The following is a 57,671-nucleotide window of genomic DNA, read 5'->3' as shown; positions in this document are numbered from 1 at the left end:
TCCGCCAGCTCGATCCTGTGCACCATGCCGTCGCCGTCGAGCGGATAGACGTACCGGCCGATCGGGTCGTACCGCGGGTTGGGCCCGTTGCGCAGGTACGCGCCGTGCAGGTCCGACGGCAGCTCGCCGACCACCTCCAGGTCCCGGACGTCCACCTCCTCCCGCTGCGGCTCGAAGATTCCCGTCAGGTGCGAGTGGTGCGCGAGATCGACGGGCGCGGGCCGGGGAAAGCTCGGTGCGTTCATGGGAATGCCACTTCCGTGCGGAGTTCGTTCCGTCTTTCAGGGTCCTCTCCCCGGCCGCCGCCGAACAACGATTTCGCGGGCCGAACCGCCTCCGAGCAGCCCGTTATCTGCGCCACATGCGGGGTAGCGGGAGAAATCCGCTTGAACCGGGGTGGCACGATGGACCGGTGACCGTCTCGGAGCCCTCCCACCACACCCACATCCAGCCGCGCGTGCTCAACCAGTCCGCGAAGCTGCAGAACGTGCTGTACGAGATCCGTGGACCGGTACACGCGCACGCCGCCCGGCTCGAGGCCGAGGGCCACCGCATCCTCAAGCTGAACATCGGGAACCCGGCCCCGTTCGGGTTCGAGGCACCCGACGTGATCATGCGCGACATGATCGCGGCGCTGCCCACCGCGCAGGGTTACTCCGATTCCAAGGGCATCCTGTCCGCCCGCCGCGCCATCGTCACCCGCTACGAGCTGGTCCCGGGCTTCCCCGACCTCGACGTCGACGACGTCTACCTCGGCAACGGCGTCTCCGAGCTGATCACGATGACGATGCAGGCGCTGCTCGACAACGGCGACGAGGTGCTGATCCCGGCGCCCGACTACCCGCTCTGGACGGCGACGACCAGCCTCGCCGGCGGCACCCCGGTGCACTACCTCTGCGACGAGTCCGAGGGCTGGAACCCGGACATCGCCGACATCGAATCGAAGATCACCCCGCGCACCAAGGCGATCGTGGTGATCAACCCGAACAACCCGACCGGCGCGGTCTACACGGCCGAGGTGTTGAGCCAGATCGTCGCGCTGGCCCGCAAGCACCAGCTGCTGCTGCTCGCCGACGAGATCTACGACAAGATCCTCTACGACGACGCCAAGCACATCTCGCTGGCCACCCTCGCCCCCGACCTGCTCTGCCTGACCTTCAACGGCCTGTCCAAGGCCTACCGGGTGGCCGGGTACCGCTCGGGCTGGTTGGCCATCACCGGCCCGAAGGACCACGCGGCGAGCTTCCTGGAGGGCATCGACCTGCTCGCCTCCATGCGGCTGTGCCCGAACGTGCCGGCGCAGCACGCCATCCAGGTGGCGCTCGGCGGACACCAGAGCATCGAGGAACTGATCCTGCCCGGCGGCCGACTGCTCGAGCAGCGCGACGTCGCCTGGGAGCGACTGAACATGATCCCTGGCGTCACCTGTGTGCGGCCGAAGGGCGCGCTGTACGCCTTCCCCCGGCTCGACCCCAACGTCTACGAGATCCGCGACGACGCCAAGCTGGTCCTTGACCTGCTGCTGCAGGAGAAGATCCTGGTCGTCCAGGGCACCGGGTTCAACTGGCCCAACCACGACCACCTGCGGATCGTGACGCTCCCGTGGGCCCGCGACCTCGCGGTAGCGATCGAGCGGTTCGGCAACTTCCTGGCGGGCTACAGCCAGTAGGCGGAGCGCTACCGACTCGAGGGTTCGCACCGGCGGACCGCGGGCCCGATCGGCTACCGTGGCTTGGGTGTACGCACCTCGGATTGCCTCAGCAGGACCGACCGCATGACCGGCGAACCGCTCTCGGTCTATGACGCCATCCGGATGCGCCGCGACGTCCGCGCGGAGTTCACGGGTGAACGGATCTCCGAGGAGCAACTGACCCGGATCCTGCAGGCCGGGCACTGCGCGCCCAGCGTCGGGAACACCCAGCCGTGGGATTTCGTCGTCGTGCAGAAGCCCGAGACGCTCGACGCCTTCGCCGAGCACGTCGCGGGCTGCAGGCAGAACTTCGCCGACTCGTTGCCTCCGGAGCGCCGCGCCACCTTCGACCCGATCAAGATCGAGGGCATCCAGGAGTCCGGCACGGGCGTGGTGGTGACCTACGACGCCAGCCGCGGCGGCGCCAACGTGCTCGGCAGGCACACCGTCGAGGACACCGGGGTGTTCTCCGCGGTGCTCGCGATCCAGAACATCTGGCTGTCCGCGGTCGCGGAAGGCATCGGCGTCGGCTGGGTCTCGTTCTACGAGGAGGATTACCTCACCGACCTGGTGCAGATCCCGTCACCGGTGCGGCCCATCGCCTGGCTGTGCATCGGCCCGGTGTCGGAGTTCCAGGAGACCCCCGACCTGGTGCGCTTCGGCTGGCGGGACGGCAGGCCGCTCTCCGAGGCCGTGCACCGCGAGAGCTTCTGAATCCGCCGCCACCAAAAGCCACAAACAAGCGACAAACCTATGGCCTCGATGCTTGTCAGGTGACCTGGACAACATATGGTGAACCCATGGTCTCCGAGAGCAGAGCGCGCTTCGGCAGGTTCGTCTCCGAACGCCGCCGCGCCCTGAATCTGACCCAGGACGAGGTGCGGGCCGCGGGAGGTCCGTCCGACGCGGCCCAGACGCGGGCCGAGAACGGCACCGGCCCGGAGCCGAGCCAGCGCACCCTCCGGCGACTCGACATCGGCCTGAACTGGACCGAAGGCAGCGCGGCCCGCACCCTGCTCGGCGGCGTCCCCGACCCGCTCGAGGGCGCACCCGACCGCGCCGCGGGCAGGCCGCGCGGCACCACCGAGTTCGGGCCCGACGCCGTCGCGGTGCCGGTCGAGATGATCGCCGACCTGCTGACCCCGCACGCCACCCTCAACTCGTTCCGCGACCGGTGGCCCGAGGTCACCGGGGACGAGTTCGACAAGGCCACCGACGCGCTCAACGCGGCCATCTCCCGGATCACCGGCGTGTACGTCACCGACCTGCTCGAACGCAACGGGGGCCCGGGGGTCCCGGTGCCCGCCCTGATCGAGTTCGCCTTCGGCCACCATCTCGACGAACCGGTCGGCGACGACCCGGCCGACGCCGAGGAACGGCTCTACCGCCGCTGGCTGGCGGGTCGGCCGATCGACGCGGACGCCGACCGCGAGTCGAGATTCCGCCGACGGTGGCAGGCACGACGAGGAGCAGACGCATGACCCGCACGGACGACCAGCCGATTCCCCTGTCCACCCGGGTCAACCGGCTGTTCGAGTGGGGGCACCGGCGCGACGACCCCGAGCAGACGAACGAGGAGGTCGCGCTGGCGCTGGGCGACCGACTCCGGCGTCCCGTCGAACCGCGGATGGTCGAATCCATCCGCGACGGCAGCCTCGCAGATCCGCCGCTCGACGTCCTCGACGCCGTCGCCGACCATTTCGAGGTCTCGCGGTCGTACCTGTCCGGCACCGACCACGGGTACGTCGACGCCCAGGTCCGGCTCTGCATCAGCGCCCGCGACGCCGGGGTGAAGAGCCTTTCGATGCGCTCGCTCACCGACCCCGACCCCGTAGGCGGGGCGCTGCCCCGTCAGGCGATGGAGGAACTGATCGGGCTGCTGGCGCGGCTCGGCGGAGCGACGGGGGATGTCACGGACTGACCCGGCGGCGCACCCGCAGCCGGAACCCGTCCGGTTTCAGGGTGAGCTGCTCCTTGACCCTGAGTTCGTAGCCCGGTTCCGGCTCGAGGTCGTAGCGGTGCACGAGCAACGCCAACGCCAGCACCATCTCGTGCAGCGCGAACTGGCGGCCGATGCACGCCCGCAGCCCGGTGCCGAAGGGCTTGTAGACGTGGCCGGGGCGGGCCCGCACGTTCTCCGGCAGGAACCGGTCCGGGTCGAAGGTCTCGACGTCTGGTCCCCAGACCGGATCACGGTGCAGGCCGAGCACCAGCACGAAGGCCCAGTCGTTCTCCGCGAACCCGTATCCGTCGCCGATCGTGGTGTCGGCGACGGCCTCCCGGAAGTAGCCGGGGGCGGTCGGCCACAGGCGCATCGTCTCGTCCACCACCCGGCGCACATAGCGCAGCTTCGCGACCTGCTCGAAGGAGACCTCCGGCCGATCGGTGCCCGGCCACAGCGACTCCACCTCGGCCCGCGCCCGTGCCGCGATCTCCGGGTTCTGCGCCAGGAAGTGCAGCGCGAACGCCAGCGCGTTGGCCGAGGTCTCGTGCCCCGCGACCAGGAAGGTCAGCACCTGGTTGCGGATGTTCACCTCGTCGAGCCGCTCGCCCGTCTCGGGGTCGGCCGAGTCCAGCATCAGGTCCAGCAGGTCGGGGCGACGGGTCTCGTCGGGGCTCGCGCGCCGTTCGGCGATCACCTCGTCGACAACACCCGCCACGTACGCGATGTCGGCCTCGTTCTGCCGCTCGGCCTTGCCGGCGAACAGCCCGCGGAACGGGATCGGGATCGCGGTCTGTTCCGCGTGCCGCAACGCCCGCAGCATCGCCCCGACAAACGGGTCCTCCTGCTCGCCGCGCGCGCGGTCGAACGAGTCGAAGCTGTACCCGAACCCGGCGCGGCCGATCATCTCGAGCGTCAGCTTGCTCATCTCCGCGGGCACGTCGACGAACTCCGCGGTGGCGTGCTCGTCCCAGCGCACGATCAGCTCGCGGGTGGTCTCCAGCATCGTCTGGTGGTAGCCGCGCATGGCCTCCCTGGTAAAGCCCGGCATCAGGATGTTGTGCGCCTTGGACCAGTTCGGCTCGTGGTGGAACGCGGTGAACAGGCCGTCGGCGACGATGGTCCGCAGCTTCGCCAGCGGCCGGCCGACGTGCTTGCGGAACCGCTTCTCGTCGTTGATCTCCTCGACCAGCTCCGCGCCGGACACGAACGTGAGCTTCGTCCCGACGATGACGCGCTGATAGATCGGGCCGAGCCGCTGGTGCTGCCACAGCGTGCGCTGGCTGGGGGCGCTGCGGTCCATCCCGAGGATGTCGCCCAGCAGGGGGACGCGGCGCGGTGGGTGCGGGATCGGTCGTGTCTCCATCAGATGCCGGAACCCGCACTCACCACTGGTGGGCCCGGGACCGCGCTCCTCTCTCGGGTGTCGGTGCGGCGAAGGTCTCGGGCCTCGCTCGGTTCGGTCTGCGCGATGGTCGCGGCGAGCCGCCAGCTGCGGGCCAGCCGCAGCAGCGTGCGCGTCTCGTCGGTGAGGTCGTCGTGCGCGGGGGCAGCCGGCGCCGTCGCGGACGCGTCCAGCGGGGCATCCCCGGTTCGTTTCCGCTCGCAGGCGCGCAGCAGCTGAACCGAGCGGCGGACCGCGGACCTGGTGTCGCCGTGGAGCCCGCGCCGGTCCAGTTCGCTCTCCAGATCCGCGTCGACCGCGCCCGAGGTGTACGGCTCCAGTTGCATCGTGGCGTCCCAGATCTCGACGACCGTGCGATGCAGGCGCTCCTCGAACCCGGCGGCGGGCAGGACGACCTGGGGCACCGCGGCCGTGAGCGTCGACCACATCGGTTCGAGCTGACGCAGCTCCCGTCGCCGCATCCACAGCGCGACGACGGGGACGAAGCTGACCACCGCGATCAGCGCCACCTCGGGGAGGAAGAGGACGTCATTGGATCCGGCCCGCCACCGCGTCAACGCGTTGTCCACGTGGGCTGCCGAGAAGAAGGCCGCGACCGGTCTGGTGAGGTTGTCCACCACGGAGAACAGGCACATCACGCCCACGATCACGGCCATCACCCACTCGAGCCGGCCGGGCCCGGACCGCAGGAACTCGTAACAGATCACCAGGGCCACGCACACCGCGACGACGATCGGCATCGAGTACAAGACGAAGTAGACCGCGCACTGCCAGCCGCCCGCCGCCTCGATAGTGAGGCCGGCATCCCGGGACTTCTGGCTCAGCATCAGCAGCGAGACGCCCAAGGCGAGCGTGATCGCGTACACCGCCGGCTGACGCCAGGACGGCTCGTCCGCACCCTCGGTGAGCGCCGCGGCGAGGCCGAGGATGGCGGCGCCCGCGAGCATCACGCAGAGGTGCGTCACCGGCCGGATGACCGCGACGTCGGTGAGATGTGGCGCGAGGGCGGCCTGTAGCTCCGGCGCCCGCAGGGTCGCCGGCACCGCCCAGAAGAGCAGGACCAGGTTGATCCGGCGCTGTGCCAGCACCTCCCGCATCACGGCCAACCGGATCAGCGTGATCACCCAGATGCCGATGAGCAGCGGCCACATGATCGCCGCGGGCAGGGTGGAGGTCAGCTTCGGCTCCAGACCACATTGTTCAGCCGCGACACCCGCACCGACCGCTTGGCACCGGCTCCGGATCGCGCACTCACCGCGCCCGAGTCGGCCAGGAACAGCCGCGTCGCGAGGAGCTCGGCTTCCTGCTCCACCTCGTCGTCGTAGGCGGCCCGGCCGAGTAGCGAGCGCACCGTCTCGGGCCGCACGTCGGGGGCCAGTTTCTGCAGCGCCGTCAGGTCGACGTTGAGGCCGGAATCGCCGCGGAGGACGTGGGCCAGTTCGTGGTAGATGATGTGCCTGCGCAGGTAGACGGAGGCACCGGCGGCGTACATCACGACGTCGTCGTGTTCGCGACCGATCCACAGCCCGCAGGGGGCGCCACTGATCACCGCAGCCTCGACCGGCTCCAATCGGATCGGTCGCCCGCGTTCGGCCTCCATCCAGCCGATGAAATCGTCGAAGGACCAGGGCCGCTTGATGGGCAGCGCATCCATGAACGCGTCCACCCGCTTGCGCGCCACTTCCAGTGATCGGGCCACCAACCGACCCTATCGAACGAGGCTCGCGCGCCGGCCCCGGAGGCTAACTGGACGGCCGACTACCCCCCGCGGTGACAGCCAGAACCACGCCATGTACATTCTCAGCAGACACCTTGTGTGTCCAGCAAGCCCGATTGCCCCTCCCCCCCCTGTGGGCAATCGGGTCGGTGGCGGGGACACACCCCCCTGTTCCCCGCCACCGCTGCAAAAACTTCCCCGACGTCGGCGCTGACCACTCGCGCACCCGGGTCTCCCCAACCGAGCACGCGCCCCAGCGGGCGTCGGAGCGTTCCGCACCGTGTGCGTGCGACAATTGAAGCACAAGAAGCCACAAAAAAGCCACACAGAGGCAACGCTCGGGCTTCGTTCGGCCACAAGCCCGCGTTGCTCGAAGCGGCACGCGATGCCTGCGATGTTCCTCAGTGCGAAATTGCGACGGTGATCGCGGGACGGTCGATCGATGATTCGACCGACACTGTCGGTGTACCGCTTCGGGTTCCCACGAAGGACTGCACCAGACCGGAGCTACTCGGGTAACCCAGGATCTCGACCACGGAAGACGCCTCGTCCTCGGTCGACAGCCGCATCGGGACCTCGCGCCGCAGCGAGGCGATGTTCGAGTCCACTCCGGTCAGGTCGACCTGCAGGATGCACGCACCCGAAATCGGCACGGGGTCATCCGTGCCGTGCAAGAGAGGCATCTGCACGAAGCGGGCGGTCCACCCTATGGATCCGTCGCCGCCGAGACCGAAAACGACGGTGTCGCCGTCCGGGGTCCGATCGATCTCTATCGAATCCAGAGTCGGTAGAACCGGCGGGGGCAGCGCCTGGTCTCCTGGTTCAACTGGCACCAACCCCGGCACGGTGGGCAGGCCCGACGACGGATCGCCGACGTGGAGCTGCCCGGCGAACGACTCGAACTGCTGACATCGGGCCTCCCCGACAGGGAGGTCCACGTCCGGCGCTCCACACGCGGTGGACAAGACCAACGCCGAGAGGACCAGGCCCGCCGAACTCGCCCCGACTCGTTTGGCTACGCCCACAGTGCGGTCGTCCTTCGTCGTCAACGTCACCCGGTCACCGGGTACATCGTCATCGAACACCGAGCCGTTCCAGACGGCGCTCGCGCACCTGCCTACCGCGGGAGCGGCTCATCCTTCCGTCCACCCGAGGTCGGTACCCTGACCGGATGCGTCAACAGGGCCGCGCGGCCACCACCCGGGCGAGCGGGCCGACATGACCGAGGTCCGGAACAACCATGGCCACGGGCATGGGCATGGGCACGGCCACAGCGGTCCCATCCCGGTCGGCCCGGTCGCGGCCCGGGTGGTCGTCGGACTGCTCGTCGCGATCGGCATCGCGGTGCTCGCAGGCGCGGTCATCCTGTGGCCGAGCAGCCGCAGCATCGACATCCCGTTGCCCTTCCAGACCTCCGGCGGCGGCGCCGTCGTCACCGAGGCGGGCACCGTCACGCAGCAGGACATCGGGCCGTGCGGCAGCGCCTCCGCAGGCAAGCCCTTCACCGGTTCGCCGCAGCCGCCGCCGAACGACTCCTACCACTGCCAGCGCAGCCTCGTCGACATCGAGTCCGGCCCGAACGAGGGCACCACCACGCTGCTGGAGATCGGGCCGGGCCCCGGGCAGCCGGATCTGCGCGTCGGCGACAACATCCGGCTCGTGCGCCAGACGGATCCGTCCGGCGCCACCGTGTACTCCTTCGAGGACTTCGCCCGCGGGCTGCCGCTGCTGCTGATCGTCGCGGCGTTCGTCATCGTCGTCGCCGTGGTCGCGCGCTGGCGGGGCGTGCGAGCCCTGCTCGGGCTCCTCGTCGCCTTCGCCGTGCTCGTCGGGTTCATGCTGCCGGCCCTGCTCGACGGCCAACCCGCCATCCCGGTTGCCCTCGTCGGCGGCGCCGCGATCCTGTACGCCGTCCTGTACCTGGCCCACGGGGTGAGCCTGCGGACCAGTTCGGCCCTGCTCGGCACCCTGGCGTCGATGCTGCTGGCCGCGCTGCTGTCCTGGGTGACGATCGAGATGACGCACCTGACGGGGCTGTCCGAGGAACAGAACACCAACGTGCAGACCTACATCGAGCACGTGAGCATCACGGGGCTGCTGTTCGCCGGGTTCATCATCGGCTCGCTCGGTGTGCTCAACGACGTCACCATCACCCAGGCCTCGACGGCGTTCGAGCTCGCCGACCTCGACCGCAACGCCAACCGCCGCCAGATCTTCGGCTCCGCGATGCGCGTCGGCCGCGACCACATCGCCAGCACCGTCTACACCCTGGTGCTGGCCTACGCCGGCGGCGCGCTCCCGCTGCTGCTGCTCTTCAGCGTGGCGGGCCGCTCGATCAACGACGTGCTGCTCGGGGACGCGGTCGCGATCGAGATCGTGCGGTCCTCGGTCGGCGGCATCGCCCTTGCGCTGTCCGTCCCGCTCACCACGGCGATCGCGGTGATGCTGGCCCGCCCACCGCGGTCCGGTGCGGCCGCCGCGGTCACGGCGCGATCCGGCGGAAGGCACGCGCGCTGACGATGCGGGCGGGGCTCATTCCTCGGAGGAGGCGCCCACCTACCGCCGGCTAGACGTCAGCGGACCATCCCCGGCGGCAGCTCCATGCCCGGCGGCACCTCGATCTGGATGGGGTCCGGCAGGTTGAGGTAGCGCCGCGGCGGCGGACCCGGGACCGGCGGCGGCTCCGGGGTCGCCTGTGACGGCTCGGCGGCCGGCTGCGGCGCGGGCGCGCGCGGGGTCGACGACGGCGGTGTCGTGGTGGTGGTCGGGGGCGCAGTCGTCGTGGACGGCGCATCCTGGTCCTCGGTCACCGCGGTGGCCCGGCCCTCGCCCTGGGTGGTGGCGGCGCCGTCGCGCCCCATGGACAGGCCGATGCCGGCGACGACGACGAGGCCGGTGGCCGCCGCCCCCGCGATCGCGAGCTGACGGCGGGACGGGCCGCGGGTCCGACGAGGGCTCAGAGCATCCGCGGCGCCCCACTGGGGTTCCGGCGGCTCGACCGGCGGCGCGACCGGCGTCGCCAGCATGGCCGCGCCCTGCGCCGCGACCATCTCCGGTTCGGCGGGCACCACCGTCGGAAGGTTGAGCCAGTTGCGCAGGATGGACTGCACCAGCGGGATGTGCGCGCCCCCGCCGAGCAGGACCACCGCATCGGGATAGCGGCCGGACGCCGCGATCACCCCTCGGGCGAACCGCGCCGAACCCTCGACGGGCACCACGATCATCGATTCGAAGGTCTCGCGGGAGAGCAGGATCAACCCGGCCTCGCTCGGCACGGCGATCGCCTCGCTGGCGGAGAGCTGCTCCTTGGCGAAGCGGCACCGCTCGTTGAAGGCGGTCGCCTCGTCGGCGCCAACCGGCGAGACGATGCCCTGCGCAGTGGCCTGGTGCTGGCTGATCAGCCAGTCGAAGTAGTCCCCCGCGATCTCGGTGCTGCGATCGGCGGCCAGCACCGTCCCCGACGCCCTGTCGATCACGCTGACGGTCAGGCCGGAGCTGCCCAGGTCATAGAGGACCAGCGTCCCGAAGTCGTAGATCTCCCCGGTGGCCTCGAGCCGCGCGATCGCGGCCGTGCTCGCCGGGATCAACTGGTAGTTGTGCAGGCGCTGGCGCGCCATCGCCTGTTGCAAGGCGTCGGCCTGACGCTGCGTCGCGTACGCGACGCCGGTGGCGCCCACGGTCTCCCCGCCCTGCGCGAGCAGCACCCCGATGGACTGGGCTGCGGTCTCCTCGGCCCGGTGCGGCACCGTCGCGATGACCTGCCGCTGAAACGCCTCGACCCCGCCTGGCCCGCGGCGGGAGGCGACGTCCGGACGCGCCATCCGCACGGCACTGGACCCCACCGACACACCCAGAACCGCACTCATCGAGCCGCCTTAAATCGGGTTTGCACGCAGCCGACGCTCGAATCGCGCGCACTTGGACGAGGTGAGCATAACGAACGAGTGTCCAGCCGCACCCGCGCGCGGTGATCGCAGGGACGCCGAGCTGGCCGATCGTCCAGCTCACCGCCCTCAGCTGCGGCCCAGGCCTCGGTAGGTCCATCCCGCGGCCGCCCACTCAGCGGGATCGAGGCAGTTGCGCCCGTCGATGAGCACCTTCGAGCGGACCGTCCCGGCGAGGTCCGCGGGACGCAGCGCCTTGAACTCGTCCCACTCGGTGGCCAGCAGCACCGCGTCGGCGTTGTCGCACGCCTCCTCCACCGAGGTGGCGTAGTTCAGCGTCGGGAACAACCGGCGGGAGTTGTCGAGCGCCTTCGGGTCGAACACGCTCACCACCGCGCCGTGCAGCTGCATCATCCCGGCCACGTTGAGGGCTGGCGAGTCCCGGACGTCGTCGGACTCGGGTTTGAACGCCGCGCCGAGGACCGCGATGTTCGCACCGAGCAGAGATCCGCCGCAGGCCCTGGTCGCCAGCTCGACCATCTTGGTCCGGCGGCGCATGTTGATGCTGTCCACCTCGCGCAGGAAGGTCAGCGCCTGATCGGCGCCGAGTTCACCAGCACGCGCCATGAACGCCCGGATGTCCTTCGGCAGGCAGCCGCCGCCGAAGCCCAGTCCCGCGTTGAGGAATCGGCGCCCGATCCGGGCGTCGTAGCCGAGCGCGTCAGCCAGCTGCGTGACGTCCGCGCCCGTCGCCTCGCACACCTCGGAGATCGCGTTGATGAAGGAGATCTTGGTCGCGAGGAAGGCGTTCGCGGACACCTTCACCAGCTCCGCGGTCGGCAGGTCGGTGAGCAGGAACGGCACCTCGTCCTCGATCAGGCGCGCGTACAGCCGGCGGAGCAGCGCCTCGGCGCGCCCGGGGCGGGCGGGGTCGACCCCGAGCACCAGGCGGTCCGGCCGCAGCGTGTCCTCGACGGCGAAGCCCTCACGCAGGAACTCGGGGTTCCAAGCGACCTCGACCTCCTCGCCCGCAGGCGCGAGCTCGCGGGCCCGCGCGCCCAGTTCGGCCGCCGTGCCGACCGGCACCGTCGACTTGCCGACGATCACCGCGGGCCGGTCCAGCAGCGGGGCGAGGGTGTCGATCACCGAGTGCACGTGCCGCAGGTCGGCGCCGTACTCGCCCTTCTTCTGCGGTGTCCCCACCCCGAGGAAATGCAGGTCCGCGAACGCGGCGGCGTCGGGGTACGAGGTGGTGAAGTGCAGCCGACCGGCGTCGATGTTGCGTTTGAGGACCTGCGCGAGGCCCGGTTCGTAGAACGGCACCTCTCCCCCGGAGAGCTTGGCCACCTTGCCCGGGTCGATGTCGACCCCGAGCACCTCGTGTCCCAACTCGGCCATGCAGGCGGCGTGCGTGGCTCCGAGATAGCCGGTTCCGAAAACGGTGCAGCGCATAGGTAGTTGATAGGCGGCCAGGGTTAGCGCAGCGGATACCCGGCGCAAGGGTCGCGGCAACAGCAGGTGTACATCCGGCGTCGGGCAGGCGAGCGGCCGGTCAGGGCCGGTCGATGACCTCGGGTTGGCCGCCTGCGCCCGCATTGGCGCGCGGGAAGCACGCGGAGGTGCCTGAGACCGACAGGCTGCCCCGGCCGTTGTCGTGGGCCACGATCGCGGATCCGTCGGGCATGGTCGCGACCGCGGTGCTGCCCTCCCCCGACGAGCGCCGGACGAGCGGCCGGTCCCGGCCGTCCCAGTAGGCGGCGATCGCGTCCAGCTCCTGGGCGGCGCCGCCCTCGGGGATCCCGCTCACCCAATAGTTGAGGGTGAGGAAGACCGGGCCGGCGGCATCGCCGTCGTTGTCGTCGCAGGGCGTGACGCCGCCGGGGTTGAACGCCCCGATCGGCGAACTGGGATGCGCCAGAGTCAAACTGGCGCCCTCGGGCAGCGCGGACAGGGCCTCGCCGAAATGCTCGATCAGCGCAGCGGCGGCGGCGACCTCGGTCAGTGCGGTGTCCACGTCGGGCTCCTCGTCTGAGCTGCAAGCGGCGGCGAGCAGGACGACGGCGCCGAGCGCGCTCGCCGTCAGCGTCCTGCCGACGCCGGTTCTCGTCGCGATCTCGGGCCTCACGAGGACCCTCCCAGCCCGGCGATGATCCGCCCCATCCCCTCCAGCGACGGATTCCGCAGGTCCCAGTACTCGCTGTGGACCCGGGGATTGGCGCCGAGGAGCGGACCCGGATCGCCGGGATTGCTGGCGAACACCCGGCCCCCGAAGTCCGGGTCGGTCGGATCGGTCCCGTGCACGTGCCTGCCGGCCAGCGTCGCGTCCCCGATGTACGGCACCGGATCCCAACGGGCCGCGGTCGAGTACACGTGCGCGCCGACCTCGCCCGCGTTGACGCCGTCGAGGTGCAGCTCCGAGACGTGGTCCGCGTTGACCCCTGGACTGCCGACGAAGACCAACTCGTCGACGTCCAGCGATCCACCGCCGACCGCGGCCGTCCCGATCACGGTGCTCCCGTAGCTGTGTCCGACGATCACCTGATGCGCCGCCTGCCCCTGGTGCGCGGCCCGCAGGCCGTCCTGGAAGCCGTCCAGCCGGGGTGCGCCCCGCTCCGCGAACCTGTCGAGCCCGGCCTCGGGAATGCTCTGCGGCGCGTTGTAGCCGTACCAGGTGACGACGGCGGTGCTGGCGAGTGGATCGGCGCGGGTCGCGGCGTCGAGCATGCGGGCGGACCGGTCGACGTCGCCCCCGATGCCGCCGAGGTGCGAGCCGGTGCCCGGCACGAAGGTGGCGACGTTGTCGGCGAGGTCGGGGTTGCCAAGGGCGATCGCCGCCCGTCCGCCGCCGTCGATGCCCATCAGGAACCTCGGCGGCGCCGACCCCGCGTCGAGGGCGCGGCGCACGGCCCCGTACTCATCGGATTTCGCCTGGAGCGGCTCGCGTTCGCCCCGCCATGCGCTGTACTCGGCCCAGGCCTTCCACGCCTTCTCGTCGCGGGAGTTGGATGCAGGCTGGGCGGGCACGTGTTCTCCCGCCGCCCATCCGGGATGCCGGGTGTCCACTGCGTCCAGCGCCGCCGCCGCCCGGGTCTGCAGGTCCTCGAGGTGCATCCGGTTGTAGCGATCTTTGTCGGCGGCCGGGATTCCGTCCCGGTTGCCGACCTCGCGGTCGTCCGCGAACAGTGCGTCCTTCTCCTCGGCGGTCAGGCCCGTCCAGAACTCGTGGAGCTCCGCCGCGCGCGCGGGCAGGGCGGATCGCCCGTCGACGATGTCCTGGACGCGCGGGCCCGGCGCCGGCGCCGCGGAAACCTGGCCGAACTCCGCGAGACAGTCGGTCAGCGTCGCGGCGGCGCGGCTGTCGGCGAGCGCGACTTCGTCCAGCGCCCGGGCGATGTCGTCGGCGAGCTCCCTCGCCCGGGCGTCGAGGACCCGCTGCGCGAGGGCGCCGTCACCGGCCGCCGCCACGGTCAGTCCCGCCCCGGCCGCCGGCGCGGTGACGGTGCCGTCCTCGGACACCGCGAAGCCCTCGCCGAGCGCACCGTCGATCACCGAGATGGCATGCGCGGCAGCAGATTCGATCGTCGCCGCGCCCCGGCGCAGCGACGAGGAGGTCGCGAGCAACGCCATCGCGATCGAGTTGCCCGCGGACCGTTCGGCCACCGTGCGCTCCCAGGCACCGCGCGCCGCCTCGCCGTGCCAGGTGTCGAGAACACCGTCGACGCTGCGGACGACGAGGGCGATCTGCGCGTCCAACTCGACGGTGGCCCGGGCGAGCTCGTCCGCGGAACCGTTGAGGCATTGGGGATTCCATCCCCGCAGCTGGGTGAGCGTGGGGCGCATCAGGCGCCGCCTGCCGACGCGAGCAGACCCCTGTTCCCGGCCTCGGCGTCGTCGTACCGGGCCGTGTTGGTGGCCGCGATCTGTGACATCACCCGGACCCTCGACCCGATCGCCCGCACGCCGGCCGCGATCCGGTCCGCTCCCGCGGCGTAAGCCGCGGCCGTGTCGGACCCGGCGAGCCCCTCGGCCGCATGCCGGAACGCGGGTGCGGTGTCGATCTCCTCGATGGCCTCGGCCGCCGACTCCAGCGCCCCCGCGAGCCGTGCCAACACGGCGGTGTCGACCGCCATCTCCCCTGACGTCATGGTGCCCCCCAGCAATCAGTCCACGCCATCTGCCAGCACCCTAACGCAGTCGGCGGCGCGCGGGCGGCGGATCCGGCCCCTCCGCCTCGACGTAACGTCCGCCACATCCGGGAATTGCGCTAACACGGGATCGGCACCGATCGATAAGGTTCACGGCGGCGCGCGGGAGGGAGATCGCGCACCGGCCGGGGTTCGATTTCGAGCCACCGACATGAGTTCAGGTGATAGGGGTTTCGGTGCCGGCATCCATCCGCATCGGGCAGGACGAGTCCGGCATCGAGTTTCCCGACCCGTCGCCCCGGGAACAGTCCCGCGCGGGCATCGGTTCCGCTGCGACAGTGATGGATTCACGCCGACCGGGTATTCGGAGCAGGGACGCGGCGGCCCCCGTCGGCGCCCTCCGCGGTCTCGACGAATGTGTACGGGTCGCCGCGATGTGGGCGGACGAGGTCGATCGCGACGCGCGGTTCCCGGCGGAGGCCGTCGCGGCGCTCAGGTCGGCCGGGATGCTCGGCGCCGTGGTGCCGACCGCCCTCGGCGGCGGCGGACTCTCCCTGACCCAGCTCGCCGCGATCACGCGCGCACTGGGCCGGTCCTGCGGGTCGACGGCGATGATCTTCGCGATGCACCAGGCGCAGGTGCTCAGCGTCGTCCGGCACGGGCGCAGCGAGTCGATGCGCGCGCTGCTCACGGCTGTCGCCGCGAACCAGCTGCTCGTCACCTCCGCCACTACCGAGATCGATGTCCGCGGCGGCATCCGGTCCAGCGGTTGCGCGGTCGAGCACAGGGACGGCCGCGTCCGCCTGGCGAAGACGGCGCCGGTCATCGCGTACGGCGCGTACGCCGACGTGGTGATGGTGACCGCCCGCCGCACCCCGGCCGGCGCGCCGAACGATCAGGTCGTGCTCGCCTGCCCGAGGTCGGAGATGAGGCTGACCGCGGTCGGCACCTGGGACACGGTCGGCTTCCGCGGCACCAGGAGTCCCGGCTTCCGCCTCGCCGTCGACACCGGTTCCGGCGCGCTGGTCGACGATCCGTACGCGGAGATCTCGGCGCGGACGATGCTCCCGGCTGCGCACGTGCTCTGGTCCGCCGCCTGGCTCGGGATCGCCGACGCAGCCCTGCTCAGGGCCAGGCGGTCGGTGCAGACCGCCCGACGCCGCTCGGCCGGGCCGCCGCCCCTGAGCGCGATCCGGCTCGCCGAGCTGGTGATCGCGCACCAGCAGCTCGTCGACACGGTCCTCGGGGCGGCGGCCCGGTTCGAGTTCCTCGCAAGGAACCCGGCCGCGGTGTCGCCGGTCGGGGTGGCGCTGGAGTTCAACGCGGTGAAGGTGGGCGCCTCGGCGCTGCTCATCGACCTGGTCGGCCGGGCGCGGACCATCTGCGGGTTCGCCGGGTCCCTGCCGGACCACGACCCCGCGATGAGCCGGCACCTGCGCGACGCGTACGGGACGGCGGTCATGGTCAGCAACGACCGCATCCTGAGCCAGGACTCCCAGCTCGCCCTCCTACGCGAAGGGCATTAGGCGGGGCCTGGCCGAGCCGAAATGCGGTGCGGCCGTCCGCGTTCCGGCCGCGCGGGGCTACTGCGTGGGCGCCTTCACGAAGTTCAGGTAGGCCTTCGACGGCGTCGGGCCGCGCTGGCCCTGGTACTTCGACCCGACCGCCGCGCTGCCGTACGGGTTCTCGGCGGGACTGGACAGCCGGATCAGGCAGAGCTGACCGATCTTCATGCCGGGCCACAGGGTGATCGGCAGGTTCGCGACGTTGGACAGCTCGAGAGTGATGTGCCCACTGAAGCCCGGGTCGATGAACCCGGCGGTCGAGTGGGTGAGCAGGCCGAGGCGGCCGAGGCTGGACTTGCCCTCCAGGCGTCCCGCCAGGTCGTCGGGCAGGGAGCAGAACTCGAGCGTCGAGCCGAGCACGAACTCGCCCGGGTGCAGCACGAACGGCTCCCCCTCCGCAGGCTCCACGAGGCTCGTGAGCTCGTCCTGCTGCTGAGCGGGGTCGATGTGCGTGTACCGCGTGTTGTTGAAGACGCGGAACAGTCGGTCCAGGCGGACGTCCACGCTGGACGGCTGGACCATCGAGTCGTCGAACGGATCGATGCCCAGCCGCTGGGTGGAAATCTCGGAACGGATGTCGCGATCGGATAGCAGCACAGCTAGAGGTTAGCGGTCTGCTAGAGTTGCCGCTCGCAGGGTCTTGCAGTGCCTCGTCGGGCGCAAAACCCCTGCATGCCGATGTAGTTCAATGGTAGAACATCAGCTTCCCAAGCTGAATACGCGGGTTCGATTCCCGTCATCGGCTCCATGGGGTGTTCACCCATTGAGGCCGGTTGAGTTCACCTATTGGGCCCGCGGCCGAAATTAGGCCCCGATTTCCGTCACGACTCCGCCCAACGGTCGGATTCGGCGGATTCTCGGCCTCGTTGCCGTGCGATTCCCACACAGATCGGGCCGAATCGTACGCTCGGGACGCCTACCAACGGTTGATTCCGCAATCAGGTCGAGGTTGGACCGCGGAATCCGTGGATTTCGCTACCGGGGCAGGGTCGCTATCTGCCGGATTCGGCGGTCACCGAGGACTTCTCGTGACGCCCGGAGGCGGCGATACGACGCAGTCGTCGCTGTGGTGTGCGCTCCGGTTCCCTCTCGCCGAGGTACCGACCCAATGGATCGAGGAGCTCACGCTTGAAGTGCCAGTCGAACAGGATCAGCAGATTGAGCGCGGCGAGAGTGAATCCGAGGAGCAGTGTGTAGCGGCTGATCCCGAAGCCGCGGAAGTACCCGCGGTGCACGTGCAGACGATTCTGCTTCACGTCGGCGAACAGACTCTCGATGCCGACCCTGCGGTGATACGACGCCTCCCAGGCAAGGGTCCCGTGCTGGACCGGCATCCGCAGATCAGGGTAGTCCGTGTCACGCAGGGTGATCGTGCGCCCGCACCCACATTCCTCACCACGGGTGCACGAGGTCGTGGGCAGGCTCAGTGACCCGCGCATAGAGACCGGGTTGTTCGGACAGCGCACCCGGGCGGGCTGAACGGCGGGACCGCGATACCGCCGAGTCCCGCCGGAGTGGCAGGCGTCGTGCGGGACGTAGGCGTAAGCCTGACGTGCCTGATGACGTCGCTCGAGGCGCGCCCGTTCGTCGTCGGACATGTCGGTCTCGATCGGGTCGAGGTCGTACAGAGCTTCCGGGAGGCTGTCCGCATAGAGGACGCCGTCGATCCAGATGGTGTGCGTGCCCTCGGGTCCCGGATGTATCCCCCGCTGATTTGGGTGCAGGTCGTAGATGGTGGCGTATCCGAGCCTCCAGACCGGGATCGGGAAGATCCTGTTCTTGACGTAGTTGTAGGCACGGTCCGCGATCAACTCACGCGGATCCGGGATCGATTCCCCCAGAGCCTGCACGGCGGCGAGTCCTCCGACGCCCTTGTTCGATCCCGCCGGCGTGAGATTCATCGCTCGCACTACGTGCACCACCGGTCCGCGGCCTGGGGCCTTTGGGACATCAGTGATCACGTGCAAGTCGAAGCCGCAGAAATAGCATGTTTCCTCGAACTGTGAACTGCGCCAGCCCATCCGAGCATCCGGATCGACCGTGTAGATGCAACGATTGTCTCGCCCGAGGGGTGCGTTCGGCAGGTGATGCCCTCGTCGGCGGCCATGTGGATGTTCGGGGTCCGCAGGCGCGAACTCATGATCGGGCGGAGGCAACCCGTCAGGATCCGCATCCACCAGCGGTTTGCGGTAGCGAACCCTGCCCCAGGTTGAGACGTCGGTCGAGTCCAAGGCGATGGCACCGGTCGGTGGCCAACGCCACAGGGACGCGTCCAGCAGTGCCTGCGCGAAAGCACGTTCGTCCCACTCCGGATACCGAGGTGACCGGCACGCCCACGTCAGCCTGCGCAGCGCGTCGTTGACGCTCTTGTACTTGATATCCGCACGGGACGGGATACCGAGCCTTCGCCGCTGCGAAGCGGTCCACCCGCGAACCACTGCGGTCACGTTCGTCTGATGCATCGCGATACCAAGCATCGGAGTCACAACATAAGCGGCGAGGAAAGCGTCTGCTGTGAACACCCGGTGTGCACCACGATGGTGATCGAACACTTCGTGCACGAAGTCGCGTGCGGCGCAGTGGTCGATCATGGCCATGACCCGATCGAACTGCCACGGCTCTGTGCGGTGGACGGCGGTACTCACCTCGTGCAGGCGCCGAACCCGACCAGCATCCGCCCTTCCACCACGGTGGCGGCGGTGAGGCGGGTGCTTCTTCCTGGTCACCACGGCACCGCCTGTGAAAGCACATCCAATTCCGCTGCACTCCACCACGGTCGGGTCCGCGGGTGCACCCAACTCAGAATGTCGGCGAGCCTCCCGGTCCCGGTGCGCCCGGACAGCCTCATGAACACAGGCAACGGAACGGCCTGGATCATCGCGCACTCCCACGTCAGCCGCAGCCGGGTCGACGTCAGCGGCCTCAGCGTCTCGGGTACGTCGCAGTTGATCAGCAGTTCACCAACGGCCCAGACCGGGGGCAGTGGATCGTGGAACAAGGGGCCACCGTGCGCCTTCTCTGCCGCTTCGAGCACCGCACCGGCATACGCCGGGCGTACTGGGACTTGCCTCGTCTTCGAACCGTGTACCGTGACGACCACATGGGCGCCACGTTCCCGGACATCCGACGAGCGAACCGACATCATCTCCGTGCCACGAAGACCGGCACCCGCACCGAGCGCCACCGCCGCAGCAAGGCCTCGTCGACGGATCGCGGTTACTTGCCGCGGAGCCCACCACAGCAGACGAGACACCTCCGCAAAGGTGTACGGATTCGCGGTACGGGCATAGTGCAGGACGACCCGGCGTGGCTCCCAGGGAGCAGCACGGGTGATCCGGCGCGACAATGTCGTCAGCGTTGCTCGGCGGGTACACCGCGTTTTCTCGGACAACCCCGGGACCGTGACGGCATAACGGTTGACCGTTGCCGGGTGGAAGATCTGCTCGACGTCGAGCGGCAAACCCTGCTCGAGCGCCCACCGCACCAGGGAAGTCACCATTACCATGTGGCCCACCGTCACCTGGCCGACCGGCGTCGCCGCGAACCCTCGCCTGACAACGTCAACCACGAACGGCCTGATCGCCTCCCATTCTTGTTCCGGCATGTGCGGGGTGTACAACTCGATAATCTCCTCCGGGGTCCGAGGCGTCATCACTGCTGCCCTCCCAACCGGCGCCAGCTCGGCGAACCGACCTGCGGCGCCGGGAGATACGGGCGCAGGTCCGAGAACGCCTTGCCGCTGACGATCCCTGCTGCCGAGAAGATCTCCGCGACACCGCAATCGGACAGCACTCCAGTCAGCCATGTCGACCGCAGGCGCGGCACCATCAGACGGGGCATCCCAGCGGGGTACTCGAACGACGCGAGCAACGCAGCCGCCTGATCACGGCCCGAGCGACGCGACGCCACCAACGGCCCCGCCCCCGCCCCAGCAGCGACCTTCTCCAGCCGATCGACCCAACCGGCCCGCACCGGGACCACCCGCCCCGCAGCGCCCACGCTGCCGCCGAGCGTGACCGCCACAACGCCGCCGACATCGACCACGTCCGAACTCACGACGGCGAACAGTTCACCCGCACGAGCACCCGCACCCACAGTCAGCGTCAGAATCGCCTTCATCGCCTGGACGCGGAACGGTCCGTTCTGTGATGCCGCGGCCTTCCAGTACGCCTCGACCTGCTCGCACGTGTACGGCGGCGACAAACCCTGCCGCAACCCGCGCTCGTCCGGCCCTGGCCACGGCGCCCGCTTCGTCACCGACCTCGCCAACGTCCGCAGCCGCGAGATCTCCGCCGACCGCGATGTCGAGGCCAACTCCCGCATCCCGGTCACCCGGTACCGCTCCAGCACCTCCGGAGTCAGCACCACCTCACGATCAAGGACCAACCCCACATCGACCGCCCACACCGCCAATCGGGTCAGAACCTTGAGTGCGTTCGCGGCCTGACTATGCAGCGTCGGCTCAAACAGCGTCACTGTCTCGCGCACCCACGGCCCCACCACCGACCACGAATCCGGATCGACCGATCGTGGTTCAAAACACCTGATACACGCCGCAATTGAGACCGGGTCATCTGTGCGGCGCCGGTACGCGGCCATCATTGATTACCGCGACCATCAGCGTGCGTAGTGCACCGTGAAGGTCCTGTCGCCGTTTGGGCGCAGAGGAGTACTGTCATGAGTGATCACAACCTCATGAGTCACATGCGATCCCGCAGGATCCTGGCGGACGAATACACAAGGACACCGACTACAACTCGGTGTCCTTTGAGGTATCAGAGACGAATACTGATCACCACCCTGACGAAGACCGACTTCGGTACTCGGTGTGCGCGGACGCGCACCGAGTTGTCGGATTACTCAGGGTGGTGCCAACACCCACGCTAGTCCCCGATTCCGGATCGCGAAATGCCTCGCAGAACAAATCGGGAGCGAACAAACTACTGCTCAAGGCATGACGCATCCAATCTCATCGCGTCAACTGCGTGATACGCGCCCAAAATTGAAACTGCGGGCCCGCAGCAGATATTGCGAGCGGATCACCCGAGCGCTGCCGCAACGGGGCGACGCGGCTTATAACGCCAGCGGAGGGCCCCCGACGTCACATGACTTGGCAACATCGGGCGCCTATTTGGGGACGGCGCCCGGTATGCCGCCATCAATCGCGCAACGCGCTCACGGAAGCGAAGCGTCATGGCAGACGCACACCCTCACATGACGCCACCGCCCGCGGGGCGATCGCCGAATTTCAAGCCGTACTCGGATCGAAACTCGTTGCCTACCTGACTAAGACGCGCTGGATCGACACGATCCATCGACTCGTCCAGGCCCTCTGTGGCGTGTCTCCGTGCCAACGCTTCTAATAGCAGTCCACACCAAGGATCGATCAGGAGCTTCCGGCACCAACGTGTGCGCGCCGCAGCCAGGCACGGCACGATGGAGGATCAGCCACGCCGCTCGGCTGCCACCAACCGCGGCTATGCAGATTCCCACTCAGCCGCGATGATCACCTCGGCAGCCTGCTCGATGTCTGCCACGGTGCCGGCACAACCGATCAACCACGCCACAATCGATACCGGCTGGCCCTTGATCAGTAGGGACGGCTGAGGCTCGGTGAGCAGCGCTTGCACAGTCAGCGGATGCAGGCTCTTCGCGAGCAGTGGCGCAATACGCTCGAGATGAGGCACCGCACCAGAGGCCAAGAACTGAGCCGGCGGAAGAAGTCGACCGCGGCCCTCCCCGAACGCCCACAACGTGCCATCGGACAGGCGCTGACGGATTCGGGCCGCTGTGACCCCGAGACGGTCCGCAGCCTCAGCAACCGACAGGCAATTGCCGACCAGGTCCTGCATGCGGGCGACGCGCTCCACCCGGGCCCCGGTTGTAGCGATCGGATCCTCGACGAACCCAGCGCTGACGAGGAGGCCGGCGTCGTGGTCAGAGAGCTCAGGACTACCGGGACTGCGGCCGGCGAGACTGCGGAGAATCTGAGCGAGGTCTCCGCGATCGATGTCGATACCTGTCACCTCCCGCAGCGCGTCCTCGAAGCCGACCTCGCCGCGCAAATAGCGGGCTTCCACCGTCCCGTTCGCCCTCTCGCCCATCACAACCACCCGACCCTTTCAATCGAGATTCGGATGCACTCCCACGCTAGCCCCACACACCACCGATCACACTCACCTACCGCACAAGAGCAGCGCGGCTGGCCCGTACCGGCACCCTTCGCCTGCGCAAGCGGTGCCGAAGCCCCCGTCACGCCCACCACGCGGATTCCGCTGAGGTGGCGCGTCGCCTGCTACCGGACAACCGAAGTGGGGCAGTCCCACCCGTAACGGCTCAAAGACGTGCGTATTAGCCATCACCCAAAATATGGCTGGCCCGGTCGGGAATCCTGATGGCCGGGCCGCCTGGCGGAGTCTGTGGGCGATGGCTGGCAATATATCGATTCTCGGACATGGTGAACGCATAGAGGAGGCCGCTCGGAGCGTGAGCAGAGACCGCAGTACTGCGATTTCGTACTCGCTGGAGCGAACATCCTCCGCATGGATTTCGGGGCGCCGCTGCCGGTCGAGGCCATTGGCCGGCGCGGCCCTGTGCTCAACCGAACGTCCGCGCACGCTGGCAGGCCGATGGAGCCTGCCGTTGGACACGGCGGTGCATGTTGCGCACGCTGCGACCAGATTCGATTGCCTTCGGTCAAAATGACGTTCTGAGCTTCCAGTGTTACGGTCCTAGCGCTATAGGGGAGGTAGGCGGCGCGACCAGAATAAGTTGTGCCAGTGAGCAACTGGCAGCGAAAGGAACGCGGGCTCTTGCTGACGCAGGCGACGCCCATGCCTGCATGTCGACGGTCCGCTACCAGCGTTGATTGCGCCGTGCTCCGAGCACGGAGCAAACCGCCAATCAGCACACACATTTACATTCGGGGGGTTACATGTTGAGTTGTTCCTGCGTCTTGTATTCGAGTTCGGTGAACCATGACTAATTTCACCTCATTCCTCGGAAGCTATTCACTCAACTTCCTACTTGCCCGCCTGCGCTGCTACTTGGAGATATCCGGTGGTGCCGAAGACCTGTCGACCGCCCAAGACGTCCTGCAGGACATGGGGTGGCGGCGGTGCGAGGCGATCGCTACCGCGGCGCCGACGCCGATGCCGACGCGGCTAGCTTTCGTCCGTGACATCCGGGGATCACGGAGTCTGCACACGCAGCGTGAAGTTGCCGATGCAGTGAACCAGCGACTGACTGACGCTCTCCTTGCTGCGCGGGTTTACCGAATCGCTCTGGTTCCTATCCGATATCCATCCGCCGAGTTCAATCATGAAAAGCCAGCCGTTGGGGGGCTCACGGTCACCGGGTTGAAGGTTGATCGACTCGCCACAATCCGTTATCCGGCCCGGACCGGGGATTGGCCGAGCGGCGATGCCAGCAGTGGTGACAGCACCCCCAAGTCGGCGTCGGGCAGTCGCTGGCGCGCGGACGCTGGGCACGCGGTCTACGGCTGGCTTGATCGGCAGGCTCGGCGGGAGCTGCCGTTCGGCCTCTCAGCCAGATTGACCGCGCCGGTATCTGCGCAGAGTCGTGACGGAGAGGATAGCCCGCGGCTCCGGAAGTGGATTTGGGCGTGGATCGGCGCGGTCTTGATGCTGGCCATAGTCCTTGCGTTCCGCGTGGAGTTCAACACCGACACCCCCGCGGGGCCCTGGATGGTGGTGGCCATATTCGGCGTGATGTTCCTCGTGGTCGGGGTTCCCCATCTACTGCTGAAACTGCTCTCGCGCATTGCACTCGAACCGGCGATTCGGGCAGGGGCACTTCCGGCATCTTGGTCTCCGTATAGCTACGGCCTGTGGATCGATGGGTCTGACCCAGTCGTGCTCGAGACGATGAGTGTGGGACGTGCCAACGCACTCCATCGAATCGCCGCTTCCGTGATGACAGTGTCTCGAGTGTTCGGTCTCGGCGTATGCGGGGCTCTTGTATTTTGGCTAATCCAATTCGCACGAGATAGCCCCGATGCGCTCGCGATCCCGGTCGGCCTCGCGATCTTCCTGATCTGGTCCGTTATCAGGGATATTGTCCGATCGCGCGGGCGGAGGCAGGTTCGCAGCGTTGCCGTCCGCGTGTTCCAGTTTCTCCTAGTCCTTGGGCTCGGCGGAGTGTTGCTCAAGCTGCCGACTTTCGCGTTCTACTACGAACTCGGGGCAACGGACATGGCGCTGACGGCGAGTTGGATTGAAGTTGTCTGGCATGCCGCTCCAGTTCTGGCCATGTTGGGGGCCATGTCGTTGGTCGCCGCCGTGGCATGGGTCTTGACACCCAGGATGGAGAAGTGGTCGCGTGACCTGTTCTCGTTGGGCATGGCAATCAACGTGCTGTGCGCCGCGATAGCGGGGGTTGTCATCGCCATAGAGCCAGCAGCCAACGCGCGTGATGGCATGGTCGAGTCGGTTACCCCGGCGTTCAAGGCGATGTGCTCCCTTGACGGTGATCAGTGGATTCCCACATGGCGTATCGGTCGGACCGACCCACACTTCTATGCAAAACGAATCGTCTCGGATGATCAACCGAACATTGACCTACGCCGATTGCCCACGCCCAAAGGATCTTTCATCGTCGATATCGACAACCCGTGCAACTCCCCGGCAGTGGCTTCGCCATGAACACCCGGATTGGACCACCCAAACTCCATAGAAGCGTAAGAGTCTTTCCGGCCAGCATCAGAACGATGCCTCCCCTGCCGCTTCGCAGACGTGCGCCAACCTCGTTTGTGGCTAGGCCGGGACCGATCTGTCGCTAGCAGCGAGTGCCAGAGCGATCGCATCGTATAGCTCACTCGGGTCCGGGCTCCCCTGCATGACGTCAGTGGGCATGTACGGCAAGGGGCGTAGAGCGCGTCCTCACACTGATTCGCATCCGATACTCGCGCTCGACGCTGTTGGGCAGGAAACTCGCTGTCTCCAGCGAATGTCGGGCATCGCCGCAACAAGGTCCGTCCACAACGCCTCGAGACGGCGAACGGCCACTGACGCCGGATCGTGATGCAGCCGAACACGAACGGCCTGCACCAGCGGCAACGACAACGCGTTGGCCCGGGTGCAGCTACTGCTGCAGTCGGTTCAGGCATCGGGATCGAGTGCGGCGCGAAAGGTGCTGAAGGCCAGCCCAGGATGTTCTCTCCTCTGTGAGGCCCGCCCTCCCTATCATCGCTGCTGCTGCTTGCTTCGAGATGTGTTGATTCCCGCCGCCAGCACGATCGTGACCAACGCCAGCGCACCCGCCGTCCAAGCCGCGGTGGAGTAACCCGAGTCAGTGGGGGCAAAGGTGCCGGTCATGGTGTGCGCCGCCAGGATCAGCCCACTGACCGCGCTGCCGATGGAGAAGCCGACCGAACGCACAACCTGGTTGACGCTCATCGCGGCCGCGGTCTCCTCGGTCGGGGTGACCGCCAGGATCGCCTGTGGCATTACTGCGGAGAAGCCGCCGACGCCGAAGCCCAGCAGGCCCATGATCATGATCGGCCACACCACACCCATTCCGCGGATAGTGGCAAACAGGACGCACGCGAGGGCGATCACGACACCGTTGGCGATGAGTATACCGAACGGGCTGACCTTGTGCCGCACCTTGGGCACCACGCGTCCGGCGACGAACCCCAGTGCCGAGAACGGGACCAGCACCAAGCCCGCCTCGACCTCATTGAGGCCATAGCCGTAGCCGACCGCTTGGGGAGTCTGCACGAAGCGGCTGATTAGGGTGAAGAGCAAGTACATGGCGATACCGGCGACGAACATGACCAGGTTGGCACCCGCGACTGCCGGATGCCGTAGTGCGGTCAGGTCCACCAACGGATGCACCACTTTCCGCTCGATGGCGACCCATGCCGCCAACACCGCAGCGCCGCCGAGTAGGACCGATACGACCGCCAGCGGGTTGCTCGACCACCAGCTCGACTGACTAGTTACCACGAGTACCGCAATCAGGCCAACGGAGAGAAGGAACGCGCCCAACCAGTCCACCGACTCTTTCGGCGGCGCGTCGGAACTGTCGCGCGGAAGTGTAACGACGGCAGTAATCAGCGCGGCGACGGCGACCACCACACCGAGTAGGTAGGCCACGCGCACACCGCTGATTTGGACCAGAAGGCTCGCGATCGGGTAGCCCACGCCGATGCCGACTGTGGACGCCACCGACAGCATCGCGATCGTGCTCTCTGCGCGGTCCCCGAGGTGCTGGCGGGCGGTGGCCATCATCAGCGCGGTCAGGCCCAGGCCAACCCCCTGTGCGGCACGGCCGAGCAGTAGAACGACGAACGGCGCGGGCACTACGGTCGCCACGCTGCCCACCGCCACGACAGCCAGGGTGGCGAGGACGACCTTTCGTCGCCTGTGGGCAGAGCCCAGGCGGCCGAGCAGCGGGGTCGCGACAGCACCGGTCAGCAATGTGATGGTCAACGTCCACTGAGCGGTGGACGGCGAAACGTCATAAGCCTCGGCCACGGAGGTGATCAATGGCGCGCCCAGGCTCCCGATCGCTGCGACCACCAACGCGATAAAGACCAGCGCCGCGACCAGATTGGTGTCGCCACGCCCGACGCCTTCTGCCTGGAGTGTCTCTGGAGTGGCGGAAGCGCTCATTGGTTGTTCTCCTCGGTCAAATGATCGAACAGTCCGGCGTGGATGCGGGTGCGGATGCCACGCGCCCACTCCGCGTCGACGTCGTCAATGTCCAGAGCGGCGGCGACATTGAGCAACATGCCGTAGGCGAGGAAACTCTTCACAGCCACCGGAGGCATGCCGGTGTGGTCGGCTGTCGCCGTCCACATCCTGGCCATGTGCTCGCGCACTACCTCGCGGACCTCACTGTCGCCGCAAGCGGCGAAGGCTTGCAGCTGCACTAGCAACTCGGTGCGGTCAGCCAAAGCGCTGTTGTTGTAGTACTCGCCCATCAACGTGACCGACTCCGTACCAGAGGTGTGCCCGGCAGTGCGGTCCATGCCGTCGACAAGCCGCGTGAACGCGCGCTGCACCACCTGTAGGAACAGGGCTTTCTTGGTACCGAACAGCCGAAACACATAGGCCTGCGAGATCCCCGCGCGGTGGGCGAGCAATTCGATCGACGCGCCGTGCAGCCCACCTGCTGCGAATTCCTCGGCCGCAAGAGCTAGCAGCTGTTCCCGCCGCTGCTGAGCGGACATGCGCTTGGCATCACCTGTACTCACTCCACCGAGAGTAGTTGTTAGTAGTGACTAACTACTAACAAGATGGTAGATATGTGACGGAACACTCCCGCCGTCGGGAGCCGCCACTCGGGGAGGACATGCGGACCAACGCGGCATCGGGTAGGCCCAAGACTGGGCAGTCCATCGCCATCCTGCAATGCATCACCATCGCCCCTGGGACGGGATCGCGCCCGCCCAGGGCCAGATTTGTTCGGAGAAGCGTATGAGTCAGAATTCGCCAGCGCAGCAGACACCAGCCTGCCCTTTCGGCGGGGCAGAACCAGCAGGACAGCCATCGCCAACGGTGCAGGTGGCACCCGGGAGGCTGCCGATGGTCGGTCATATATGGCCGCTCATGCGGAATCCCTTTGACTTTTTCGCTGACCTTCGCGCTAGCGGCGACGTGGTGAAGATCTACATCGGCAAGCGCCCAATCTACTTCCTCACCACCGCACAACTAGCCCATCAAGTGCTGGTGAAGGATGCCCGGTCGTTCGGCAAGGGCATGGTGTGGGAGGCCGTGCATCCGTTGAGTGGCAACGGTTTGCTAGCTTCCGACCGCGCGTTGCACCGCCGCCAGCGGCGGCTTATCCAGCCGCTGTTCCATCGGAAAATGATCGCCTCCTACGCGCAAATCATGACCGCCGAGTCGCAGGCACTGGCCGATTCATGGCAACCCGGACAGAGGGTGACCGTGCAGAAGGCCATGATTGAATTGACGCTCAATACCATTGTGCGGTCGATGTTCTCGGGCAGCCTGCCCAATGACGTGGTGCAGGAGATCATCCGCTCGTTGCCGATCTTCACCTACGGCATGGTCGCCCGCACCGTGTTGCCGGCCTGGCTGTGCAAAGTGTCCGGCTTCGACCGGCGCTTCCTCGGTGCGGCGGACCGGCTACGTGCCACGGTCGATCATGTGGTGCGCACCGACAAGAGCGCCGACGGGGCAGACCTGCTCTCGCACCTGCGCGCAGCCCGCGACCCGGACACCGGTGAGGCAATGAGCGAGGACCTCATTCGCGACGAACTGGTGTCGATCATGATGGCGGGGACCGAGACCACCGCAGCCACCTTGACCTGGGCACTACATGAGATCGCTCAGCATCCCGAGGTTGAGAAGAAGCTGCGTGCCGAACTGGAGAACGTGCTCGGCGGGCGGCCCGCTGAGTACGACGATATTGAGAATCTGAATTACACCCGCGCCGTCGTGAACGAGGTCCTGCGCCGGTACTCACTGCTGATGCTATTTCGCCGGGCGGAGGAACCTGTTGTCGTCGAAAGCATTCCGTTGCCCGCGGGCGCAGACATCATGTTCAGCCAGATTGACTTGCACCGGGACGGCGAGGCGTTCACCGACCCGGACAGCTTCAAGCCCGAACGATGGCTCGTTGAACGCGAGCATCTACCTGACCGCAACGCCTTTCTCCCGTTCGGCGAGGGCAACCGACGCTGCATCGGCGAATCCTACGCGCAGGCCAAGGCGGTCATCGCGCTGGCGACCATCCTCGGTCGCTGGCGCCTAATTCCGGCACCCGGCCATACCGTGCGCAGGGTGGCGGCGGCGATGCCGCGCCCGAACGACTTGCCCATGATCGTCACACCGCTCAACTCCGATAGAAGCGAGCTGAATCATGCCTGACACCACCACGCAGCGGTCCCGTAGCAACCAGAAGCAAAGCGCCGCTGTCGAACCGATCGCTATCGTGGGCATCGGGTGCAGGTTTGCGGGTGGCGTCGACTCTCCTGACGCGCTCTGGGATCTGCTTGAGAGCGGCAAGAACGCCGTCCGTGAGGTCCCGCCGGAGCGTTGGGCTGTGGACGAGGTCTACGACCCCCAGCCTGGCGTGCTCGGTCGCACCATCTCCCGCTGGGGCGGATTCCTTGACAGCATCGGCGGTTTCGATACTGCTGCCTTCGGCATCACCGAATACGAGGCCGAGGCGATGGATCCGCAACACCGGTTGCTGACCCAGGTGGCCTGGGAGGCGTTGGAGCATGCAGGCATCGCACCCGGGTCGCTCGCAGGGTCGCAGACCGGCGTATTCGTCGGCCTCGCCCACCACGATTACCTGCTACGGACGTTCGACGACTCTCTTGTCGACAACCCCTATGTGATGACGGGCAACGCCCACTCTGTCGGTGCCGGTCGGGTGTCCTATCTACTCGGTTTGCACGGGCCTTCCGTGGCAGTAGACACTGCCTGCTCTTCAGGTCTGCTGTCCGTGCACCTGGGATGTCAGAGCTTGCGCACCGGGGAATCCGACCTCGTGTTGGCAGGCGCGGCGATGTTGCAATTGGGCCCCGAAGTCGGTGTCCTGTTCTCCCAGTGGTCCATGCTCTCGCCCAATGGCCGGTGCGCCGCGTTCGATGCCGCTGCTGACGGGTTCGTTCGCAGCGAGGGGTGCGCGGTCGTCGCCCTGAAAAGGCTCGACGACGCGGTTCGCGATGGTAACCGTGTCCTCGCGGTCATACGCGGCTCGGCAGCCAACTCCGACGGCCGCTCCGACAACATCGTCGTGCCCTCCGCGACAGCACAGGAAGCAGTGCAGCGCAGTGCTCTGCGTGCCGCCGCCGTCGACCCGTCTGCCGTCGAGCTTGTGGAGGCGCACGGCCCCGGTACACCTACTGGCGATCCGGTCGAGTTCCGCGCGCTGGCCGCGGTGTATGGCGCAGGCGACAAGCCTTGTGCGCTGGGCTCGGTGAAGACCAACATCGGACACACTGAGTCGGTGTCCGGGGTGGCCGGGCTAGTCAAGGCAGTGATGTCGTTGCGGCACAAAAAGATTCCGGGCAATCTCCATTTCAATGAGTGGAATCCGGACATCTCTCCCGATGGGACACGCCTTTACGTCCCCACCAGCCTGCGTGAATGGAGTACGGACGGGTCACCGCGGCTGGCGTCGGTTTCCTCCTACGGGTTCAGCGGCACCAACGTCCACGTCATTCTCGAGGAGGCCCCGGATACCGTCGTTGCTGGCGCAGCTCGTGTACCGGTGGAAAGGAAGCTTCCTATCCTGCTCTCCGGAAGCACTCCGCATGCCTTGGCGGAGACCGCCGGTCGCGTGGCAGAGTGGCTAACCCGCGAGGGAGCGGATGCACCGCTGGCCGACATCGGCCACACTCTCGCCCGCGGGCGGGAGCACCGCACGGAGCGCCTCGTTGCCCTGGCAGCGTCGCGTGAGGAGCTGACCGAGCAGCTACTGGCGGCAGCGGCATCGCAGCCAGCGCCGGGTGTAGTGCGCGGCACGGCCAGCAGCCACAACGGTGCGCCGGTGTGGGTGTTCTCCGGCCAGGGCTCGCAGTGGGCGGGCATGGGCCGGGAACTGATGCGGACCGAACCGGCGTTCGCCGCAATGGTCGACGAGTTGGAGCCCTTGATCGCCCGGGAGGCCGGGTTCTCCTTGCGTGCCGAGCTGGTGGCGGACGAGACTGTCGCCGGCATCGAGAAGATTCAGCCGACGATCTTCGCCGTGCAGGTCGCCCTCGCCGCCGCCTGGCGATCGCGGGGCGTGGAGCCCGCCGCAGTGATCGGGCACTCGCTCGGAGAGACCGCGGCGTCTGTTGTCGCGGGCGCACTAACCCTCGATGATGGTGTGAAGGTGATCTGCCGCCGCTCTCAGCTGGTCACCCGGATTGCGGGTGGCGGCGCCATGGCCACGATCGAACTGCCGCATCAGGAAGTTTCGGCTGAGCTTGTCGCTGCGGGCATCGAGGACGTCACCGTAGCGGTGATCGTCTCCCCAGGGTCCACGGTCGTGGCGGGCGACCCTGCCCGGCTCGACGAACTAGTCGCCGGCTGGGAGGCCCGCGATCTGCACGCCCGCAAGATCGCGGTGGACTACGCCTCCCACTCCCCGCATGTCGACTCCATCCTCGACGATTTGGCCGAGCAGCTGGAGGATCTCGCGCCGGCTGCCGCGACAGTCCCTGTCTACAGCACGGTGCTGGAAGATCCGAAGAAGCCCGCCTCGTTTGACGCCGTGTACTGGGTGAACAACCTGCGCCGCCCGGTTCGTTTCGCGGACGCTGTCACTGCCGCCGTGCGGGACGGGCATCGGGTCTTTGTCGAGCTGTCGCCGCACCCGCTGCTGACCTACGCGATCTCCGAAACGGCGAAGTCGATCGGCCGCGCCACGACCGCCATGGGCACGCTGCGCCGCGACGGCGACCAGTCCACTGGGCTGCTGCCCCAGCTGTCCGACCTACACTCCAGCGGCGTTCCGATCGACTGGGAGCGCGCCTACCCGGCGGGCAATCTGGTCGACGTGCCATTGCCGGCCTGGGCGGGCGCTGACCTGGGCGTGCTGGCACTACAGGTGGCGAAGCCTGGCGCGAGAGTGATTGCGCACCCATTGCTCGGCGTGCACATCAGCCCGGTCGACACCGATGACGAGCACACCTGGCAGGTTTCGATCAGCGGCCGTGACCTGCGGTACCTGGAGGACCACCAGGTCCACGACCAGCCGGTTCTGCCGGGCGCAGCCTACTGTGAGATGGGTCTTACTGCTGCGAAGACAGTATTCGGCGCCGACCTCGCCTCCATCGAGGTAACCGACCTGGCTATCCACGAGATGTTGCATCTTCACGAGGACACGGTGGTGTCCTCGCGCACCCGCCCAGAGGGCGACGGAGTCGTTCGGTTCGAAGTCCTGACCCGCCGTGACGGCGATGCACCAACGCTGTTGGCCAACGGGACCCTGCGAGTGCGGGTCGCGGCCGAGCCGGAGCTGCTCGATGTTGCCGGGCTGTTGGCCGCGCACACTGGGACTCTCGACCCGCAGGAGGCCTACGCCAAGTTCCACGAGGCTGGTGTTCATCACGGTGACGCGTTCGCCGCCGTGGTCGCACTGCACCTGTCCGAGGACCTGGGCCTCGATCAAACGGTGTTCGCGGAACTGTCGCTGCCCGCGCCGGTGCGCAGTGACACCAATTCCTACTCGATGCACCCCGTACTGATGGACGGATGCTTGCAGACGCTGGCGTCGCATCCCGCGTTGATCCGCGACGCCTTCCCCGTGGGAATGGGTGCCCTTCGGGTGCACCGTGACCCGCACCGCGCCCGCTACTGCCTGGCCCGGCTGCGCCACCTCGACGACCAACTCGCCATCGGCGACATCGCATTGCTCGACGAGGATGGCACGGTGGTCGCCGATGTCACGGGCGTGCGCCTGGCTACTACAGACCGGCGGCTGGCCGAGCGCCTGCTGACCGTCGGATGGGACCGCGCCGACTTTCCACAGCCGGACGCCGCCTCCGGCCCATGGCTGGTCCTGACCGAGGCGGACGCGACCCCCGAGCCGTTCGTCGACGAGATAGCCTCGGCGCTCGGGGCCGACACCGCGCGCCTGACGTTGGGTGATGCAGGTGCGGGCGAACTGGAAACGCAGCTGTCCGCGCAGCGGCCGCAGGGGCTGGTGGTGGTGTGCCCGGCGCCGACCGCCACCGCCAACCACGACGCTATGGAGCGGGCGGAGCGCCGGGTGAAACGGCTCATCGACCTTGTCCGGATCCTCGTGGAGCGCACCGATGCGCATCGGCCCCGGCTGTGGGTGATTACCCGCGACGCACAGCCGGTAGGCGAGCACGACGGTCAGAATCTGGAGCAGACCGCGCTGCGCGGCCTATGCCGGGTGATCGGCCACGAACATCCCGAACTCAGGATCTGCCACCTCGACACCGCCGGCGGAACCACGCCCCAGCGAGTGGCCGATCTACTGAAAGCGAAAGGCGACACCGACGAGGTGGCGCTGCGCGGCAACGAGCTCTTCGTGGCCCGGCTCAAGGTGTCGCCACTAAAAGACGGTGATCGCAAGATGCGCGCGATCCGCTTCGGGCACGACCGGTATGCCCTGGCCACCCGTCACTCCGGTGACCTAAGCAGCCTGGAGCTGGTCGCGAGCACGCCGCGGGCGACCGCATCGGACGAGATCGAGATTCAGGTCGAGGCGCTTGGCTTGAACTACGCCGACGTGCTCAATGCAATGGGTCTGTACAAAACCGTCGACGGCAGCCCGATGCCGTTCGGTTTCGACTGCGCGGGTACGGTCGTCGCCGTTGGCGCGAACGTCACCTCGTTCCATGTCGGTGACCGGGTTGCAGCCATGCACCCTGGCACGTTCCGCTCGTTCGCGTTGGTGCCGGCCTGCAAGGCCAACCGGATCCCCGACGATGTCACGTTCGAAGAGGCCGCCGCCAGGCCCAGTGTGTTCGCCACTGCCTGGTACGGCCTGCACCGGTTGAGCAGACTCAGCCGCGGTGAGCGAGTGCTGATCCACTCGGCGACCGGTGGTGTGGGTCTGGCGGCGATCGCGGTGGCCCGCCACCTCGGCGCCGAGATCTACGCCACCGCAGGCACCGACGCGAAGCGGCAATACCTTCGTGACCTGGGTATCCCGCACGTCTTCGACTCCCGCTCCCCGAAGTTCGCTGACCAAATCCGGGGGCTAACCGGCGGCGAAGGCGTGGACGTGGTGCTCAACTCCCTCACCGGGGCCGCCCAGCGGGCTGGTCTGGACCTGCTGCGCATCGGCGGCCGGTTCGTTGAGCTCGGCAAGAAGGACATTTACGCAGACACACGCATCGGACTCTTCCCGTTCCGCCGCAACATCTCCCTACACAGCGTCGACCTCGGCGTCCTACCCTACGAGCAACTCGGCGACATCCTCCGCGAAGTCCACGAGTTGCTCGCCTCCGGCACGCTTACCCCGACACCCCACACCACCAGCCCGCTCAGGGAGGCCAGCACCGCATTCCGCACCCTGGCCTCCGGCAGTCACATAGGCAAGCTCGTCCTCGCTGTCCCACAGGCCGGCGACGGCGAGGTTGTGGTCCGGCCGGAGGACGTACCGGTGATCCGTGCGGACGGCGCGTACGTGGTCACTGGCGGTCTAGGCGGTCTCGGCCTGATCCTCGCCCGTTGGTTCGCCGAAGAGGGTGCGGGTCGCGTCATCCTCAACGGCCGCTCGGCCCCGTCCATCGAGGCACAGACGACCATCGACGAACTGCGCGCGGCCGGCGCAGACATCGAGGTAGTGCGCGGTGACATTGCCGCGAGCGGCACCGCCGAAGAGCTGGTTCGAGCCGCAGCCGCTACCGGCCTGCCCTTGCGCGGCGTCATCCATGCCGCTGCGGTGGTCGACGACGCGGCAATCACCAGCGTGGACGACGCGCTCCTCGAGCGGGTATGGGCACCGAAGGTGTGGGGTGCGCTGCGACTTCAGGAAGCTTGTGCAAACAGTGATTTGGACTGGTGGCTCGGGTTCTCCTCCGCCTCCGCCCTGGTTGGTTTCGCCGGCCAGGCGTCCTACGCCTCAGCCAACGCCCTACTGGACGGCCTTACCGTCTGGCGACGCAGGCAAGGCCTTCCTGCTCTGAGCGTCAATTGGGGGGCATGGGCCGAGCACGGGCGCGGCACGATGTTCGCCCAACGCGGCAACGCCATGATCGAGCCGGAAGAGGGGGTGAAGGCATGCGACTCGCTGCTGCGCCACGACCGGGCCCGCGCGGGCTACCTAGCGATCCTCGACAAGGGCTGGCAGGCGATGTTCTCGGAGAAGCTCCGAACCTCACCGTTCTTTGCGGCGATACCCGCTGATCGCGGGTCTGATCGGGGCGGCGACATCGGGCACGCCGCGCTGGCGGAACTGCGGGCCGCCGACCCGACGGCCCGGCAGCGGTTCTTGGAGAAACACCTCACTGTGCACGCGGCGGAGATCCTCCGAGTCAATGCCACAGACCTGGACCCGGACCGGTCGCTGACCGACCACGGCCTGGACTCGCTCATGGCGCTGGAACTGAGCACCCGGATCAACCGGGAGTTCGACATCCGGGTCACGCCAAAACAGATGCGCCAGGACTCGAGCCCGTCGGCGCTTGCCTCGCATATCGTCGGCCAGCTCGACCTCGGGGCAGCGCAGTGATGGCCGCAACCGAGCACGCAGAGGGGGCCACCATGGAAAGAAACCATCTCCCACAGGTCGCGCACGCGGCCAGCGGGATCATCAGCCTGCTCATTCTGGCTTCCACAATCCCGGTCCTGTCGCCGATCCCGCCCTTTGGGTCGTCGGAGGCCGAGGTCGTGCACTTCTACGCCACCCACACCACCAGCGGGTACATCTATCAGTTCATCGCGGGCATCGCCTTGATGGCCGCGTTGTGGTTCCTCTGCTACCTCTACACACGCTTTCGCCGAGAAGTGCCGGACAGTCCGCTGCCGATGTTGATGATTGCGTCGGGCACAGCCTGGGTCGGCTTCGCCGTGGTGTACCTGGGCCTATTCCAAATCTTTTCGGGCTGGGCTGCGGACCCGGCGACCCACCAACTGCTGCGCGCGTTCTCCGACGCTTACGTGTTGGGCTTCATGTTCAGCGCGGTCCCGGCGGCGGTCGTGGTCATCGCGGCAGCTATGTCCACAAGGCGGGCCGCGGGATGGCCGGGCTGGCTCAAGCCGTTAGCGGTGATCGTCGTGTTGGTCCAGCTGCTCGGGTGCGTGCCGCTGCTCGCGCCGAACAGCCCGCTGAAGGCGGGCGGACCGATCACCTACGCGAGCGTGTTCGCCGTGGTCGTCTGGCTCGCCATGGCGAGCATTGCTGCCACACGCTTGGAACGGGCCACACCGGACCAGGCAACGTACTCGAGAATCTGAACTCGTTCACAGGAGTGCTGGGATGACAGACAAATTCGACGTCCTGATCGTAGGTGCGGGTCTCGCAGGCATGCAGATGCTGCACGAGGTTCGCAAGGTCGGCCTCACGGCGCAGGTACTCGAGGCCGGAGGCGGTGCTGGCGGCACCTGGTACTGGAACCGCTACCCGGGTGCTCGGTGCGATGTGGAGAGCTTGGAGTACTCCTACCAGTTTTCCGAGGAGCTCCAGCAGGGCTGGGAGTGGACCCGGCGGTACGCCGATCAGGCCGAGATCATGCGCTACATCGGCCACGTCGTCGAATCGTTCGATCTGGCCCGCGACATCAGGTTTCATGCCCGAGTTGAGGCGATGACCTACGATGAGGCCGCCGTCAGGTGGACTGTTCGCACTGCCACCGGTGACGAGTTCGTGGCCAGGTTCGTCGTCATGGCCACCGGGTGCCTGTCGGAGCCGAACGTGCCAGATATACCGGGCGCGGAGACGTTCGCGGGCGACGTCCTGCACACCGGGCGCTGGCCGCAGGAACCGGTCGACTTCACAGGCAAACGGGTCGGCGTGATCGGTACCGGCTCATCCGGTGTGCAGGCCATCCCGCTCATCGCGCAGGAAGCTGCCGAGCTCGTCGTCTTTCAGCGCACCCCTGCATACGCGCTGCCTGCTGTCGACGAGCCACTCGACCCGGAACTGCAGGCGGCGATCAAGGCCGACTACGCGGGGTTTCGAGCGCGCAACAACGAAGTGCCCACGGCGGGCCTCTCCCGATTCCCGACGAACCCGAACTCTGTGTTTCTGTTCTCCGCGACGGAGCGGGAGGCCATCCTCGAGCACTACTGGAACCGTGGCGGGCCGCTGCTGCTGCGCGCCTTCGGTGACCTGCTTGTCGACTCGGCTGCTAACGAGGTCGTCGCCGAGTTCGTCCGCGCCAAGATCCGCCAGATCGTTACCGACCCCGAGGTGGCCGCGAAGCTCATCCCGACGCACGTCATCGGGTGCAAACGTATCTGCCTTTGCGACGGCTACTACGAGACCTACAACCGACCGAACGTGCGCCTAGTCGACATCGCACTCCACCCATTCGAGGAGATCACGCCTACCACAGTCCGAACCGGAGAGGGCTCCCACGAACTGGACGTGCTGGTATGTGCCACTGGCTACGATGCCATCACCGGCGCGCTGTCGCGCATTGACATCCGCGGCCATGATGGGCTGTCGTTGAGGGAGGCGTGGTCGGCCGGCCCGCGCACCTATCTCGGGCTCGGGGTCCCCGGCTTCCCAAATCTGTTCATCATGACTGGCCCCGGCAGCCCGTCGGTGCTGACCAACGTACTGGTCGCCATCCACCAGCACGCGACATGGATCGGCCAGTGCCTTAAGCACCTGACCAACAACGGCATTCGGACAATGGAGGCCACGCCGGAGGCGGAGCAGGAGTGGGGGCAACACGTGCGCGACGCCGCCGCGCAGACCCTGCTCTCTTCGTGCGGGTCCTGGTACCTGGGCGCGAACATCCCCGGTAAGACGCAGGTTTTCATGCCGCTAGTCGGGTTCCCGGACTACGCCAAGAAGTGCGCGGAGATCGCGGCCGCCGGCTACCCGGGCTTCGCCCTCCAGCACGACCCCGTCCCTGCCACCCAGAGCTGATAGGAGTGCACACGTATGACATCCTCCGACGTCCCGGAAATTGACTTCGACCACCACTCACCCGAGTACTCCGCCGACCCCTGGGCAGCCAACACGGCCCTCAGCCAGAAATGCCCGGTGGCGCACAGCTCGCACTACGGCGGATTCTATGTGGTCACCGGCTACGAGCAGGTCGCCTCCGTGGCCCGCCGCCCAGAAGTGTTCTCCTCCGCGCACGAGCTGCCCAATACCCCAGGGCGTCCACAGGGAACGATTATCCCGGCATCGACCTTCCGTGCGCTGCCACTGGAGATGGACCCGCCGGAATTCCTGGAGTGGCGCCGGGCGCTGAACAACTTCTTCTCGCCCACCTCGGTGAGAGCGTTGCGTCCGCGCATTGAGGCCTACACCACTTGGTGTATCGACCAGTTCATCGAGTTGGGGGAGACCGACCTGGTCATGGACCTGGCGAATGCCGTTCCCGCGCTGCTGACACTGGACATCGTCGGACTGTCGATGGACAACTGGAGCATCTACGCCGAGGCCGTACATTCGCTGGCATACACGCCGTCTGACACGCCTGAATACAAGGCGGTCGAAGCGGGCTTCGCAATGCTTGTCAAAGAGGTCATCGAGACCATTCCGGTGCGCCGCGCAAGACCTGGGAACGACCTGATCAGCTTCCTCACCCAGATGGAGATCGGCGGCGAGAAAATCAGCGACTCGGACATCATCGCCGTCTGCAACGCGATGATCGCCGGTGGCATGGATACCACGACCGCCCTGTTGTCCTCCACTTTCGAGCACCTGGACCGCAACCACCACCACCGCAGGCGCCTCACTGAGCAACCTGAGGACCTTCCCAAGGCGTGCGAGGAGCTCCTCCGGTACTTCACCCCCGTCGTTTGCGTCGGTCGAACTGCCACGGCAGATGCCCAGATCGACGGTGCAACCGTGCGACCCGGGGAGCGTGTGTTGATCTCGTGGGCCGCTGCGAACCTGGACGAGAACGTCTTCCCGGACCCGCTCACCATCGACTTCGACCGGGACACCCGCAAGCATGCGGCGTTCGGCATTGGCGTCCATCGGTGCATCGGCCGCCACATCGCGCAGACCGATTTCCAAGTCGTCGTCGGAGAGGTGCTCAGGCGACTGCCGGACTACCAGCTGATCGAGGGGGCAGCGGTGCGCTATCCGACTGTCGGACAGATCAACGGCTACGTGAAGATGCCCGCCCGCTTCACTCCCGGCCCACGAACCGGACCCGACTTCGAGACGGCGAACGACCTGTTCGCCAGCTTCGGAGGGCGGCAGTGAGTGCCCCGCCGCGCCGTGGAACGGTGCACCCAGTGGCTAGCAATGCCGACGACGTCTCGGAGGCGGCACGGGCCGAGTTCCCGTCCTTCCCATCGCCCCGGGCCCGAAGTTGCCCTTTTGACCCGTCGCCTGAACTGCGCATGATTCAGGAAAGGGCGCCGATCGCCCGCGTTCAGATATGGGACGGCAGCACCCCGTGGTTGGTTAGCGGCTACGAAGAGGTGCGGGCGCTACTACGCGACCCGCGGCTGAGCGCAGTGCCCGAACACCCCAACTATCCGCATTCGACCCCCAGTAAGTTCATGCAGCGACTGGGCTTCCTCACCATGGATGCGCCGGAGCACACCCGCCAGCGCCGCTTCGTTGCAAAACCGTTCTCGGCCAAGAGGATCCAGGCCATGCGGCCGGCAATTCAGGAGCTGGTGGAAGATCTGATCGATCGACTTCTCGTCGGGCCGAAGCCTGCTGACCTGTTAGAGGCGTTCTCGCTGCCAGTTCCGTGCGCAGTGATCTGCCACCTGCTAGGCGTACCGTACGAGGACCACAGATTCTTCTCGACGAGCGCCAGGGCGCTCATCAATCCCCGCGCCACCCACGAGGAGGCGATGGCCGCCCGGCAGGGCCTCGTCGACTACATCGATCGGTTACTAACGCTCAAGCGCACCGATCCAGGTGAGGACATGCTGTCGGAGTTGGCCAACGAGCACGTGGCCACGGGCAACTTGACGCAGCACGAGGCCACCCAAACAGGCATGCTGATGCTCCTCGGTGGGTTCGACACGACGTCGAACACCATTTCCTTGGGCGTGCTGGCGCTCACCGAGAACCGCGACCAAGTCGACGCCCTGCTGGAGATGGAGACGCAAGTGGAGATCGAGGGCGCCGTCGAGGAGCTCCTGCGGTACACCGCTGTCCCACAAGGCGGCAGGCGACGGGTAGCCCTCGAAGACATTGAGATCAATGGCATTCTCATCCGGGCCGGAGACGGATTGATCGTCGCAGGCGATCTGGCCAACCGGGACGCTTCAGTGATCGAGGAGCCAGACCGTCTGGACTTGCGCAGGCCCGTGCACAGGCACGTGACCTTCGGACACGGGCCCCACCAGTGCCTGGGAATGCCCCTGGCGCGACTTGAACTGCAGGTCGCAATCCCGACTCTGTTGCGCCGGATCCCGACGCTACGTCGCGCGGTGGCAATGGATCAGATCACATTTCGTGAGCCAGCAATGGGCGTCTACGGAGTGAACGCACTGCCTGTCACATGGTGACCGTCCTGAATGCGAGGGTGCAGTGACGCTAGCAAAGACAATCGACGGTCTGCTGGCGAAGGCCATCGACGACGGCGTTTCCGCGGGCTTCTACGCGATGGCCGCCAATCGCGACCGGATCGTGTTCTCGGGTGGTGCGGGCACGAGCGACGGTACATCTCCGTGGAGGGAAGACACCATCGCGTGGTTAGCGTCGATGACCAAATCGATTGTGGCCGTCGCTGCTCTACAACTGGTGGAACGCGGTGTGATCGGGCTGGACACCCCGACGACCGACGTTCTTCCTGAACTCGCCGCGCTGCAGGTGCTCGAAGGTTACGACGAGGAAACACCTCGACTGCGGACTGCGCGGACTCCGGTGACGTTGCGAATGTTGTTGTCCCACACGGCGGGCACAGGGTACTCATTCCTATCAGCGAACCTTGCTCGATATCAGCAGGAAAACAAGATCCCCACGAGCCTGGAGCTCAAGCTGGCCTCGATCGTGGATTCACCGCTGGTATACGAACCGGGGACTGGCACGATGTATGGAAACGGTCTTGAGTGGGTGGGCTTGGCCATCGCACGGTTGACCGGTCGGGATCTGGCAACCCACCTGCGGGAAACTGTCTTCGACCCGCTGGGGATGGTGGACACGGCGTTCGGAATCGTGGACCGGTCCCGTTTGGCGTCGGTGCAGGCGAAGACCCCGGACGGGTTGGTGGCACTCCCCTTTGAGCTTCCCGCCGAGCCGGAGTTCTTGTCTGGCGGGGGCGGGTTGTACGGGACCCCACGGGACTACTTGAGGTTCCTGCAGATGCTGGGCGCGGGAGGGGTCTTCAATGGGGCAAGGCTCCTTGCGTCGGAAGTACTGACCGCAGCTCAGCAGAGTCATTCGGCCGTGTTCGGGCGGGCGGCATCGGTCGATCCCGCGACGTCTCACGACATCGACCTGCTGCCGGGTACTTCGGTGTCGTGGTCCTTGCTGGGTATGCGCAACGAGGAGCGCACACCGCAGGACCGTCCTGTCGGGACGGTGGCCTGGGCAGGCGGGGCGAACTGCTACTACTGGGTGGACGCGGACGGGGCGACGGCGGGTGTTCTGTTCGCCCAACTCGTCCCATTCGCGGATCCCGGCGTGATCGGGCTCTTCGCCGACATTGAGCAGGCAGTCCGCGCCTGACACGCTTGGGTTCTAGGATCGTTGCAACACCGCTGCTGAAGAGGAGCGATGGACTTCGAGATCCAGCCAGCCCCTGACGGTATGGCTCCAACGAGGACACTGTGAGTGTTTGGGGTGGCCCGGTCGGGCTGATCGAACAACTCGGCGAGATCCACCCTGAGCTGAGTCGTCTGCTGCGCCAACATTCTGCCGGTCCCGCGTTGCTCGCCCAACCGGAGAGTCGGCCCTCTTGTCGCCCCCCAACTTCAGCATCCAAGGAATAGCGCAAGTACCGAATACCTACCGTCCACCGGTCTACGGTGGCAGCCTGCAGCACCCGAGCTGGAAGGGCCTGCGCGACGACAAGGCGCCCGACGAGGTCGACATGCCCGGCCGGCACTGAGTCGCAGAGGCTACCCCGCCTCTATCTGACGGGCGCTGAGCGACGTCGGCCATCGCCTGATCGAGCAGTGGGCAGATCACCAGCGCGCACAGGTACGCGACCCCGACGATCAGACACGGCGCGATCACCAGGGCCACCCCGATCAGGGTGGTGACCAGATGACCCTGCCAGGGCGCACCGGGGTGAGCAGATCGGGGCGGTTGTGCGCAGCGAATTGACCGCGGTACTGACACCAAACCCGGGATGGTGTCAGGGCCACCACCGATAATTCTCGGCATGACCCAGCCAAACACCCTCATTCGACGGATCAAGGACAAGGTCAGGGTCAAGGACAAGGACAAGGACAAGGACAAGGACAAGGTGGCGCTGAAATCCTTGGCGCCGCAATACGACGAAGCCCAGCACAAGATGTACCTGGACCGTCTGGAGAGGGCTGTCGAGGATCCCCGAAACCGCAACATTGCCCTCAGCGGGCGGTACGGGACCGGCAAGTCCAGCGTGCTCGACGAGTTCCAGAAGAATCACAAGAATTCGACGCTGCGACTGGCCGTATCCACCCTGGCACCCGACACGGCGGGCGAGTCGCTGGCCAACCGCATCCAGAAGGAGATACTCAAGCAGCTGATCTACAGCGCCCGAACACGCACACTTCGCCACTCTCGGTTCAGCCTGCGCGGCCCGCTGCCCTGGTGGCGGCCGTTCGTTGATTCCGTTCTGTTCGTCGGCGTGCTCGGGGCCTTGCTGGCGCTGCTGGGGCGTCTGCCCTCGCAGATGGCATCCGGACCTGATCACTCCGGTCTCGAGCGGGCGGTGGTGTGGGCATTGGTGGGCGCCCTACTCGCCGTGGTGCTCTCGGTTCTGCGGATAGTCGCCTACAACCGGTTCACGGTCTCAAACGTGTCCGCGGCAGGCGCGGCCCTGACACTGTCGATGCCGAACCACACCTACTTCGACGAGCACCTTGACGAGATCGTCCACTTCTTCGACCAGGAACCCACGGACATAGTCATCTTCGAGGACCTGGACCGCTACAACAACGCCCAGATCTTCGAGGCGCTCCGTGAGCTCAACACCCTCCTCAACAACACCCCGAAGCGGCTCAAGAAAATCGACAAGCACGACAAGCCTCTCCGGTTCATCTACGCAATGCGCGACAGCCTGTTCGAGAAGATCGGCAAGGACACAGCCGAGGAGGATGACGAGGCGCGGGCCGAGACCGTCCGCGCGAACCGGACCAAGTTCTTCGAAATCGTCATCCCGATCGTGCCGTTCATCTCGCACCGCACTGCCCGCGAGCACCTCCATCAGCTCCTGCAGGAAGCGGACGTCACCGGCATCGAGCGTCCGCTGGTCGAACTCGTCGCCAAACACGCCACCGACAAACGCCTTCTGCTGAACATGTGCAACGAGTACCTCGTATTCGCCGAACGTCTGCTGCGGTCGGACAAGATCGCACCCGAGCTGTCTCCCAGCCACCTCTTCGCGCTGGTCGCCTACAAGAATTTCCACCTGGAGGACTTCGAGAACATCTCGCGGCGCTCCAGCAACCTTGACCGTCTGTACGACTATCACCGCAAACTCGTCGCAACGTCGGTCGCGGACCGCGAGCAGACCAAGCGAGACCTGCTGGCAGAGAATGCACGACCGCCGGCCATCACCCCGTTCGCGAAGCGGCTTGGCAAACGGCTGATAGGAATCGGGACGGCCGAACGTGACCGGATGGGGTATCCGAACTGGGTTTTGAGCTTCTCCGTCGGGTCGGCCACGTACAACTCTGACCAGGTGACCACACCCGCGTTCTGGGAAGCCGTCGTCACCACACCCACCATCGCCCTCGAAGCGACGCAGAACCCGCAGTACGGCGGCCCCAGCCGTCTCACCGCGTGGAACCAGAATCATCTCGAGGACATGTTCCCAGAGGTTCTCCGCGGTCGGTGGGCGGAGAGGAACACCCAGGCGTTTCACGAGGCACTTCAGCAGCTCGACCGCGACATCGAAGAACTCCGCGGTGCCAGCTTCCGTAACCTCGTCAACACCGACAAGTTCACAATCACCGAGGACGCGGGCGATAAGACCGAGAAGCTGACGTTCGCGGAGATCGTGGACAGGACTCTGAAGTCGGTCCTGGCACGAAACCTCGTCAGACAGGGCTACATCGACCGGAATTTCGCCCTCTACGCTGCGCAATTCTATGGCGACTTCTCCGGCGTCGACGTGGCGACGTTCATCGTGCAGACCGTTCAGACCAACAGCATGGACATCAACTACAAATTCACCAGTCCCGGCGCGTTCGCGAACCTGCTGGCCGAAGCCGACGAGGACTTCACCCGCACCATCAGCGCCTACAACGTTCAGCTGGTCGACCACCTTCTCATCGAGGACGTCGAGCGCGCGGACGAGGTCGTGAAGCACCTGACCTCAAACTTCGGGAGCGAAGCGAAGCAGTTCCTGACGGCCTTCTTCACCTCGAACGCAGCGCGGACCCAACTGGCAGCGCGGCTAAGCCGTCAACCATGGCCGGACGTATTCACCTACCTCATCCTCAACGACGGCGTGCCCGCCGACGTACGTACTGAACTCGTAGACGCCGCGCTCGTAGCCGCCGACCCAACGGGCGCCTACGACCTCAGGTCCGTCGTCGGCGACTTCCTGGTCTCGCGGTACAAGCAGATGCCAGCCTTCACCAAGCCCCACCCCAGGGCAGCTGGTCTGGACACGGTCGTGGCCGTGCTGCGCCGCGCAAAGGTGCTTCTGCCCAGCCTCGACGGCATACACGAAGTGCTGCGGACACTCATCGTGGACAGCAACCTGTACGAGCTGACTGCCGGCAACCTGCGCACGGCACTCGACACCACCGGCCAGGTGCCGCTGGACAGCATTCACGACAACGACACGATCTACCAGTACTGCCTGTCCAACCTCGGAACCTACCTCGACGCCGTCGAAGCCGACGACGACACCGACTACTCGACGCTGACCGATGCAACACTCATCGACGCACTCAAGGCAGCGGAAGAGGACGACGAAACCCTCGAGCAACTCACCGCGACTGCGTCGCCCGACAGCTCGCTGCCGCACCTGACCGACGCACCCACGTCGACATGGCCAGCGCTGGCGTCCGCCAAGCTGTTCCGTGCATCGCTGGCCAATCTCGACGCCTACCGCGCCGAGGTCGGAGACATCGACGAGAGCCTCGGCCAACTCCTGCTCGCCGGCGGCGTGATCTACACCGACGACGAGACGGACCAGCCCCACGATGAAGAGGCTGCCGCGACTGCCGCCGTCGCCGTGCTCAATGCCCGGCGTGGCATCCCACGCCCTGAGGACCGAGTCCAACTCGTACAAAGCCTCGGGCTCGAAGAGGGGCTCCCGGCCACACAGATCACCCCGGAGGAGAGCAACCTCTTCGCGCTCCTCGTCAAGCACGACCTGGTTCCCGACGACGCAGCCACCTTCACGCACCTTCGCCAGGGCGGATGGGCTGCCCTCGGACCCGCCATAGTTGCCTCGAACAAAATCGAGAAGGTTCTTACCCCCGGTCTGGTCGACGGGATGATCACCGACCTCTTCGAGGATCCCGAAACCAGCAGCAAGATCGGCCCGCAGGTACTCAGAGGCCTGGCGGACTTCCTTCCGACCGACGACGGCAAGGCTCTGACTGCTGCGGCCAAGTTCGCTATCCAGCACAACACTCCCCTGCCTGTAGAGCACATTCGGCGGGTCGCCACGATCAGCAAGGACGCGAACGTCACCGTTCGACTGCTCCACATCACAGCTCCCACCGCGACCGACATCGTGACAGTGTTGAACGAGCTCGGCGGCAAGTACAGCTACCTCACAACCTGGGAGCGCAGCGAGTTCGAGGTCCCGAACGACGACGCCCACAAGGCGGTGTTCAAGATCATGGATGAGGCGAACCAGTGCAAGGCCCGCAAGAAGCCGTACAAGGACATCCTCGTCGTCAAGCGACCATGACCACGTTCACCCGCTGCGTCGGGGCAATGTTGTGCGGCGCCGGCGGCCACATGATCCGATCGACGAGACCCACCGATGCCCTACGGTCTAAGTCCTATCGGGGTGGTAACAAATGCCAGTCGCAAGCCGCAATGCCGACGAGGAGTTTCCGGTGTGGGAATCGCGCGACATGAACACCCTCCACCTGCTCGGCTCGAGCCTTGACAAGGCGCTTCTCAAGCTGCGCGAGCGCTCCGAGGCCCACGTCATTGAGCCACTGAGACCTGCCCGTCTCTGACCCACAGCTCATCCGGATCCGCTCGAGGCTGAGATCCGCCGGGACGCCACCGCGACCCAAGGCGGGGAACGTGACACCTCAGGCCTGGTTCGTGCCGTGATCTGTGAACTCAGCGAAGCTCTCCACCTGGTCAAGGTCCGGGTCGAGGGCGCGGGCGAGCCAGAGTTCGTACCAGTCGAGGAACGTCAGCGGCTCGCGGGTGTCTGGGTGAAACACCGGTAGTGCGGCGGCGTGCTCGTAGCTGTGCAACCACACCTGCCCCGCGGCCGGGCCGCGGAGGATCAGGAGGTTGTACATGCCGCATCCCTCGTTCGCGAGGAATGTCGCACCTCGGTGGATCCGGCTGATGTTCTCCGACCACTGGAACTCGGAGTCCTCGGCGGCGGGCGGGCAGGGTCGCTCGGCGGTGAAGGGGAAGTCCGCGGCGTAGTCGATCGCGGCGTCCTCGGCCTCATGCGCCAGCGGGAGCAGTCCGAGCATCGGTCCGGCTCCGCCGTCGCCCACCCGGGTGATCCACTCGCGGTAGTCGGCAGGAAGGCCGACGCCGAGCCGGTTCTCGAATGCCGCAAGCACGTCCGGGTCCGCCGGAGCAGCGTGCTCGTAGCGATGCACGGCTGCCCCGTGGATGCGGCATCTGTAGCCGATGACCTCCCGGTCGCCGAGCGATACGACACTGGTCTTCAGATCGGCTGCTCGTAGTCGGTCGAGGCCGGTCACGATCTCGACGATCCGGTCCGAATACGTTTGCGCGCGTTTCATGCTCACATCCTGATGGATGCGACGACTCGCCTCTGGGTTCAGCGACACACCTAGATTGAAGGACACGTCCGACCACGGTCTCTCGCTGCCACGGGCGCCGAGGAGCGGTTCCACTGCTTCACGACCCCGCAGCGCGCCTTCGAGGTATGTGAAAGCCGCTATCGCTGGTCGTCGCTCTGGTAGGCGCCCACTTCCCGCAATAGACTGGACTCAGTGTCACACCTACTCACGCCCTGCGTAGGTGTGGCGCCGGTGGTGGCGCCCTATGCGTCATCGCGCCAGTAGGTGGCCTCCTCCATGCTGGTGGCCGCCCGCTGAGCGCCCGCGCGCACGGCGCAACGGGTTTCAACCGTGCGCGCGGCCCGCGGGCCAGGCTGCATACCGTTGTTGGCCGATGAGAATGCGCTTCACGTCGGCATGAGAAGGCCTCGCCGCCCGAGGGAGCGGCGAGGCCTTTGCCGCAGCTTTGGGAGGTAACGGCGAAGCGGAACGATAGGCGGCCCCGGTCGCGACGCGCTTCGATCCTCAGCAAGTTCTCAGCAAGAAGCTCCACGGGCTGACCCGCACCGCGTGCCCGGGGCGACGCGGCGGGAAGCGTGGTTCACGCCAAGGCCACTGAAGACGGCAGGAAGGCGGTTCAGTTCAGCTAGAGAGCTGGTGAATCTGGTTGGGGTGCAGCAAGCTCCCCCTCGGCCCTCCGCTCGACGAGGAGGGGCACGAAGTCGCGAACCCGGCAGCCGTCGAATCGGTGGTGCACTCGATCGACCGTCTCGCAGATCACCTCCCCGGTCACATCGGGGCGCTTTCGTCGGAGGCGGTCCATCACGAACTCGAGATGGCGGTGCTCGTCGTTCGGCAGCAGATCAGGATTCATCGTGGCCACCTTGAGCCTGGACCGGGTAGCGCTCGAGGAGGTCGAAGTACAGGTCCTGACGGATGAGCTCGCGGCGCCCGGAACGCACTGCGGCGAGAAACAAGGTTGCGCGGTCCCTATCATGGAGAAGGAACTCGCGGCCCTGGTCGTCGACCTGCTCATTCGCCAGACGTGAATCGATCTCAGTCACGACCGCGGTGAGATCCCCGACGTCACTCACAACTTCGATTGTGCCGCCGGTCGCTGGACGCCGGGCGGGAATCGATCCAACAGCCGCGAAATGCAGCATGCGCGGAGCTTGGCGCGGTGGCCGTAACGGCTGTCACCGCAATACGATGTAACTCAGTGTCACACCTACTCACCCCCCGCGTAGGTGAGGCACCCCGGTGGTTGCGTCCTATACGTCATCGCACCAGTCGGTGGCCCTCGCGGCCGCTCGCTTAGTGCCCGCGCGCACGGCACTGGTTGGTCCCCGGCCGTGCGCGCGGTCCGTGGTCTGGGGGTGCGGCGACGCTGTTGGCCGGTGAGGATGGCGATCTCATCAGTGCCGTTCGGGTATGAGTGTGGGCCCCGCCGCTCTCCACGACTGCGAGGCCCACGTGCCGTCCCAACTCAACGCAGGACCGGGACAGCGGGGAGGACGGTAGGCGGCCCCGTGCGGGGCGCGCTTCGATACTCAGCGAACTCTCAGATAGCGCGATGCGGGTGGCGAAGGCTGCGCTCTCCAACCCCTTGCGACCACCGCGAGCGCAGGTGCAGCCTGGTTGCTGGGCCACGCGTGCGCGCTACGGAAAGTGCACATCATTGTGCGCCCATGCGTGTCTTACGGTCGGCAGCGACAATCAGGTCGAGGAGCCCGGGGAAGGCCTTCTCGAGGTCGTCACGGCGTAGTCGGGTCATGCGGCCGTTGCCGACGTCGCGTTGCCAGACAAGTCCCGCGGTGCGGAGGACCTTGAAGTGGTGGGTGCGTGTGGATTGGGCCCAGGGCATGCCGAAGACGCTGCAGAACTGCTCGGTGTCGTCGGGTTGTTCGGCAAGCTGGACGATGACGCTGCGCCGGTTTTCGTCTGAGAGTGCGTGCAGAATCTTCGAGAGATCGAACTCGTCGAGGTCCGGGTGTCCGTCCTGATCAGCCATGTCAACCGTGTTCCTTTCGCGGAGGCGCGGCAATACCTCCGCAATAAATGGTACCTACTGGAAATGTGGCTGGTTGCACTCCCGTGGGATCAGATCGAGGAGTCGACAGGCAGGCTCAGGGGGCGGTGCACAAGCACACCGGTGTCCCAGGCGATCGTTTCGGGGTCCACCGCGAGGCGAAGGTTTGGCAGGCGGTTTGTCAGCACGGTTATCGCTTCGATGATCTCCATGCGGGCCAGGGCCGATCCCATGCAGTGGTGCATACCGTAGCCGAACTGGAGGTGCCGCTTCCCCGTTCGAGCGGAGTCAACAACCCATGGTTCCGGGAAGACCTCGGGGTCACGGTTCGCCTTGTGCGCATCGGCGTAAACGATCTCGCCTGCTCGAAGGGTTCCAGTTCCACTGGAAAGCTTGATGTCGCGCGATGCGATGCGGGGGAAGGTCGAGATCCGCCCGAGCGGGAGCAGGCGGAGCAGTTCCTCGACTACGTCGGGGACCGTCCTCGGGTCGTCGGCCATAAGGTCCCAGAGGCTGTGCTCTACCAGGGCTGTGTAGACGATCTTCGACAGAACCGACAGGACGTTCTGGTCGCCTCCGACCAGGGAGCCGAGCAGCGTCGCGGCGTACTCGGCGTCGCTGACCGGTGGTTCGACGGTGTCTCGGGCGGCGAGGAGATCCTTAATGAGCCCGTTGTTGAGGTCGCGTTGGCCGCTGACGAGGTCTTCGATGTAGTGGTAGAGCTCCCAGAAGTCTTTGAGAAGCTGGGGCACGTCGGTGTCGTGGGCGAGCTGCATTTGTCGGGACAGGTGCCGAAATTTGGGGATGTCGGATGCGGAGATCCCCAGGTAGTAAGCGTTGACGTTGATTGTCAGGGGGTCGAGGACCTCGCTCATGAGGTCGACGTCAGCGCCCGCAGTGAGGGTGCTGCTGAGGCTGTCGACGGCGGAGTCAGCGAGTCGACGTACTGTCGGCGCGAGGCCTGTCATCGTGTTTGCGCTGTAGCCCGCGGCGACGAAGCGCTTGAGCCGCCCGTGATCTGGGTGATCGAGGTTGAGGAGCATGTCCTCGGGCATGATCGTCGGTAGGAAGCTCGGGCCGTCATCGACGTTGGTTTCGCGTCGGATGAACGAGGTGTCGGTGAGCACCTGGTGCACATCGGCGTAGGTGGTCAGATGAACTGCGGTATGGCCGGTGGGCAATGTGATCTGCGGGAGCCCGCCTGGTGAGAGGGCTGCTTGGGTTGTGATCATTCCCGGCGGGGTGATGTTGGGTATCGAGCGAACGTCGAACCGGACACGGCTCGGGCTGGCGGGTGCGGACATCAGGCCTCCTTGGTCGACTGTGCGGACTTGCTGCGGACGATAAGGATCGCGATAGTGATCGCGATGAGGAGGCCGATCAGGCCGACAACGGTGGTGTCGAAGGCGCAGCGGTACACCTCGGGGTGACCGGGCTGGCCCGCGGCGGTGTCTTCCGCGGCGGCGCCGGCGAGTTGTTGACCGACGACCGTGGACAGGACGAATGCGTAGCCGGCGACGAAGATCGCTTCGCTGCCGATGCGGAAGAAGTTGAGTAGACCGGCGGCGGTGCCGGCGCGTTCGGCGGGGACGACAGCGAGCGCGTGGCCGTCGACGAGACCGATGGGCAGGCCAAAACCGAGCCCTAGCAGGACCATTGGGACGATGACCCAGGCGATCGAACGGTTTTCGGACAGGAGCAGCATTCCGATGTTGCCCAGGATGAGCGCGGCGAGGCTCGCGTAGACGACGGATCCGACGTGGACGGATCGGACAGTGTTGACGAGCTTGGCGACCGCGGTCGGGGCGACGAGCACGGGAATGGTCATGGCCAGCATGGTCAGACCCGCGGCGCCGGGCGACATGGACTTGATGCCGCTGAATGCCGACGGCAGATACGTCAGCAGGGTGACAAAGCCGATGGAGCCCGCCACGGGCACGAGGCACATCGCGAGGAACTCGCGGTTACGCAGGAGGGTCAGGTCGAGGATGGGCGCTCGTTTCCCACCTGCGGGGGCCGGAGCAGGTCGCGTGCTCGGGAGAGCCCGAGAGCCGACAGCAGCGAGAGCGAGGACTGCGGCCTGAACGAGAAAGACCCCGCGCCACCCGACACCTGCGACAAGGAGACCGGAGATGGTTGGGCCGAGGGCGAGACCGAGGCCGTTGATCGTGCCGAACAGCGCGAACGCTTGAGTCCGCGCGGCCCCTTCGAAGGTCTTGGAAAGCATGGCGGTTGCGCCGGTGAGGATGGCGGCGGCGCCGATTCCGGCGACGAGGCGAGCTCCGTCGAGGATCGCGAGCGACGGTGCGGCTGCGCTGATAGTGCTGCCGACGGCGAACAGTGTTGCACCGAGGGTGAATGTCACGCGGTAGCCGATGCGGTCGCTCAGGGATCCCCACGCCAGCACGCCGAGGGCGAACGCGACATTGAACCCGTTGACCACCCACTGCAGGGCGGTCGGTTGGGCTCCAAGGTCACTGGAGATTTCTGGGAGGGCGATTGCGGTACCGGCGATCGCCATCGGAGTGACGAACTGCGCGGTGAGCACGATCGGGAGCGTCCACCGGCTCGGTGGTGGCGAGATTGTTACGGAGTCCTGCGAGGTGGCAGTCACAAGGGTTCTCACTTCTTCGTAGGTTCGAGGACTATAGTAGCTATCATGTCTGTTGAACCCCTGCAACTGGAGTCGCTCCTATGACGCCGCCGGTCAGCGTCGATGTCGTGATTGTTGGAGGTGGCCCGGTAGGGATGCTGCTCGCCGCTGAGCTGGCTCTTCAGGACGTGGAGGTGCTATTGCTCGAGACACGGACCGAGGTCGACGAGCGTCCTCGGGCCGGGACAGTGCATGCGCGGTCGCTGTCGCATCTCGCTCGCCGTGGCTACATCCCCTCATGCGAACCAGAACAGATCCCTCAGGTTGCTGGCACCGTGCAGCGCACCGGGTTTCAGTTCGCCGGCGTTTCCGGTTTGACATTGAGCGCGCCCGCCGAGGAGCCTGCGCCCATCGCAGGAATTGGGCAGGCGACCCTCGAGGCGGCATTCGAGCTACGCGCCCGCGAGCACGGCGCAGATATCCGTCGTGGGGTTAGCGCGCGCTCTGTCGTCTGCAGCGGGATCAACGGCAATAGGCGTGTCCAGGTGCAGTTCTCATCCAGTAGTGATGCCACGAAATCCATTGGCACAGTGACGGCGCAGTACTGCGTGGGGGCCGACGGTGCGCGCAGCCTTGTGGCGACCGCTGGCACATTTCCATCCGTCGAGGTCCCGGCGACGATGAACGCGATCGCCGGTCTCGCACGTGCCGGATTCGGCGGTCCGCCAGCCGGGTGGAACCCCACGGCGAACGGCTGGACCATGCACAATCCGAATCCGATCGGCCGGGGACGGGTGATCGGGATGGATTTCCGCGGCCCTGCGGCCGACAGATCAGTCCCTACCGAGTCGGAGTACCTCGACACGATGACTGCGGTCCTGGGTGAAACGCCTGACCTGACTTCGATTTCCCACCTGACCCGATTCAGCGACTACGGGCGCTATCGCTCCGCGATGCGCAATGGCAGGCTTCTTCTGATCGGCGACGCCGCCCACGTCCATTATCCGCTGGGAGGCCAGGGCCTGAACACCGGGATGCAGGATTCGTTCACCCTCGGCTGGCGCCTGGCAAAGGTCGTGCAAGGGAAGATGGCCGATAACACGCTCGACGACTGGTCCCGACGCCGCGCGGCCGTCGCAGCGGTCGTGGTCGGGAATACTGTCCTCCAGTCGCGAATGATGAATCCCGCCATGACCGATCTCCGCGACGCGATGCAGGCGATGTTGACAGTTCCGTCGATCCACGACGGATTCGCGGAAATGATCTCCGGCCAGTTTCAGCCGGGTTTCGTGACCGATCTCGCTGTCACGGACCACGACTCCGGGAAGACTACGAGCCTGGCGCGACTATTGCAGTCTGGACGCAGCGTCGAGCTTCGAGTGGCCGAGGACGCACCGCGGCTGGGCGAGGACGATTCTGACCGGATGTCGATGACCGGTTCCATCGCCCCCGCCCCTCCGTGGCGGTCGGCTCACATCACACCGGATGGCTACTTAGCGCATTTCGTTTGCTGAGCAGCTCGCGGACATCGCCGATCGCCTGTTCTGCGTCGACGAACTGAACTGCGGACCAACCGGACTGACGAGCTGCAGCGCAGTTCTCGGCGAGATCATCGATGAGAATGCAGTCATTGGGCAGGACGGCGTTCCGCTCGGCCGCAAGGCCGAAGATGGATGGGTCGGGCTTGCGGACCCCGACTTTGCATGAGTCGACAACGTCGGTGACAACACAGTCGAGACCGACCATGGGTCGCCAGTACGGCTCCCATTCGACGACGTTGTTGCTGAGGATCCCCACCGGAATGCCGGACGAGGCGAGTTCCAGCGCGAACTGCCGAACCGATTCGTTCGCCCGGTGTCCCTCGAACCACTGTCGCCCGAAGTCGAGCTCGCTACGCGTGAGATCAACGCCGGGGTACTCGCGGGCGATCACCTCGTGCAGCTTCCTCACCCACGTCCGCTCGTCGACAACCGCGAGCTCGATGGGAGCGAGCGTCGGCATCGAGTACTCACGGGCGACCGCGGCCATCGCCTCCTGCAGGATGACCGAGGGGATCCCCGTGCGTTCGGCGTAGGTATCGAAGAGCTCAGACAGTGACGGCGAAAGGACACCGCCGAAGTCGAACCAGACGAAGGGCTTTCGCAGAATCACTGGACCATCGTCCAAATATCGACCGGCATCACCTGCAGGTGAACGCGCCCGGTGGCGATGGCCTCATCGCCCTGTGTGATCCGGATAGCCGCGATCACCGCCCCCTTGCCGTCCGGGTCCGTCTCGACGACAGCACGCGCGATGGTCTCGAGCTCGAACTCGCCGAACTTCTCGAAGCTGATCTCGAGCTGATGCATCACCATCCGGTTGGTATCCAACCCCAGCGAGGCGTTCGCCGCGGCCATCGCGATCTGGCGGGCGGCCTCGAACTGGAGCATGCCCGGCACGTGATCGAGGGCGTGATCGAACAAGGACGGGTGATTGGTGTCGATCACCGTCACGGCGCTGATTTCGGCGGTGTCGAACGTCGGGTTGGCCAAGATCGCGTTTCGCGGGTTGTGTCGACCGACTGCACCGGGTCGCATCCGAGCGACCGGTGCAGCATCGGGGATTTCATGCATATCGGGCAGCCCCAGGCTATTACGCCCACGGCACCGGATACGCGTCCACACCTCGGCGGGCATCCACTGGTAGGCCATCGCCTCGCGCGCAGCGACCTTGCCCTCGATGTATGCGGTCATCTCCAGCGTCAGTCCGGTCACCACGCCGTCGCGCGTCTTCTCGTTGACCACTTCCGCGGTGATGGTGCAGTGTCCGGGACACGTCCCGATTCGGAAGGTCTCGCGATCAATGATCTCGAAATCCGCGGATCCGAAGATGAACTTCTGCGAACGGTCAGCGCCGGCGAAGGTGTGGGCGTAGTAGATCGCGACCTGACGGAATACCTCGATCAGCAGCATCGGATCGTACGTCGCAGCCGTGCCTCGATGATCACTGAAGTAGGAGTGATTGCGCGGCAGTTGCGCCGCGAAGACAGCACCGTTACCCGCAGACTGTGCGTCGGTGAGGAACACTTCGGCGATCGACTCGCGATGGACGATGTCGCGCGGGATATTTCGGTCGAATGACAGGTTTTGGACAGTTGCAGTCACGGGATCCCCCCAGGGTAGAAACTACTTTGCTGAATCACGAGCGATCATCTGGCGGCACCCTACATCCACATAACCTAGTAGGTTCGTCAATGATGGTACCTGCCGTAACTGTAGAACAACCGGGCTCCGTGCGCACCCGCAAACCCAGCAGCGCCAATACGGGGCTGCATCACACGTTCAGCCCCGGGCTCACAGTTCTGGGGCCCCAACTGCTTTCAGTGCAACGGAGTCAACCGCTGTTGGGGTCCGGGCGAACCTGACACGCGGATCGGATTCGCCGGCGGCCTCTGTGCGCACCTCTGGGAATGTGGGAACGGGAACTGGGTCGACGTCTCGGGACCGATCTGTGTTACCGGCTGATCTGACAGCCGTTTAACGGTCTCGATGGAGGTCAGCGGCAGGACGAAGAGCCGCCGCTGGCCTCCCATTCGATCGGTCAACTCAACATGCTCCGCACGCGAGTGGTGATTCCGTGACAGACTCGAGCGCGAAGGGAGCTCAGTGGACATGCAACGCAAGCGCAAGGCCAAACCCTCAAGCACGCGACCCCGCAAGCTCTCCCACAAAGACCTGACGATGTATGGCGGAGCCGGCGCGTCACTCCTGAGTGGCGACTCCCCCGAGACCGCAGTCGGGAAAGGGATCGCCGCACGCGGCTATGCGGGAGCAACAAACAACTCCTATAAATACCACGTCCGATGGAGAGAAAAAGTCGCGTCGACGCATGGCTTCTGGCGGAAGCTAAAAGTCATCGTGATCGGGTAGCGACCACCGACCAGCGCGCCAAAGCAGCGTCGTACGAGCCGATTCGGTGCAACAACCAATTGGATGAGCTCATGACGTTGGTGATGCCGACATGAAGTCGGGTCGCTGGCGGCCGGTTCCCGACGCACTGTGGGTCGATGGTCGTTGTGGTGGATGTTCCAGATCTCGAGGGCAGCAGGCGCGTTGGGTTTCCGACGTCCATTCGCGGGCGTAGAGGAACTACTCGCCAGGGATGCGGTAGTACCGTTCCACTTTGCCGTTGTGTGGCGTGGGGTTCTGTCTCCATCCACCGCTCGCGGCGGCCAGGGAATTCGCCGATCAAGCCCGATGGGGTTCACCGGTGGGCAACGCGAGTATTCATTGGCCTGAATGGCGGTCGGCGCGAGTGCGTCCGTGACTCGCGTGCTTAGTCAAAACCCCCCGCTTGCGTAGGGTTCGCTCATGACTGTCACGGCGGAGTGGGCAAGACTGCTTGATGTCCTTCGAGAGGTCGCGCCCAGCACCGCGAACTCGTTCCGCCCACCCGCCTCGCGCGAGGTGCTAGCCCGATCCGAAGCCCGGACGGGAACGGTCTGGCCACCTGAACTGCGCGAGTTCTTTTCACTACACGACGGCCAGATCGACAATCCTCCGGAGAGCGCCGGCTCGGGAGAACTGCTCCCCATGCAGCATCTTCTCAGCCTCGACCAGGTCACCGACTGGCACGCGATGTCAGCCGAAGTGTGGCGTGAGCTCGCAGATGCGGACACCGACTATTACGAAGGCGGATACGACGGCGTGTGCGCCCAGCACCCGAACGCCGGCTCAACCGCCATGATGTTCCTCCCGAGCTACATTCCCATCGCCGAACTAGACGCCTGCGCATACTTCTGCGACACCCGCCCGGGTGAGCACCACGGCTGCGTACGCCAGTTCGACAAGTACTCCGCAGACAGCCACGGGCCCGCCTGGTCATCCATCAGCGCGATGCTGGCGGGCATCCGAACCTGCATCACTGACTCCCTCCCAATCGGATACTGGGTGCCAGTAATCGAAAACGACGCCCTACTCTGGGAAATCGCCGACAACAGCCAAGACTCATAGCCGAGCCACACCCAATCAAGTCCAGAGGCCCGCACAGGCAATTCCGGTAACATTCGTAGTAGCTCCTGGGAGTTGCCGCCGGTCGAGGAGGTCCTCCGAAAGGGCCAGCCTCTGACCGCCTCAGGTGAGGTCCAGCCCGGCACGGTGCCCCAGACAGTCCCGGACATCCCCGACCGATCCGCGGAGGCTACGACATAGGCGGGTAGTTAACGGTGGAATCCCACTCAAGGATGTCAGTCGGGTTCGGATTGACATCGCACGAGAACTCGCCATCAGCGCTTGCCTGTATCCGGAACGCAAGGGCGCTCTGCTCAAGGGACGACCCCGGGTCGTTCATCGACTCATCAGCCCAGCGCTCCCGGTCCGCGGAGGACAATTCGGCGAGCTGCTCGCATGTCAGGTTCCGAGCCAACTTCGACTCTTCCTGACCACACCCCACGAGCATCGCGCAGCTGGCCATCGCGAATGCTCCTACTCGCGCAGCCACAGGCCCACGCCGGCTCAAAACGAACCCGGTTCCGCGTTCCACACCCTGACCGTAGCCCGCACCGCCCCACAGCGAGCCGGGACGCAAGCATCCACCGGGAACCAACTGATCGAGCGTACGGTCGTTGTCGGTCCATCGTGAGCGGCCTGTCCAAGCCACTCACAGGTGTAAGGGCGCACTCAAATCCAAACCAGATGCAGCAGTTACGTGACATCGGAACGAACTTCGACCATCCCGCATGGACCTCCACACGCAGCTCTGAATCGCCCCGGTGAGTCCGGAGACTTCATCTCTTGTGAAGGATGGAGTCATGTCAGGTTCGAGGAAGTACCCGGCCGAGCTGCGTGAGCGGGCGGTGCGAATGGTCGCCGAGGTGCGCGGCGAGTACTCGTCGGAGTGGGCAGCGATCGAGTCGGTGGCCGCCAAGTTGGGCATCGGTTCGGCACAGACCTTGCTGAACTGGGTTCGTCGCGATCAGGTCGACGCAGGGAAGCGCCCCGGAGTGACCAGCGACATGGCCGAGGAACTCCGCAAGCTCCGGGCTGAGAATCGAGAACTCAAGCGCGCCAACGATATACTGAAGTCTGCATCGACTTT

The 57,671-nt window shown here is 66.3% G+C and carries 44 protein-coding genes and 1 tRNA gene (1 of these 45 running past the window's edge); 21 read left to right on the top strand and 24 right to left on the bottom strand.

What is annotated here, in order from left to right; all coding sequences use genetic code 11:
• Positions 1-245, bottom strand: the 5' portion of a protein-coding gene (locus BR31_RS0114615; protein WP_027501608.1) for a carotenoid oxygenase family protein. Its footprint begins 1,150 nt before the window's first position; the window shows 245 of its 1,395 coding nt (coding positions 1-245); its start codon is at positions 243-245; its stop codon lies off the left edge, out of view.
• A gap of 116 nt (positions 246-361) precedes the next feature.
• Here BR31_RS0114615 and BR31_RS0114610 point away from each other — a divergent pair, with 116 nt between their 5' ends.
• The 4 genes from BR31_RS0114610 to BR31_RS28745 all read left to right on the top strand — a co-directional run bounded on the left by BR31_RS0114610 (position 362) and on the right by BR31_RS28745 (position 3,611).
• Positions 362-1,669: a pyridoxal phosphate-dependent aminotransferase gene (locus BR31_RS0114610; protein WP_442970215.1), complete on the top strand. Its 1,308-nt coding sequence runs from the start codon at positions 362-364 to the stop codon at positions 1,667-1,669.
• Between the two features lie 105 nt (positions 1,670-1,774).
• Positions 1,775-2,404, top strand: coding sequence for a 5,6-dimethylbenzimidazole synthase (bluB, locus tag BR31_RS0114605; protein ID WP_027501606.1), 630 nt, complete (start codon positions 1,775-1,777; stop codon positions 2,402-2,404).
• Positions 2,405-2,490: 86 nt separating this feature from the next.
• Complete coding sequence (locus BR31_RS28750; protein WP_037176725.1) at positions 2,491-3,171, top strand: helix-turn-helix domain-containing protein; 681 nt, start codon at positions 2,491-2,493, stop codon at positions 3,169-3,171.
• Positions 3,168-3,611 (top strand): hypothetical protein, encoded by a 444-nt coding sequence (locus tag BR31_RS28745; RefSeq protein ID WP_051637436.1) that lies wholly within the window; start codon positions 3,168-3,170, stop codon positions 3,609-3,611. Before BR31_RS28750 ends, BR31_RS28745 begins: the two co-directional genes overlap by 4 nt.
• Here the strand turns inward: BR31_RS28745 and BR31_RS0114590 are convergent.
• The 4 genes from BR31_RS0114590 to BR31_RS0114575 form a co-directional block, all read right to left on the bottom strand.
• The gene (locus tag BR31_RS0114590; RefSeq protein ID WP_027501605.1) at positions 3,601-4,998 is read right to left on the bottom strand and encodes a cytochrome P450; all 1,398 of its coding nucleotides are present in this window, start codon (positions 4,996-4,998) and stop codon (positions 3,601-3,603) included. The genes BR31_RS28745 and BR31_RS0114590 overlap by 11 nt on opposite strands.
• Entirely contained in the window at positions 4,998-6,188 is a 1,191-nt protein-coding gene (locus BR31_RS0114585) for an MAB_1171c family putative transporter (RefSeq protein WP_027501604.1), read from the bottom strand. The genes BR31_RS0114590 and BR31_RS0114585 overlap by 1 nt, the downstream gene beginning before the upstream one ends.
• 23 nt (positions 6,189-6,211) lie before the next feature.
• Complete coding sequence (locus BR31_RS28740; protein WP_156042496.1) at positions 6,212-6,736, bottom strand: hypothetical protein; 525 nt, start codon at positions 6,734-6,736, stop codon at positions 6,212-6,214.
• Positions 6,737-7,155: 419 nt separating this feature from the next.
• Positions 7,156-7,692: an AMIN-like domain-containing (lipo)protein gene (locus tag BR31_RS0114575; protein WP_231496496.1), complete on the bottom strand. Its 537-nt coding sequence runs from the start codon at positions 7,690-7,692 to the stop codon at positions 7,156-7,158.
• A gap of 280 nt (positions 7,693-7,972) precedes the next feature.
• On the opposite strand from BR31_RS0114575, the gene BR31_RS0114570 reads away from it, so the two are divergent.
• Entirely contained in the window at positions 7,973-9,271 is a 1,299-nt protein-coding gene (locus BR31_RS0114570; RefSeq protein WP_027501602.1) for a YibE/F family protein, read from the top strand.
• A gap of 56 nt (positions 9,272-9,327) precedes the next feature.
• Here BR31_RS0114570 and BR31_RS28735 read toward each other — a convergent pair whose 3' ends face one another.
• From BR31_RS28735 to BR31_RS0114545, 5 genes are all read right to left on the bottom strand, one after another.
• On the bottom strand, positions 9,328-10,620 hold the full coding sequence (locus BR31_RS28735) for a DUF7159 family protein (protein WP_156042495.1): 1,293 nt from the start codon (positions 10,618-10,620) through the stop codon (positions 9,328-9,330).
• A gap of 147 nt (positions 10,621-10,767) precedes the next feature.
• Positions 10,768-12,090: a UDP-glucose dehydrogenase family protein gene (locus BR31_RS0114560; protein WP_027501601.1), complete on the bottom strand. Its 1,323-nt coding sequence runs from the start codon at positions 12,088-12,090 to the stop codon at positions 10,768-10,770.
• A 100-nt stretch (positions 12,091-12,190) separates the two neighbouring features.
• On the bottom strand, positions 12,191-12,763 hold the full coding sequence (locus tag BR31_RS0114555; protein WP_027501600.1) for a hypothetical protein: 573 nt from the start codon (positions 12,761-12,763) through the stop codon (positions 12,191-12,193).
• Complete coding sequence (locus BR31_RS0114550; RefSeq protein ID WP_027501599.1) at positions 12,760-14,478, bottom strand: alpha/beta hydrolase; 1,719 nt, start codon at positions 14,476-14,478, stop codon at positions 12,760-12,762. The genes BR31_RS0114555 and BR31_RS0114550 overlap by 4 nt, the downstream gene beginning before the upstream one ends.
• Positions 14,478-14,783: a hypothetical protein gene (locus tag BR31_RS0114545; protein ID WP_156042494.1), complete on the bottom strand. Its 306-nt coding sequence runs from the start codon at positions 14,781-14,783 to the stop codon at positions 14,478-14,480. Before BR31_RS0114545 ends, BR31_RS0114550 begins: the two co-directional genes overlap by 1 nt.
• A gap of 236 nt (positions 14,784-15,019) precedes the next feature.
• Here BR31_RS0114545 and BR31_RS0114540 point away from each other — a divergent pair, with 236 nt between their 5' ends.
• The gene (locus tag BR31_RS0114540; RefSeq protein WP_156042493.1) at positions 15,020-16,309 is read left to right on the top strand and encodes an acyl-CoA dehydrogenase family protein; all 1,290 of its coding nucleotides are present in this window, start codon (positions 15,020-15,022) and stop codon (positions 16,307-16,309) included.
• 57 nt (positions 16,310-16,366) lie between these two features.
• Here the strand turns inward: BR31_RS0114540 and dcd are convergent, their stop codons facing one another.
• On the bottom strand, positions 16,367-16,945 hold the full coding sequence (gene dcd, locus BR31_RS0114535) for a dCTP deaminase (protein WP_027501596.1): 579 nt from the start codon (positions 16,943-16,945) through the stop codon (positions 16,367-16,369).
• 77 nt (positions 16,946-17,022) lie between these two features.
• On the opposite strand from dcd, the gene BR31_RS0114530 reads away from it, so the two are divergent.
• A tRNA-Gly gene (locus BR31_RS0114530) sits at positions 17,023-17,096 on the top strand.
• A 244-nt stretch (positions 17,097-17,340) separates the two neighbouring features.
• Here the strand turns inward: BR31_RS0114530 and BR31_RS32245 are convergent.
• The 4 genes from BR31_RS32245 to BR31_RS0114510 all read right to left on the bottom strand — a co-directional run bounded on the left by BR31_RS32245 (position 17,341) and on the right by BR31_RS0114510 (position 22,452).
• Complete coding sequence (locus BR31_RS32245; RefSeq protein WP_231496495.1) at positions 17,341-18,249, bottom strand: hypothetical protein; 909 nt, start codon at positions 18,247-18,249, stop codon at positions 17,341-17,343.
• Between the two features lie 821 nt (positions 18,250-19,070).
• Positions 19,071-19,952 (bottom strand): hypothetical protein, encoded by an 882-nt coding sequence (locus BR31_RS0114520; RefSeq protein ID WP_231496494.1) that lies wholly within the window; start codon positions 19,950-19,952, stop codon positions 19,071-19,073.
• A 47-nt stretch (positions 19,953-19,999) separates the two neighbouring features.
• Positions 20,000-20,824, bottom strand: coding sequence for a hypothetical protein (locus tag BR31_RS0114515; RefSeq protein WP_231496493.1), 825 nt, complete (start codon positions 20,822-20,824; stop codon positions 20,000-20,002).
• Between the two features lie 1,001 nt (positions 20,825-21,825).
• Positions 21,826-22,452, bottom strand: coding sequence for a hypothetical protein (locus tag BR31_RS0114510; protein WP_037176753.1), 627 nt, complete (start codon positions 22,450-22,452; stop codon positions 21,826-21,828).
• Positions 22,453-23,325: 873 nt separating this feature from the next.
• On the opposite strand from BR31_RS0114510, the gene BR31_RS0114505 reads away from it, so the two are divergent.
• Positions 23,326-25,011, top strand: coding sequence for a hypothetical protein (locus BR31_RS0114505; RefSeq protein ID WP_027501591.1), 1,686 nt, complete (start codon positions 23,326-23,328; stop codon positions 25,009-25,011).
• Between the two features lie 540 nt (positions 25,012-25,551).
• On the opposite strand, the gene BR31_RS28730 is transcribed toward BR31_RS0114505, so the two are convergent.
• Together BR31_RS28730 and BR31_RS0114495 are read right to left on the bottom strand one after the other, a co-directional pair.
• Positions 25,552-26,985, bottom strand: coding sequence for an MFS transporter (locus tag BR31_RS28730; RefSeq protein WP_037176719.1), 1,434 nt, complete (start codon positions 26,983-26,985; stop codon positions 25,552-25,554).
• Positions 26,982-27,569: a TetR/AcrR family transcriptional regulator gene (locus BR31_RS0114495; RefSeq protein ID WP_331281131.1), complete on the bottom strand. Its 588-nt coding sequence runs from the start codon at positions 27,567-27,569 to the stop codon at positions 26,982-26,984. Before BR31_RS0114495 ends, BR31_RS28730 begins: the two co-directional genes overlap by 4 nt.
• 157 nt (positions 27,570-27,726) lie before the next feature.
• On the opposite strand from BR31_RS0114495, the gene BR31_RS0114490 reads away from it, so the two are divergent.
• From BR31_RS0114490 to BR31_RS31545, 9 genes are all read left to right on the top strand, one after another.
• Complete coding sequence (locus BR31_RS0114490; RefSeq protein WP_331281130.1) at positions 27,727-29,208, top strand: cytochrome P450; 1,482 nt, start codon at positions 27,727-27,729, stop codon at positions 29,206-29,208.
• Complete coding sequence (locus BR31_RS0114485; RefSeq protein WP_027501588.1) at positions 29,201-35,488, top strand: type I polyketide synthase; 6,288 nt, start codon at positions 29,201-29,203, stop codon at positions 35,486-35,488. The genes BR31_RS0114490 and BR31_RS0114485 overlap by 8 nt, the downstream gene beginning before the upstream one ends.
• Positions 35,488-36,213: a hypothetical protein gene (locus BR31_RS28725; protein WP_051637444.1), complete on the top strand. Its 726-nt coding sequence runs from the start codon at positions 35,488-35,490 to the stop codon at positions 36,211-36,213. The genes BR31_RS0114485 and BR31_RS28725 overlap by 1 nt, the downstream gene beginning before the upstream one ends.
• Before the next feature lie 22 nt (positions 36,214-36,235).
• Complete coding sequence (locus BR31_RS0114475; protein WP_027501587.1) at positions 36,236-37,855, top strand: flavin-containing monooxygenase; 1,620 nt, start codon at positions 36,236-36,238, stop codon at positions 37,853-37,855.
• Positions 37,856-37,870: 15 nt separating this feature from the next.
• On the top strand, positions 37,871-39,151 hold the full coding sequence (locus BR31_RS0114470; RefSeq protein ID WP_027501586.1) for a cytochrome P450: 1,281 nt from the start codon (positions 37,871-37,873) through the stop codon (positions 39,149-39,151).
• A 32-nt stretch (positions 39,152-39,183) separates the two neighbouring features.
• Positions 39,184-40,419: a cytochrome P450 gene (locus BR31_RS0114465; RefSeq protein ID WP_051637434.1), complete on the top strand. Its 1,236-nt coding sequence runs from the start codon at positions 39,184-39,186 to the stop codon at positions 40,417-40,419.
• 22 nt (positions 40,420-40,441) lie between these two features.
• Positions 40,442-41,581: a serine hydrolase domain-containing protein gene (locus BR31_RS0114460; RefSeq protein ID WP_027501584.1), complete on the top strand. Its 1,140-nt coding sequence runs from the start codon at positions 40,442-40,444 to the stop codon at positions 41,579-41,581.
• Positions 41,582-42,239: 658 nt separating this feature from the next.
• Positions 42,240-45,938 carry a YobI family P-loop NTPase gene (locus BR31_RS0114450; protein ID WP_027501582.1) on the top strand — a complete coding sequence of 1,233 codons (3,699 nt, stop codon included), beginning with the start codon at positions 42,240-42,242 and terminating at the stop codon, positions 45,936-45,938.
• A 112-nt stretch (positions 45,939-46,050) separates the two neighbouring features.
• Positions 46,051-46,215, top strand: coding sequence for a hypothetical protein (locus BR31_RS31545; protein ID WP_156042491.1), 165 nt, complete (start codon positions 46,051-46,053; stop codon positions 46,213-46,215).
• A gap of 78 nt (positions 46,216-46,293) precedes the next feature.
• On the opposite strand, the gene BR31_RS0114440 is transcribed toward BR31_RS31545, so the two are convergent.
• Together BR31_RS0114440 and BR31_RS28720 are read right to left on the bottom strand one after the other, a co-directional pair.
• Positions 46,294-46,974 (bottom strand): SMI1/KNR4 family protein, encoded by a 681-nt coding sequence (locus BR31_RS0114440; protein WP_027501581.1) that lies wholly within the window; start codon positions 46,972-46,974, stop codon positions 46,294-46,296.
• 646 nt (positions 46,975-47,620) lie between these two features.
• Positions 47,621-47,848, bottom strand: a complete 228-nt coding sequence (locus BR31_RS28720; protein WP_037176713.1) for a three-helix bundle dimerization domain-containing protein — start codon at positions 47,846-47,848, stop codon at positions 47,621-47,623.
• Position 47,849: 1 nt separating this feature from the next.
• On the opposite strand from BR31_RS28720, the gene BR31_RS31540 reads away from it, so the two are divergent.
• Positions 47,850-48,023 carry a hypothetical protein gene (locus BR31_RS31540; RefSeq protein WP_156042490.1) on the top strand — a complete coding sequence of 58 codons (174 nt, stop codon included), beginning with the start codon at positions 47,850-47,852 and terminating at the stop codon, positions 48,021-48,023.
• Between the two features lie 626 nt (positions 48,024-48,649).
• Here the strand turns inward: BR31_RS31540 and BR31_RS0114425 are convergent.
• The 3 genes from BR31_RS0114425 to BR31_RS0114415 form a co-directional block, all read right to left on the bottom strand.
• Positions 48,650-48,985 (bottom strand): ArsR/SmtB family transcription factor, encoded by a 336-nt coding sequence (locus BR31_RS0114425; RefSeq protein ID WP_027501579.1) that lies wholly within the window; start codon positions 48,983-48,985, stop codon positions 48,650-48,652.
• 89 nt (positions 48,986-49,074) lie between these two features.
• Positions 49,075-50,307, bottom strand: a complete 1,233-nt coding sequence (locus tag BR31_RS28715; RefSeq protein ID WP_231496492.1) for a cytochrome P450 — start codon at positions 50,305-50,307, stop codon at positions 49,075-49,077.
• Positions 50,307-51,551, bottom strand: coding sequence for an MFS transporter (locus BR31_RS0114415; RefSeq protein ID WP_231496491.1), 1,245 nt, complete (start codon positions 51,549-51,551; stop codon positions 50,307-50,309). The genes BR31_RS28715 and BR31_RS0114415 overlap by 1 nt, the downstream gene beginning before the upstream one ends.
• 146 nt (positions 51,552-51,697) lie before the next feature.
• Here BR31_RS0114415 and BR31_RS28710 point away from each other — a divergent pair, with 146 nt between their 5' ends.
• Positions 51,698-53,110, top strand: a complete 1,413-nt coding sequence (locus BR31_RS28710) for an FAD-dependent monooxygenase (protein WP_081830488.1) — start codon at positions 51,698-51,700, stop codon at positions 53,108-53,110.
• Here the strand turns inward: BR31_RS28710 and BR31_RS0114405 are convergent.
• Positions 53,073-53,747, bottom strand: coding sequence for an HAD-IA family hydrolase (locus BR31_RS0114405; RefSeq protein ID WP_027501577.1), 675 nt, complete (start codon positions 53,745-53,747; stop codon positions 53,073-53,075). The two genes, BR31_RS28710 and BR31_RS0114405, sit on opposite strands and share 38 nt — an antisense overlap.
• Positions 53,744-54,739, bottom strand: coding sequence for an AfsA-related hotdog domain-containing protein (locus BR31_RS28705; protein ID WP_081830487.1), 996 nt, complete (start codon positions 54,737-54,739; stop codon positions 53,744-53,746). The genes BR31_RS0114405 and BR31_RS28705 overlap by 4 nt, the downstream gene beginning before the upstream one ends.
• Positions 54,740-55,945: 1,206 nt before the next feature.
• On the opposite strand from BR31_RS28705, the gene BR31_RS0114395 reads away from it, so the two are divergent.
• Both BR31_RS0114395 and BR31_RS0114385 read left to right on the top strand, forming a co-directional pair.
• Positions 55,946-56,587 carry an SMI1/KNR4 family protein gene (locus BR31_RS0114395; protein ID WP_081830486.1) on the top strand — a complete coding sequence of 214 codons (642 nt, stop codon included), beginning with the start codon at positions 55,946-55,948 and terminating at the stop codon, positions 56,585-56,587.
• Positions 56,588-57,384: 797 nt separating this feature from the next.
• On the top strand, positions 57,385-57,671 hold a 287-nt coding region (locus BR31_RS0114385; RefSeq protein ID WP_027501574.1), incomplete at its 3' end, for a transposase.

The organism is Rhodococcus sp. UNC363MFTsu5.1, assembly GCF_000686785.1.
Lineage (GTDB): Bacteria > Actinomycetota > Actinomycetes > Mycobacteriales > Mycobacteriaceae > Rhodococcus_G > Rhodococcus_G maanshanensis.
This window is presented reverse-complemented; position numbering and strand designations above follow the sequence as displayed.

What these genes read in the sequence shown, in the direction of transcription:
- BR31_RS28745 (WP_051637436.1), top strand. Translation starts at nt 3,168, where the DNA reads ATGACCCGCACGGACGACCAGCCGATTCCCCTGTCCACCCGGGTCAAC.
- BR31_RS28725 (WP_051637444.1), top strand. Translation starts at nt 35,488, where the DNA reads ATGGCCGCAACCGAGCACGCAGAGGGGGCCACCATGGAAAGAAACCAT.
- BR31_RS32245 (WP_231496495.1), bottom strand. Translation starts at nt 18,249, where the DNA reads ATGAATCTCACGCCGGCGGGATCGAACAAGGGCGTCGGAGGACTCGCC.
- BR31_RS0114485 (WP_027501588.1), top strand. Translation starts at nt 29,201, where the DNA reads ATGCCTGACACCACCACGCAGCGGTCCCGTAGCAACCAGAAGCAAAGC.
- BR31_RS0114585 (WP_027501604.1), bottom strand. Translation starts at nt 6,188, where the DNA reads ATGTGGCCGCTGCTCATCGGCATCTGGGTGATCACGCTGATCCGGTTG.
- BR31_RS0114505 (WP_027501591.1), top strand. Translation starts at nt 23,326, where the DNA reads ATGACTAATTTCACCTCATTCCTCGGAAGCTATTCACTCAACTTCCTA.
- BR31_RS0114550 (WP_027501599.1), bottom strand. Translation starts at nt 14,478, where the DNA reads ATGCGCCCCACGCTCACCCAGCTGCGGGGATGGAATCCCCAATGCCTC.
- BR31_RS31545 (WP_156042491.1), top strand. Translation starts at nt 46,051, where the DNA reads ATGCCAGTCGCAAGCCGCAATGCCGACGAGGAGTTTCCGGTGTGGGAA.
- BR31_RS0114395 (WP_081830486.1), top strand. Translation starts at nt 55,946, where the DNA reads ATGACTGTCACGGCGGAGTGGGCAAGACTGCTTGATGTCCTTCGAGAG.
- BR31_RS28715 (WP_231496492.1), bottom strand. Translation starts at nt 50,307, where the DNA reads ATGTCCGCACCCGCCAGCCCGAGCCGTGTCCGGTTCGACGTTCGCTCG.
- BR31_RS0114440 (WP_027501581.1), bottom strand. Translation starts at nt 46,974, where the DNA reads ATGAAACGCGCGCAAACGTATTCGGACCGGATCGTCGAGATCGTGACC.
- BR31_RS0114590 (WP_027501605.1), bottom strand. Translation starts at nt 4,998, where the DNA reads ATGGAGACACGACCGATCCCGCACCCACCGCGCCGCGTCCCCCTGCTG.
- BR31_RS0114490 (WP_331281130.1), top strand. Translation starts at nt 27,727, where the DNA reads ATGCATCACCATCGCCCCTGGGACGGGATCGCGCCCGCCCAGGGCCAG.
- BR31_RS28750 (WP_037176725.1), top strand. Translation starts at nt 2,491, where the DNA reads ATGGTCTCCGAGAGCAGAGCGCGCTTCGGCAGGTTCGTCTCCGAACGC.
- BR31_RS0114560 (WP_027501601.1), bottom strand. Translation starts at nt 12,090, where the DNA reads ATGCGCTGCACCGTTTTCGGAACCGGCTATCTCGGAGCCACGCACGCC.
- BR31_RS28710 (WP_081830488.1), top strand. Translation starts at nt 51,698, where the DNA reads ATGACGCCGCCGGTCAGCGTCGATGTCGTGATTGTTGGAGGTGGCCCG.
- BR31_RS0114570 (WP_027501602.1), top strand. Translation starts at nt 7,973, where the DNA reads ATGACCGAGGTCCGGAACAACCATGGCCACGGGCATGGGCATGGGCAC.
- BR31_RS28730 (WP_037176719.1), bottom strand. Translation starts at nt 26,985, where the DNA reads ATGAGCGCTTCCGCCACTCCAGAGACACTCCAGGCAGAAGGCGTCGGG.
- BR31_RS0114450 (WP_027501582.1), top strand. Translation starts at nt 42,240, where the DNA reads ATGACCCAGCCAAACACCCTCATTCGACGGATCAAGGACAAGGTCAGG.
- BR31_RS0114545 (WP_156042494.1), bottom strand. Translation starts at nt 14,783, where the DNA reads ATGACGTCAGGGGAGATGGCGGTCGACACCGCCGTGTTGGCACGGCTC.
- BR31_RS0114520 (WP_231496494.1), bottom strand. Translation starts at nt 19,952, where the DNA reads ATGCCGGAACAAGAATGGGAGGCGATCAGGCCGTTCGTGGTTGACGTT.
- BR31_RS28735 (WP_156042495.1), bottom strand. Translation starts at nt 10,620, where the DNA reads ATGAGTGCGGTTCTGGGTGTGTCGGTGGGGTCCAGTGCCGTGCGGATG.
- BR31_RS0114425 (WP_027501579.1), bottom strand. Translation starts at nt 48,985, where the DNA reads ATGGCTGATCAGGACGGACACCCGGACCTCGACGAGTTCGATCTCTCG.
- bluB (WP_027501606.1), top strand. Translation starts at nt 1,775, where the DNA reads ATGACCGGCGAACCGCTCTCGGTCTATGACGCCATCCGGATGCGCCGC.
- BR31_RS28720 (WP_037176713.1), bottom strand. Translation starts at nt 47,848, where the DNA reads ATGAATCCTGATCTGCTGCCGAACGACGAGCACCGCCATCTCGAGTTC.
- BR31_RS0114475 (WP_027501587.1), top strand. Translation starts at nt 36,236, where the DNA reads ATGACAGACAAATTCGACGTCCTGATCGTAGGTGCGGGTCTCGCAGGC.
- BR31_RS0114470 (WP_027501586.1), top strand. Translation starts at nt 37,871, where the DNA reads ATGACATCCTCCGACGTCCCGGAAATTGACTTCGACCACCACTCACCC.
- BR31_RS0114510 (WP_037176753.1), bottom strand. Translation starts at nt 22,452, where the DNA reads ATGGGCGAGAGGGCGAACGGGACGGTGGAAGCCCGCTATTTGCGCGGC.
- BR31_RS0114610 (WP_442970215.1), top strand. Translation starts at nt 362, where the DNA reads ATGCGGGGTAGCGGGAGAAATCCGCTTGAACCGGGGTGGCACGATGGA.